The 57671-nt window shown below is 70.8% G+C and carries 31 protein-coding genes, 1 pseudogene and 1 riboswitch (1 of these 33 running past the window's edge); of the genes and pseudogenes, 11 read left to right on the forward strand and 21 right to left on the reverse strand.

Going from position 1 to position 57671, the window contains the following annotated elements:
• Positions 1–83 precede the first annotated feature (83 nt).
• From ABZ370_RS19685 to ABZ370_RS19695, 3 genes and pseudogenes are all read left to right on the forward strand, one after another.
• Positions 84–3593, forward strand: a pseudogene (locus ABZ370_RS19685) (type I polyketide synthase); the annotation flags it as partial.
• Positions 3594–3641: 48 nt separating this feature from the next.
• On the forward strand, positions 3642–19811 hold the full coding sequence (locus ABZ370_RS19690) for an SDR family NAD(P)-dependent oxidoreductase (protein WP_358622836.1): 16170 nt from the start codon (positions 3642–3644) through the stop codon (positions 19809–19811).
• A 104-nt stretch (positions 19812–19915) separates the two neighbouring features.
• The gene (locus tag ABZ370_RS19695) at positions 19916–20845 is read left to right on the forward strand and encodes a LysR family transcriptional regulator (protein WP_358622298.1); all 930 of its coding nucleotides are present in this window, start codon (positions 19916–19918) and stop codon (positions 20843–20845) included.
• 109 nt (positions 20846–20954) lie between these two features.
• Here ABZ370_RS19695 and ABZ370_RS19700 read toward each other — a convergent pair whose 3' ends face one another.
• Positions 20955–22043 carry an NADH:flavin oxidoreductase gene (locus tag ABZ370_RS19700; RefSeq protein WP_358622301.1) on the reverse strand — a complete coding sequence of 363 codons (1089 nt, stop codon included), beginning with the start codon at positions 22041–22043 and terminating at the stop codon, positions 20955–20957.
• Positions 22044–22265: 222 nt separating this feature from the next.
• Here ABZ370_RS19700 and ABZ370_RS19705 point away from each other — a divergent pair, with 222 nt between their 5' ends.
• The 4 genes from ABZ370_RS19705 to ABZ370_RS19720 all read left to right on the forward strand — a co-directional run bounded on the left by ABZ370_RS19705 (position 22266) and on the right by ABZ370_RS19720 (position 28320).
• Positions 22266–23069, forward strand: coding sequence for an SDR family oxidoreductase (locus ABZ370_RS19705; RefSeq protein ID WP_358622304.1), 804 nt, complete (start codon positions 22266–22268; stop codon positions 23067–23069).
• 103 nt (positions 23070–23172) lie between these two features.
• Positions 23173–24366 (forward strand): cytochrome P450, encoded by a 1194-nt coding sequence (locus tag ABZ370_RS19710; protein ID WP_358622307.1) that lies wholly within the window; start codon positions 23173–23175, stop codon positions 24364–24366.
• Between the two features lie 94 nt (positions 24367–24460).
• Positions 24461–27904: a carboxylic acid reductase gene (gene car, locus ABZ370_RS19715; RefSeq protein WP_358622309.1), complete on the forward strand. Its 3444-nt coding sequence runs from the start codon at positions 24461–24463 to the stop codon at positions 27902–27904.
• A gap of 44 nt (positions 27905–27948) precedes the next feature.
• Positions 27949–28320, forward strand: a complete 372-nt coding sequence (locus tag ABZ370_RS19720; RefSeq protein ID WP_358622311.1) for a nuclear transport factor 2 family protein — start codon at positions 27949–27951, stop codon at positions 28318–28320.
• A gap of 64 nt (positions 28321–28384) precedes the next feature.
• Here ABZ370_RS19720 and ABZ370_RS19725 read toward each other — a convergent pair whose 3' ends face one another.
• A complete protein-coding gene (locus ABZ370_RS19725) occupies positions 28385–29779 on the reverse strand; it encodes a peptidase C39 family protein (protein WP_358622313.1) in 1395 nt (464 codons plus the stop codon).
• A 165-nt stretch (positions 29780–29944) separates the two neighbouring features.
• On the opposite strand from ABZ370_RS19725, the gene ABZ370_RS19730 reads away from it, so the two are divergent.
• Together ABZ370_RS19730 and ABZ370_RS19735 are read left to right on the forward strand one after the other, a co-directional pair.
• Positions 29945–30577, forward strand: coding sequence for a hypothetical protein (locus ABZ370_RS19730; RefSeq protein WP_358622315.1), 633 nt, complete (start codon positions 29945–29947; stop codon positions 30575–30577).
• 410 nt (positions 30578–30987) lie between these two features.
• The gene (locus tag ABZ370_RS19735) at positions 30988–32886 is read left to right on the forward strand and encodes an AAA family ATPase (RefSeq protein ID WP_358622318.1); all 1899 of its coding nucleotides are present in this window, start codon (positions 30988–30990) and stop codon (positions 32884–32886) included.
• 26 nt (positions 32887–32912) lie between these two features.
• Here the strand turns inward: ABZ370_RS19735 and ABZ370_RS19740 are convergent, their stop codons facing one another.
• The 11 genes from ABZ370_RS19740 to ABZ370_RS19790 all read right to left on the reverse strand — a co-directional run bounded on the left by ABZ370_RS19740 (position 32913) and on the right by ABZ370_RS19790 (position 44142).
• Positions 32913–34040 carry a hemolysin family protein gene (locus ABZ370_RS19740; RefSeq protein WP_358622320.1) on the reverse strand — a complete coding sequence of 376 codons (1128 nt, stop codon included), beginning with the start codon at positions 34038–34040 and terminating at the stop codon, positions 32913–32915.
• Positions 34037–35512: a hemolysin family protein gene (locus ABZ370_RS19745; protein WP_358622321.1), complete on the reverse strand. Its 1476-nt coding sequence runs from the start codon at positions 35510–35512 to the stop codon at positions 34037–34039. The genes ABZ370_RS19740 and ABZ370_RS19745 overlap by 4 nt, the downstream gene beginning before the upstream one ends.
• 194 nt (positions 35513–35706) lie before the next feature.
• A complete protein-coding gene (locus ABZ370_RS19750) occupies positions 35707–36162 on the reverse strand; it encodes a PH domain-containing protein (RefSeq protein WP_358622324.1) in 456 nt (151 codons plus the stop codon).
• A gap of 49 nt (positions 36163–36211) precedes the next feature.
• Positions 36212–37060, reverse strand: a complete 849-nt coding sequence (gene hisG / locus ABZ370_RS19755) for an ATP phosphoribosyltransferase (protein ID WP_009713584.1) — start codon at positions 37058–37060, stop codon at positions 36212–36214.
• Between the two features lie 47 nt (positions 37061–37107).
• The gene (locus ABZ370_RS19760) at positions 37108–37392 is read right to left on the reverse strand and encodes a phosphoribosyl-ATP diphosphatase (protein ID WP_009713585.1); all 285 of its coding nucleotides are present in this window, start codon (positions 37390–37392) and stop codon (positions 37108–37110) included.
• 35 nt (positions 37393–37427) lie between these two features.
• Positions 37428–37901, reverse strand: coding sequence for a 6,7-dimethyl-8-ribityllumazine synthase (gene ribH / locus ABZ370_RS19765; RefSeq protein WP_358622327.1), 474 nt, complete (start codon positions 37899–37901; stop codon positions 37428–37430).
• A 51-nt stretch (positions 37902–37952) separates the two neighbouring features.
• On the reverse strand, positions 37953–39308 hold the full coding sequence (locus ABZ370_RS19770) for a bifunctional 3,4-dihydroxy-2-butanone-4-phosphate synthase/GTP cyclohydrolase II (RefSeq protein WP_358622329.1): 1356 nt from the start codon (positions 39306–39308) through the stop codon (positions 37953–37955).
• Positions 39305–40018, reverse strand: coding sequence for a nicotinamide mononucleotide transporter family protein (locus ABZ370_RS19775; RefSeq protein ID WP_358622331.1), 714 nt, complete (start codon positions 40016–40018; stop codon positions 39305–39307). Before ABZ370_RS19775 ends, ABZ370_RS19770 begins: the two co-directional genes overlap by 4 nt.
• Positions 40015–40623 (reverse strand): riboflavin synthase, encoded by a 609-nt coding sequence (locus ABZ370_RS19780; protein ID WP_358622333.1) that lies wholly within the window; start codon positions 40621–40623, stop codon positions 40015–40017. The genes ABZ370_RS19775 and ABZ370_RS19780 overlap by 4 nt, the downstream gene beginning before the upstream one ends.
• Before the next feature lies 1 nt (position 40624).
• Positions 40625–41713 (reverse strand): bifunctional diaminohydroxyphosphoribosylaminopyrimidine deaminase/5-amino-6-(5-phosphoribosylamino)uracil reductase RibD, encoded by a 1089-nt coding sequence (gene ribD / locus ABZ370_RS19785; protein WP_358622838.1) that lies wholly within the window; start codon positions 41711–41713, stop codon positions 40625–40627.
• Between the two features lie 202 nt (positions 41714–41915).
• A riboswitch (FMN riboswitch) is annotated at positions 41916–42046 on the reverse strand.
• Positions 42047–42837: 791 nt separating this feature from the next.
• On the reverse strand, positions 42838–44142 hold the full coding sequence (locus ABZ370_RS19790; protein ID WP_358622336.1) for an alginate lyase family protein: 1305 nt from the start codon (positions 44140–44142) through the stop codon (positions 42838–42840).
• A 212-nt stretch (positions 44143–44354) separates the two neighbouring features.
• Here ABZ370_RS19790 and ABZ370_RS19795 point away from each other — a divergent pair, with 212 nt between their 5' ends.
• Positions 44355–45557 (forward strand): MFS transporter, encoded by a 1203-nt coding sequence (locus tag ABZ370_RS19795; protein WP_358622338.1) that lies wholly within the window; start codon positions 44355–44357, stop codon positions 45555–45557.
• A 32-nt stretch (positions 45558–45589) separates the two neighbouring features.
• On the opposite strand, the gene ABZ370_RS19800 is transcribed toward ABZ370_RS19795, so the two are convergent.
• The 3 genes from ABZ370_RS19800 to ABZ370_RS19810 form a co-directional block, all read right to left on the reverse strand.
• Entirely contained in the window at positions 45590–47047 is a 1458-nt protein-coding gene (locus tag ABZ370_RS19800; protein WP_358622341.1) for a VCBS repeat-containing protein, read from the reverse strand.
• 156 nt (positions 47048–47203) lie between these two features.
• The gene (locus ABZ370_RS19805) at positions 47204–47566 is read right to left on the reverse strand and encodes a CU044_2847 family protein (RefSeq protein ID WP_358622343.1); all 363 of its coding nucleotides are present in this window, start codon (positions 47564–47566) and stop codon (positions 47204–47206) included.
• A 111-nt stretch (positions 47567–47677) separates the two neighbouring features.
• A complete protein-coding gene (locus ABZ370_RS19810; protein WP_358622346.1) occupies positions 47678–51937 on the reverse strand; it encodes a trypsin-like peptidase domain-containing protein in 4260 nt (1419 codons plus the stop codon).
• A gap of 109 nt (positions 51938–52046) precedes the next feature.
• Between ABZ370_RS19810 and ABZ370_RS19815 the strand changes: the two genes are divergently transcribed.
• Positions 52047–52232, forward strand: coding sequence for a hypothetical protein (locus ABZ370_RS19815; RefSeq protein WP_358622348.1), 186 nt, complete (start codon positions 52047–52049; stop codon positions 52230–52232).
• On the opposite strand, the gene ABZ370_RS19820 is transcribed toward ABZ370_RS19815, so the two are convergent.
• The 5 genes from ABZ370_RS19820 to ABZ370_RS19840 form a co-directional block, all read right to left on the reverse strand.
• Positions 52202–53356: an ABC transporter substrate-binding protein gene (locus ABZ370_RS19820; protein WP_358622351.1), complete on the reverse strand. Its 1155-nt coding sequence runs from the start codon at positions 53354–53356 to the stop codon at positions 52202–52204. The genes ABZ370_RS19815 and ABZ370_RS19820 overlap by 31 nt on opposite strands.
• Positions 53357–53422: 66 nt before the next feature.
• On the reverse strand, positions 53423–54340 hold the full coding sequence (locus ABZ370_RS19825) for an ABC transporter permease (protein WP_358622353.1): 918 nt from the start codon (positions 54338–54340) through the stop codon (positions 53423–53425).
• Positions 54337–55164 carry an ABC transporter ATP-binding protein gene (locus ABZ370_RS19830; protein WP_358622356.1) on the reverse strand — a complete coding sequence of 276 codons (828 nt, stop codon included), beginning with the start codon at positions 55162–55164 and terminating at the stop codon, positions 54337–54339. Before ABZ370_RS19830 ends, ABZ370_RS19825 begins: the two co-directional genes overlap by 4 nt.
• 144 nt (positions 55165–55308) lie before the next feature.
• Complete coding sequence (locus ABZ370_RS19835; RefSeq protein ID WP_358622358.1) at positions 55309–57234, reverse strand: cellulase family glycosylhydrolase; 1926 nt, start codon at positions 57232–57234, stop codon at positions 55309–55311.
• 133 nt (positions 57235–57367) lie between these two features.
• Positions 57368–57671, reverse strand: the end of a protein-coding gene (locus tag ABZ370_RS19840; protein WP_358622361.1) for a solute carrier family 23 protein. Its footprint extends 1088 nt past the window's final position; only the last 304 of its 1392 coding nucleotides appear in the window; its start codon lies off the right edge, out of view — the gene reads right to left on this strand; its stop codon occupies positions 57368–57370.

Below are 57671 nucleotides of genomic sequence, written 5' to 3' on the forward strand. Positions count from 1 at the left end.
CATCGACGAGGTCGGCGAGAGGGACGCCCTGCTCCCACCGGCGAGGGTCGGGCCCGGCGCGATAGACCGCCGGCACGAGCACAGGCGTGTTCATGGGCGTGTGCCACGCGGACTACGCGGAGCTGATGGAGAGGGAAAAGGCGAAGACCGACGTCTATTTTCCCACGGGTACGGCGTATTCGATCATCTCGAACCGCGTCTCGTACTTCTTCGATCTCCAAGGGCCGAGCATCACGAACGACACCGCGTGCTCCAGCTCGCTCGTATCGGTCTACGAGGCTGTCTCCGCCCTGCGCAACGGTGAGTGCGGCCTGGCCCTCGCCGGTGGCGTGAACCTGTGCTGGTCGCCGAAGCACTTCGTCGCCTTCAGCCAGGCGGGCATGTTGTCGCGGACAGGCCGGGCCAGCGCCTTCGACGAGAGCGCGGACGGCTATGTCCGCGGTGAAGGCGGTGCGGTTCTCCTGCTGAAGCCGCTTGCGAAGGCCCTGGAAGACCGTGACCCCGTGTACGCGGTCATCAGGGGTGTCGCGACGAACCACGGAGGGAGGACGAACTCCCTCACGGTGACGAATCCAGCGGCTCAGGCGAATCTCATCGAAGGGCTCTACACACGCGAGGGCATCCGTCCCGAGACGGTGTCGTACATCGAGGCGCATGGGCCGGGGACACCGGTCGGCGACCCGATCGAGATGGTCGCGCTGAAGCGAGCATTTCAGAATCTCCACGCCGCGCAGGGCACCGAGGCGCGTCCGTCGGCCTGCGGAGTGGGGTCGATCAAGACCAACATCGGACATCTCGAAGGGGCCGCGGGCGTCGCCGGGATGGTCAAGGTGATCGGCGCTCTCGCGGGTCGGGTACTGCCCGCGACCGTCAACTTCGAGAATCAGAACCCGCTTATCAAGCTGGAGAACAGCCCGTTCTACGTTGTGCGGGACACTCAGCCCTGGGCGGAGCCGCCCGCGGCGGCGGACGGGCGGACGGCGCCGCGCCGCGCGGGCGTGAGCTCGTTCGGCTTCGGCGGAACGAACGCGCACGTCGTCCTGGAGGAGTACGACGAGAAGTACCGCTCCGACGAGAACGACGTGGCGTCCGAGATGCCGGAGGCTCCCGAGCGGCCGTGCCTCGTACCACTGTCGGCGAAGACGCCGGACCGGCTGCGCGCCGTCGCCCGTGGCCTTCTTGACCACCTTCGTGCCCCGGACCCGGGTGACGCGGTCGCCGAGGCGCTGAGGCCACCGCGGGCGCTCACCGACATCGCGTACACGCTGCAGGTCGGCCGCGAGTCGATGTCCGCCCGGGTCGCTTTCGTTGTCACGGCGCGGTCGGAACTCGTCGCGCTGCTCGAAGCGTTCGAGGACGGAACACTCACGGATTCCGAGGCGCACATCGGTGCGCGGACGCCGGCCCAGGAGGCGGCCGGGCTGCGGGAGACGGCGCTGCGCTGGCTCCAGGGAGACCCGGTGGACTGGGAGAGCGAGCTCCACAGCGACGACGGTGTCCAGGAGCGTCCGCGACGGCTGAGGCTTCCGACGTACCCGTTCGCGCGGGAGCGCCACTGGTTCGTCACTCCGGTCGTGGAACCCGAGCCTCCGATACGGAATCCCGCCGAGCTCCAGAGGCGGAGTCCGCTCGTGCACCGCACTACGTCCGATCTGTCCGAGGGGCGCTACAGCGCGGCGTTCACGGGAGACGAGCCCTTCCTCGCGTCGCACCGGATAGGCGGCGCACGGGTGCTGCCCGCCGCGGCCCAGGTGGAACTGGTCCGGGCGGCCGTCGAGGACGCCGTGGGACGCGACGCGCCCGAGGGAACGGTCGTCCGTATCCGCGACATCGCGTGGACACGCCCGCTCGTCGTGGACGATGCGGGGGCCGATGTCCATGTGGGGCTCTTCCCCAAGGACGGCGACACGATCGAGTTCCAGGTCTACCAGGGTTCGTCGGCGCTCGACCGATCGGCAGTGGTCCACGGTCGGGGCACCGCGGAGATGGGGGCGGCCGACGAGTCCGCGGCGCTTGATCTCGACGCTCTCCGGAAGGCGTGCCGTACACCGCGCGAGCCCGCGGACATCTATAGCGCGTTCTACGGCCAGGGGCTCGACTACGGGCCCGCGATGCGTGGGCTCGCCGAGGTCTTCCTCGGTACGGAGGGACTCCTCGCCCGTATCGAGGAACCGAACGGAACCGGAGCCGACTCGGGCGGCTTCGTGCTGCCTCCGAGCGTGCTGGACGCGGCCCTCCAGGCCTCACTGGTCCTCATGGCGGAGACCGCCCGTGAGCCGGCGGCGGGGCCGGCCATGCCGTTCGTGGCCGAACAGATAGAGATCCGTGGCGCCTGCCCGTCCGAGACCTGGGCGTGGGTGCGGCGGAGCCCGGGCGGCGGCACGCTCGACAAGTTCGACATAGATCTCTGTGACGCCGAAGGAGCCGTGAGCGTCCGGCTGCGCGGGCTCGTCCAGCGCGCGGCCACCCCGAAGGCGGCCCGCGAGGAGCCCGGTGTCGTCACCGCCACGTCCCGCTGGGTGGCGGAGCGAGGGGCGACGGCCGGGGCGACCGGCCGCACCGTGCACGGGTTTGTCGCGGGGAAAGGCCCCGTGGCCCCCACCGCGACCGGTTTCCCGCTCGAACACCTTCCCGGCGTCAGCCCCAACGGGATCGCCGACGGCGTCGACGCCGTGCTCGGTTCCGTCTTCGAACGGCTCCAGGAGATCCTGAAGTCGAGGCCGCGCGAGGAGCACCGCTTCGTCGCCCTCATCGACGACAGGGTCCCCAGGCACTTCCACGCGCCGCTCACCGGCCTCTTCCTGACCGCCGCTCTGGAGAACCCGCTCGTCTCCGGACGCGTCGTCCGCGTCGCACAGCTCGACACCGCGTCGCCTGAGCGGATCGCCGAGATCCTCCGTGCCGTGGCGTACGAGGACGACAGCGCGACCGGCACCGGCACGGAGCCCGTTTGCGAACTCCGTTACGCGGCGGACGGCACCCGTCAGGCGTGGCGTCCCGTCTCCATCGAGCTGGGCCAGGGACCGGAAGTCCCGCCGTTGCGGGACGGCGGCGTCTACTGGGTGACCGGCGGTCTCGGCGGGCTGGGCCTGCACTTCGCGCGATATCTCTCCCGGCGCGCGGGTGTCACCGTCGTCCTGAGCGGGCGGTCGGCGCCCGGAGCCGCGAGCGACGCGGCTCTGCGCGCACTACGCGAAGAAGGGGTCGACGCGCACTACCTCCCCGTCGACGTCGGCAGCGAGCAGGACGTGGAACGCGCCGTCCGCGCCATCGTGCGCAAGCACGGGGTGCTCGACGGGATCGTGCACGCGGCAGGGATCACCCGGGACGGATACATCCTCCGCAAGGACGCCGCGGATCTCCCCGACGTGACGATGCCGAAGGTACGCGGCACCCTGAACATCGACGCGGCCTCGCGCGATCTCGCCCTCGACTTCTTCGTCGTCTTCTCATCCGTCGCGGGGGTGTACGGCAACTCGGGTCAGGCCGACTACGCCGCGGCGAACGCCTTCCTCGACGCCTTCGCCCACCACCGGCGGGCCCTCGTGGACATCGGTGAGCGGAGCGGCAGGACCGTCGCCGTGAGCTGGCCGTTGTGGGCGGACGGCGGGATGACCGTCGACGCCGTGACCCGCGAGTCCATGCGCAAGCTGCGCGGCTGGGAACCCCTTCCGACGGAGCCGGGCCTGCGGGCCTTCGGGCAGATTCTGGACGGCGCCGAGATCCCCGCGCAGGTGATCGTCGCGTACGGCGCCGACGCGACGCTCTCGTACGAGCGGCCCGACGGAGGAGAGCAGACCTCCGGAACTAATTCCTCCGTTCCCAGCGTTCCCACCCCCGCGTCCGTCTCCGCGCAGCCGACCGTGGTGCGCGAGGCCACGGCGGGCGGCGCCACGGGAGGCGGGGCCGGCGACGGCGAACTCAGGGAACGGGCGGCTGCCCTGCTCAAGCGTCTCCTGGGCGAGGTACTGCACCGGGACCCGGAGACGATCGAGGACACCGTCAACCTCATCGAGTACGGGATCGACTCACTCAGCATCCTTGAGATGACCTCGCACCTCGAAGAGCTCTTCGGGCCGCTGTCGAAAACGATCTTCTTCGAGTATCTGAGCATCGAAGAAGTGGCCGGCTATTTCGTCGAGACGCACCGGGAGAAGACCAAGGCGATCCTGGGCTCCGAGGAGACGGCGCCCGAGTCCGGTGACGCGGCGACGGCCCCGGCGACGGAGACGGCGACGGAGACGGCCCCGGACACGGACAGGACCGAGGTCGACCCCACTCCCGTGCCCGCGGATGCGCGTGACGACTACCACGACATCGCGATCATCGGCATGTCGGGCAAGTACCCCGGAGCCGACAGCCCCGACTCCCTGTGGACACTCCTCGAAGAAGGACGGCACACCTTCGAGGAAGTTCCCCGCGACCGCTGGGACCACGACGCGATCTACAGCCGCGACCGCGGCGTCCTCGGCAAGAGTTCCATCCGCACCGGAACCTTCCTCCGGGACATCGACATGTTCGATCCCCGCTACTTCCGCATCTCCAAGCGCGATGCCGAGAACATGTCGCCCGAAGTCCGGCTGTTCCTGCAGTCCGGGGTCGAGGCGCTCGAAGACGCGGGATATTCGCGCGAGACGATCCAGCGACAGTACGACGGCGATGTCGGCGTACTCGCCGGTTCCATGAGCAACCACTATGGCCTGTACGGATTTCAGAACAGCCTGACGCGCGGGTCCACGGCAAGCGGCAGCTACACGGGGACGCTGCCCAACATGCTCTCGTACTTCTACGGATTCACCGGGCCCTCGATGTTCGTGGACACGATGTGTTCGGGGTCCTCGACCTGTGTCCACCAGGCCGTGCAGATGCTCCGTGCCCGCGAAACCAAGATGGTCGTCGCGGGCGGGGTGAACCTTCTCCTGCATCCGTACAACCTCATCACTTCCTCGCAGGAGCACTTCACGACGGCCACCTCGGACGTGATCCGGAGCTTCGGTCTGGGCGCGGACGGGACGATCCTCGGGGAGGGTGTCGGTGCCCTCGTCCTCAAACCGCTCGTCGAGGCCGAGCGCGACGGCGACCACGTGTACGCGGTCATCAAGGGAACCGCTCTCGCCAACGCGGGTGTACGCAACGGGTTCACCGTCCCCAGCCCTCGTATGCAGGCGCGTGCGATCGAGAAGGCGATCGACGACGCGGGCGTCGATCCCCGGACCATCAGCTATGTGGAAGCCCACGGCTCCGGGACGTCGCTGGGCGACCCGATCGAAGCCAAGGCACTGACCACTGCCTTTCAGAAATACACGCAGGAGACTGAGTTCTGCGCGATCGGCTCGGTCAAGTCGAACATGGGACACCTTCTTCACGCTGCCGGAATGATCGGCATCGCGAAGGTCATCCTCCAGTTCGAGAAGGGGAAGCTCGCACCCTCGCTGCACAGCTCGGTGACCAACCCGGACATCGACTTCTCCCGTACGCCTTTCCGTCTGCAGCAACAGCTCGCGACCTGGGAGCCGGCGGTGACCACCGTCGATGGGCGAACGGTCACACATCCGCGACGAGCGGGGATCACGTCGATCGGTGCGGGCGGGATGAACTCGCACATCATTCTTGAAGAGCCCCCGCGTACGGTCCGTGACCCGCGACGCGCGAGTGAGGGGCGCGAGGAACTCTTCGTCTTCTCCGCGATGAACGACTCCGCTCTCGACACGTATCTCGCGCGTTTCCGTGCCTACCTGGCCGCCGGGGCAGAAGCGGACCCCGCGTCCATCGCGTTCACGCTCCGCGTCGGCAAGAACGAACTCCCGCACCGCTGGGCGTTTCTCGCGAAGACCATCGGCGATGCCATCTCGGCCGTCGACCGGTACCTCGCGGGAGACCGGGACCTCGGTGCCGCGCTCGTGGGCGGTGACCCGCGAACCGAGGACGCGCGGACCGAGAGCCTGCGGACCCTCGCGACCACCTGGGTGGGCGGGAAGAGCGTCGACTGGAGCAAGGCCGGTGAGGGCGCACGCGCGCCCCGGCGGGTCTCTCTCCCCTCGTACCCCTTCGAGCGCGTGCGCTGCTGGGTCGCCGAGGAGGAGGGCGCGCCGTCCGTGCTCGCGCCGCTCGCACACCGCGAGAAGCTCCACCCGTTCCTCGGCAGGAACGAGTCGGACGTGGACGGGCTGCGGTATGTGCTCGACGTGCACCTGGACGATCTCCTCGATTACGGCTGCACGACGGGAGAGAGGCAGGACAAGAGGCGCGGCATAGTCCCCACATTCGCCATCGACCTGGCGATCGCCGCCGCGAAGGTCTCCGGATTCGCCGACGGGTCGGTCGTGCGCCGCCTGCGCCTGCTGGGCCCGGTCACCTGGACGACTGCCGCCCGCCTGGTGACGTCCTTCGACGCCGCCGACCGGAAGACGGCCTCCGGCCTGGTGTTCGCGGAGGACGCCTCGGGGACGCGGGTGCCCGTAGCGGCGTTCGATGTGCAAGCGGGTGACGACGACCGTACGCCGTCGCCCGGTTCACCCCGCGCCAGGCCGTTCGCGGGAATCCCTGTCGGGGCACTCACTCCCGACACGCCCGACGCGCTCTCCGGGGCCGAGTTCCTCGCGGAACTCGCCGGGGGCGGCATCGGATACACGCCGGAATTCCATGGCACCGAGCGCGTATACCGCCTGCGGGACGGCCGATTGGTCCTCGAAGTCACCGCCCCCGAAGTCCAGCGGGATCATGTGAAGCCGCGTGTGACCCTCCCCCCGCACCTCCTCGCCGCCATCGCGCAGGGCCTCCAGCTGGAGGCCAAACGGGCGGGCTCACCGTATTGGGCGCGCACCGTGCCGCACCGGATCGACGAGATCCGGCTCTTCGCCGACGGGAGCGACGCGGGTGAATCGGTGGTGTACGTCGTCTTCGACGTGACCGCCGAGGGAGACGGCCTCAGCGGGTCCGTCGGCCTCCTCGACCGGAACGGCGAGGTGGTCGGAGTGCTCTCCGACATGCGGTGCGGCGATGACGAAGGACCGCGAAAGGACCCGACCGTGAGCGCACGAGCGGTGGACGCAGCCGAGGGAACAGCCGAGAAGACGCCGGTAGGGGGCAGCGACGCCCTCGCCTCCTTCGCGGTGGACGAGCTACGCCACATGGCGGGCGCCATTCTCAAGTTCGAGGCCGGTGAACTCGACGCCCGCACCGGGTTCGACGCCTTCGGCTTCGACTCGGTCTCGCTCGTCGCCCTCTCGAAGCAGGTGCGCGAGGGGCTCGGCATCGATCTGACCCCCGCGGTCTTCTTCGACCGGAACACGTTCGAATCGCTGGGCAGGCACCTCGTCACAGAGTACGAGGGCGACCTGCGCGCGGCGTACAAACGATCGCTTCCGCCGCAATCCACCGAGGAGCCCGCCCCGGACCCCGTGGAGCGGCTCCGGGCAGAGACGACCGAGGTTCCCGACGTGGTGACGGCCGTCCCCCGGCCCCCGGCGCCCGAGGGCTCACCCCCGCCGGTGGCCGTCATCGGCGCCGCGGGCCGCTTCCCCGGCTCACCCGACCTGGACGCGTACTGGGCGAACCTGGCCGCGGGGACCGACCATGTCACGGCGTTTCCCCTCCACCGTTACGACGCGGATTACGCGCGGATCGTCGAGGCATCCGACTTTCCGCGCCACGCGGGCGTCCTGGACGATGTCGACGCCTTCGACGCCGCCTTCTTCCGCATCCTGCCGCGGGAGGCCGAGCTGATGGACCCGCAGCACCGGCTGGCGCTCCAAACGGTCTGGAACGCGGTGGAGCACAGCGGGTACGCCCCCTCCGGCCTGCCGGGGAACACCGGTCTGTTCCTCGGTGTCTCGGGGACCGACTACGCGACGCTGCTCTCGGCCCATGGCACCCCGCCGGACGCGTTCACCTCCACGGGCAACGCACACTCCATGCTCGCCAACCGCATCTCGTACGTGCTCGACATCCACGGTCCGAGCGAGCCGGTCGACACGGCCTGTTCCAGCTCGCTCGTCGCTGTCCACCGAGCCGTCGAGGCCATCCGGTCCGGGGCGTGCGACACCGCGATAGCGGGCGGGGTGAACCTCCTCCTCAGCGTCGACACGTTCGTCAGCGCGGACCGGGCCGGCATGCTGAGCCCGGACGGACGGTGCAAGACCTTCGCGAGCGACGCGAACGGATACGTACGGGGCGAGGGCGTCGGCGCCGTCGTACTGAAGCCCCTCGCCGCGGCCGAGCGTGACGGGGACGCGATCCTCGCCGTGATCGTCGGGAGCGCCGAGAACCACGGCGGGCGTGCGAACTCCCTCACCGCGCCGAACGGTGCGGCGCAGTCGGACCTGGTGGTGCAGGCCATGGGCGGCATCGACCCCCGGACGGTCGGCTATGTGGAGGCCCACGGCACCGGTACGCCCCTGGGCGACCCCGTCGAGGTGCGTGCGCTCCAGACCGCCTACCAGCGGCTGGGGAGCGACGGCGTCGGAACATGCGGGCTCGGCTCGGTGAAGACCAGCATCGGGCATCTGGAAGCCGCCGCCGGTATCGCGGGTCTCCTCAAGGTGCTTCTCGCCATGGAGCACGGCACCCTGCCGCCGACCCGGAACTGCGACGAGATCAACCCCTACATCCAGCTCGACGGCAGCCCGTTCCGCATCGTGCGCGACAGTGAACCCTGGCAGCGGTCCCGCGACCGCGACGGTGTCCTCGCTCCACGCCGGGCGGGAGTCAGCAGCTTCGGCTTCGGCGGCGCGAACTGCCACGTCGTCGTCGAGGACTACGCCGGTGAGGCCGCGGCGGACGAGAGTCCGGCGCAGGGTGCCGGGAGCCGGGTCGCCGTCCCCCTTTCGGCGCGTACGGAGCAGCAGCTCCGCAAGCGGGCGCGGGACCTGCTCGCCTACCTTGAGAACACGCCCCGCCCCGCCCCGCTCCGTTCGATCGGGTGGACGCTTCAGGCCGGGCGCGAAGCCATGGCCGTACGGGTCGGCTGGGTCGTCACCTCGCACCGGGAACTCGCCGAGAACTTGCGTGCGTTCGTCAGCGGCGCGCAGTCCGGGCCGCGGCGTGACACCGGGCGGGCCCCGGACGGCCTCGCGGAGGTGATCGCGCGCTGGAGCGGAGGGGCCGAGGTCGACTGGCGTGAGATGTACGAGGCCGCCGGTTCCGCCCCGCCCAGGCGCGCGCATCTGCCCACGTACCCGTTCGCACGCGACCGTTACTGGCTCCCCGGAAGCGACGCGAAAGCCGATGGCGCCGCTGAACCCGCCCCCTCGACCGGGACGACGCTGCTCGTACCCCGCTGGACGCCGAAGCCCATGACGCCGGACCGTACCGGCGAGAACGCCGCGTACGCGCGTCATGCCGTCATCCTCTGCGGGGCGACGGGGTCCGCGCGGGACAGCGTCGAACGCCGTCTGCCGGGCGCGTACTTCCACCTCGTCACGACCGCCAAGCAGCGCCCGGAGAGCAGCTTCACCGACATCTCACAGCAGGTGTTCCAGATCGTCCGCGCTCTCGTCGGCGAGAGCCACCATGGCACCACGCTCGTGCAAGTGGTGACATCTACAGACGGCACGGACGGCGACGAAGCGGTGGGGCTGGCCCTCGCCGGACTCCTGCGGACGACGACGCTCGAAAGCCCGCGGATCACCGGACAGGTTCTCGGTCTCGACGGCCCGCGCGACGCGGACGACATCGCGGCGATCGTCGCGGAGAACGCGCGGCACGCGGACGACGCACTCGTGCTCCACCGAGGCGCCGAACGCCAGGTGCGGACCTGGGTGCCGAAGTCGGCCGACGGCACGAGCACGCCGTGGCGCTCGGGAGGCGTGTACCTGATCACCGGAGGCTCCGGCGGCATCGGCGCCGTCGTCGCCCGTCGGATCGCACGGGACACCGTTCGCCCGACGCTCGTCCTCGTCGGGAGGTCGGCACCGGACACCCGGATCGACCAACTCCTCGCCGAGCTGCGGGAAGCCGGGGCGGTGGCCCGATACGCCGTCGCGGACGTCTCCCGCTGGGAGGAGGTACGCCATCTCATCGCGCGAGTCGGTGAGGAGACCGGCGAGATCCACGGGATCATCCACGCCGCCGGGGTGATCCACGACGCCTCCCTCACGAACAAGACCGTCGAGGAGTGGGACAAGGTCCTCGCCCCCAAGGTCGACGGCCTGGTGCACCTGGACCGGGCCACGGCACACATGCCACTGGAGTCCTTCCTCGTCTTCTCCTCCGGCGCGGCCATCACCGGAAATCCCGGCCAGTCGGACTACGCCACGGCCAACGCCTATCTCGGCGCTTACGCCGCCCGCCGCAACAGGCGCGTCGCGGCGGGCGAACGGCCGGGACGTACGGTCTCGATCGCGTGGCCGCTCTGGAAGGACGGTGGAATGACGGTCGACGACGCGACGCTCGCCTACCTCCGGCGCGATCGCGGCCTCGTTCCCATGGAGTCGGAGGCAGGGCTCGAAGCCCTGTTGAGCGCCTGGCGGCTCGGGGAGGCGGGCGAAGACCAGATCTGGGTGCACCACGGTGAGACGGCGAAGGCCGTGCCCTCGTCCGTGCCCGCATCCGTACCCACGCCCGCGCCCGCCCCTGCGCGCAAGACGGCCGGCAGGCTTCCCGACCGGGAGACACTCCGGTCCGTCGTGGAGCTCTTCGCCCGCGTCACGAAGCTCCCCCTCGACGCGGTCGACGCCGATCGGCCGCTCGACGACCTGGCCCTCGACTCGGTCATGGTCGTGCAACTCAACAGGGCGTTCTCCAGCGTGTACGGCGAGGTCCCGACGACACTCTTCTACGAATTCCCCACGCTGCGCGCCGTCGCCGGGCAGCTTGCCGGGGAACCCGCACCGCCCGCTCCCGTCACACAGGCCGACGAACCGTCCGCCGCCGTCCCCGTGCCGGTATCGCGGCACACAGCCGGGAGCGCCGACGCCTCCGGCCCGCCCGCCCCGGACGACGCCATCGCGATCATCGGAATGAGCGGGCGCTATCCGCAGGCCGAGAACACCGACGAGTTCTGGGAGAACCTCAAGGCGGGGCGTGACTCCATCACGGAGATCCCACCGGGCCGGTGGCCGCTGGACGGCTTCTACGAGCCGGACCGCGCCACAGCCATCGCCACCGGGCGCAGCTACAGCAAGTGGGGCGGCTTCCTGGAGGACTTCGACGCGTTCGATCCGCACTTCTTCCGGATCGCCCCGCGCGACGCCTACACCATGGACCCGCAGGAGCGCCTCTTCCTCCAGGCTTCCTGGGAAGTGATCGAGGACGCGGGCTATACCCGCGAGGAGCTGGCGCGTCGCCATCAGCGGCGGGTCGGGGTCTTCGCCGGTGTGACCAAGTCCGGTCACACACGGCACGGCGAGGCGCGCCTGCCGTCGGGCGAGACGGTCGTGCCCTCGCTCTCCTTCGCCTCGCTCAGCGCACGGACCTCGTACGTCCTCGACCTCCAAGGGCCGAGCCTGACGATCGACACGATGTGTTCGTCATCGCTCACAGCGATCCACGAGGCCTGCGAACACCTGCGCCGGGGCTCCTGCGAGGTGGCCATCGCCGGTGGGGTGAACCTGTATCTGCATCCCTCCGATTACATCGAGCTCTGCCGTTCGACCATGCTGTCGTCGCGGGCAGGCGTGCGGAGCTTCGGCAAGGGTGGTGACGGGTTCGTACCCGGCGAGGGCGTGGGCACCGTACTGCTGAAGCCTCTCTCCCGCGCTCTCGCGGACGGAGACCGGGTCCTCGCCGTGGTCCGCGGGACGAGCATCAATCACGGCGGGCGGTCCAACGGCTATACGGTGCCGAGCCCGACCGCCCAGGCAGAACTGATCGGCGACGCGTTGACCCGGGCCGGGATACCGGCGCGAGAGGTGAGCTACGTCGAGGCGCACGGCACGGGTACGGAGCTGGGCGATCCGATCGAGGTGAAGGGTCTCTCCCTCGCCTTCGAACAGTCCACGGACGACAGGCAGTTCTGCGCGATCGGCTCCGTGAAGTCGGTGATCGGGCATCTGGAGGCCGCCGCGGGCATCGCGGGTGTCACCAAGGCGGTGCTTCAGCTCCGGCACCGGACGCTCGTACCGAGCCTGCACGCCGAGGAGCTGAACCCCGGCATCAGGTTCGAGGAGACGCCGTTCTTCGTCCAGCGGACCCTCGCACCCTGGGAGTCCGAACGACCGCGGATCACCGCGGTCTCGTCATTCGGGGCAGGCGGGTCGAACGCACACGTGATCCTTGAGGAGTACGTGGGAGAGGCCGCCTCGGACCGGGCGGCCTCGGACGGGGGCGAGCAACTCGTCGTCCTCTCGGCGCGGACGCCGGAGCGCCTGAGGCACTCCGCCGCACGTCTGCTGGCGTTCCTCGAACCCGGGGACGCGGAGCGGGAAGCGGTCAGCCTGGCAGATCTCGCCTTCACCCTCCAGGTCGGACGTGAGGCGATGAAGGAGCGCCTGGCGGTGACCGTGGCCTCCCTGCCCGAACTCCGGCGCGTGCTGCGCGGGTACGCGGAGACCGGGGACGCGTCGGGAACGCCGGGCCTCCACCGGGGCAGCGCCGGGCACGGCCCCGGCGTCGTCGCCGAGATCTCGGCCGACGAAGACCTCCGGGAGCTGCTGGTCGAACGGTGGGCCCGGGCGGGGAAGTACGACAAGCTGGCCGCGCTCTGGGCCGACGGCGTGGAGCTGGACTGGCGGACGCTTCACGGAGCGGCGTCGCCCCGCCGGATATCCCTGCCGACGTACCCGTTCGCGAGGGACCGGTTCTGGATCGGAGACCTGGAGCCGGTCCGGAGGGTGATCCCCGGCGACGCTCCGGCCATCGCCGTGCGGCCCGACGAGAGCACACCTCAGGTCAGGCCCGAAGCCGCGCCCGAGGCCAAGCCCGATGCCGCGCCCGGCATCACGCGTGACGAACAGGTCGCAGGCACCGTACGCGCGAAGATCGCGGAAGTGCTCGCCATCTCGCCGGACGAGCTCGACGCCGGGCTCGCGTTCGCCGACTACGGACTCGACTCCATCCTCGCCGTCCGTCTCGTCCATCTGCTCAACGAGACGTTCGGGCTCGACCTTTCGACCGGCGTCATCTTCGACCACAGCTCCGCCGATCGTCTCGCCGCACATCTGCTCGCCGAGTACGGCGACATCGGCGCCGCTCCCCTTCCGCCTGCCGCCACCGTGGAAACGCGTCCGCGGATCGCTCCCGAGACCGCTCCCGGCTCTCCCCCCACCGAACGGTCCGCCGCCCACGCGCCGATCGCCATCGTCGGGATGAGCGGGCGGTTCCCCGGCTCCGACAGCCTCGACGACCTCTGGACCCATCTCGTGAACGGTGACGATCTTGTCACCGAAGCCACCCGCTGGGACCTCGCGGACACCGGGGCCGACGGATCGGCGCGCTGCACGCGGGGCGGATTCCTCGACCGGATCGATCAATTCGACCCGCAGTTCTTCGGTATCTCGGGCGTCGAGGCCGCCGCCATGGACCCCCAGCAGCGCCTGCTCCTCGAAGAGGCGTGGAAGTCGCTGGAGGACGCGGGGTACGCCGGCCGTCACCTGAGCGAAACCCACTGCGGCGTGTACGTGGGCTGCTGGAACGGCGATTACCACGAGGTCTTCGGCCAGGACGCGCCCGCCCAGGCTTTCTGGGGGAACATGGCGTCCTTCGTCCCGGCCCGCATCTCCTACCTCCTCAACCTGAAGGGCCCCGCGCTGGCGGTCGACACCTCGTGCTCGAGCTCGCTCGTCGCGATCGACCTGGCGTGCCGCGGGCTCTGGTCGGGCGAGACGTCGATGGCGCTGGCGGGCGGTGTCTTCGTCCAGTCGACACCGCGGCTCTACGGGCTGGCCGGGCGCGCCGGAATGCTTTCGGCGACCGGACGCTGCCACACCTTCGACCACCGTGCCGACGGCTTCGTGCCGGGCGAGGGGGTCGGTGTCCTCGTACTGAAGCGGCTCGATGACGCCCTTGCCGACGGGGACCACATCCACGGGGTGATCCGCGCCCTGGGCAGCAATCACGACGGCGCGACCAACGGGATCACGGCGCCCAGCTCCGTCTCACAGGAGCGCCTGCTCCGGGACACCTACGAAAGCTTCGGTGTCGACGTCGAGTCCATCCGGCTCGTGGAGGCACACGGCACCGGCACCCCTCTCGGCGATCCGATCGAATTCTCGGCGCTCAGCCGTGCGTTCCGGGCCGGCACGGAGAAATCCGGGTTCTGCGCGCTGGGTTCGATCAAGACGAACCTGGGGCACACCCAGTTCGCCGCGGGCGTCGCGGGGGTGTTCAAGATCCTCCTCGCGATGAGGAACGAGCAGATCCCCGCCTCGCTCCACTTCGAGAAGCCGAACCCCGCCATCAGCCTCGAAGACAGCCCCTTCTACCTGAGTACGCGCACCCACAGCTGGGAGGCCCCGTCCGACGGCGGACCGCGTCGCGGCGCCGTCAGCACCTTCGGCGCGAGCGGCACCAACGTGCACCTCGTCATCGAGGAGGCGCCGTCCGCCGCCCGTGCCCGTGCGCCGCGGCCCGCGTATCTCGTCGTCCTCTCGGCGCACTCACGTGAGCAGCTGGCCGAACAGGTCGCCCGGCTGGCGGACCACTGCCGCCGTGAGGACATCCCGGACCTGGGCGACGTCGCCCACACGCTCGCCGTCGGAAGGGAGTGGTTCGCCCACCGGTTCGCCTGCGTGGTGCGGGACCGTACCGAACTGCTCCGTATCCTCGACGACGGGCTCGACGGATCACAGGCGTTCACCGGCCACGTGGTACCGACGCGCAAGGGCGGGGCGGCGGCGGCCACGTCGGCCACGGAGAAGAGCCACGGCGACGAATGCCTCCGACGCTGCTCGGACCCGATGGGCGCCCACGCGGATGCCGATGCGTACCGCGCGGACCTCACCACCCTCGCCCGGCACTTCACCCTGGGCGTCGCCCTCGAATACGGCGCGTTGTTCGCGCCGGGAACCTCCCTGCGAGTCCCCCTGCCGACCTACCCGTTCGCCAGGGAGAGCCACTGGGCCGGGGAGCCGCCCTTGTCTCCTCCGCGCGTCACCCGCCCCGCCGGGGTACGCGTGCCGGTGGCGGATCATCCACTGATCCACGAGTCGTCGGCTGTGGCGGACAGCCCTGCCACCCTGCGCGCTTCAACGGTGTTCACGGGCGACGAGGCCATCCTCCGCGATCACACGGTGCGCGGGCAGCGCGTCCTCCCGGGCGTCGCCCACCTCGAAATGGCACGCGAGACCGCGGCCCGTGCGTGGGGCACCGACGCGACGACGCCCCTGCGGATGCGCGACATCACCTGGATACGACCGGTCGCCCTCGACGGAGCGCCCCTGAGCGTCGATGTCCTGGTGAAACCGGCTACCGGCGACGAGCTCACCTTCGAGATCGCCTTGAAGACCGAGCCGGCCGCCGAACCCGTCGTGTTCTCCACCGGGCGCGTATCGCGCTCCGGCACGGGCCGCCCCGACCGTGTCGACCTCGCGTCGCTCCGCGCGAACTGTGCGGCGACCGTATCCGCCGAACGCATCCGTGAGGCGCTCGCGTCGATGGGCATCGTCCACGGGCCGTCGCTCCGCGCCATCCGCGAGGCACAGGTCGGTACCGGCACCGTCGTGGCGAAGCTCGACCTGCCGGCCGACGCGGACCCGGCCGGCGCGCCGTACGTCCTGCACCCGGCTCTCCTGGATTCGGCCATCCAGGCCTCGATCGCACTGCATCTCACCGATGGCGAAGCCTCCTTGGAGACGGTGGTGCCGTTCGCGCTCGACCGGTTCGAGCTCCTCGCCCCGTGCCCGGCCTCGATGTGGGCGGTCGTCCGTGTCGCGGACTCGACGGAGAAGGCGACCGCGCTGAGCCGGCTCGATGTGGATCTCGTCGACGGCGACGGCGAGGTCTGTGTCCGGATGACCGGCTACACCTCGCGCCGGGTGAAAGAACCGGTGCCCTCACTGTTCGCACCGGTCTGGGAACCCGTATCCGAGCACACGTCGGCCGCACGCGCCCTGCCGCACACGGACCATGTCCTCGTCGTGGGAGGAACCGCCGAACAGCGGTCCGCTCTCGCCCGTCAGTACCCGCGTGTCACGACGTGGGACCTCGCACCGAGCGCTTCGACGGACGAGGTCGCCGACCGGCTCCGGGCTTCGGCCACGATCGACCATCTCCTGTGGATCGCACCCGACGCGGCGGCGGAAGGCCGGCAGGCGCTCCCGCCGGCCGACACCGCCGGGTTCACCGCCGCCCAGGAGGACGGCGTCATCGCGGCCTTCCGCATGATCAAGGCCCTCGTCCGTACGGGACACGACGCACGCCCGCTCGTCCTGACACTGGTCACGCATCGTGCCCTGGCCACGCACGACACCGAGTCGACGGCACCCGCGCACGCCGGGCTGCACGGCCTCTTCGGGTCGCTCGGACACGAGTTCGCGAACTGGTCGGTTCGCCGGACAGACCTCGACACCGCCGATGTGCCGGAGGCCCTGTCGGCGCTCCCCGACCACGCGGAGAACGACATCCTGGTGCGCCGCGCGGGCCAGTGGCTGGCACGGCGCTGGGCGCCGAACGAGCCCGGCGACGTACAGGAGGACGCCTACCGGCAAGGCGGCGTCTATGTCGTGATCGGAGGTGCGGGCGGACTCGGCACCGCATGGACCGAGCACGTCGTCCAGCGCTACGGCGCCCATGTCATCTGGATCGGGCGGCGTCCTTCGGACGCGTCGATCGAAGCCAAGCTGAGCCACGGCGGCCGCGGCAGTGTGCGCTACATATCCGCCGACGCCGCGGACCCCGCATCGCTGCGCACCGCCTACGCGGAGATCAAGAAGCATCACCCGCGCATCCACGGCGTCATCCAGGCGGCGCTCGTCCTGCGGGACCAGAGCCTGGCCAGGATGGACGAGGCGACGCTTCGCGCGAGCCTCGCTTCGAAGGTCGACGTCAGCGTGGCGATGGCTGAGATCTTCGCGGACGAGACACTGGATTTCGTCCTCTTCTTCTCGTCGGTCCAGTCGTTCACGACCGCTGCGGGCCAGGCCAATTACGCGGCCGGATGCAATTTCAGCGACGCCTACGCCCAATTCCTCGCCCGGCACTGGGAGTGCCCGGTCAAGGTGATGAACTGGGGGTGGTGGGGAAGCATCGGCAGCGCCTCGTCCGAACTCCACCGGGAACACATGGCACGCTGGGGACTCGTCTCGATCGAACCGCCGGAGGCGATGGAGGCGCTCGACACGCTCCTCGGGGGCCCGCAGCATCAGTTGAGCTTCATCAAGCTGACGAAGCCCGAGGCCATCAAGGGAATCGACCCGGCCACCCGCCTCACGGTCCACGAGAGGGCACGGTCCCACGTCGCGCCCGCCGCCGTCGCCGCGGCCGCCACGGCGCCGTCCGAGTGGGAGGCCATGCGCGCGATCGCCGCATGGCGCAGGACCGAACGCGATCCGCTCCTCGCCACAATGGTCCGCGGGCACCTCGAAGCGCTCGGCGGCCTGCGCGGCCCCGGCACTCCAGTGTCTCCCGGTGATGTCGCCCAACTCCGCGAACGTGCCGGAATCCTGCCCAGGTACGACACCTGGCTCGACCACGCGCTCCGTACCGTGCCGGAGTCGGCCCCGTCGCTGGACGTCCTCCACCGCGAGTGGGACCAGCGCCGCGCGGAGTGGTCCGAGGACCCTGACAAGAAGGCCGAACTCGCCCTGCTGGACGCCACACTCCGGGCGCTGCCGGACATACTCACCGGCAGGACCAGGCCGACCGACATCATGTTCCCGCGTGGCTCCGTCGCACTCGTCGAAGGGACATACCGCGACAACCGTGTGGCCGACATGTACAACCGCGCCATGGCCGATGCCGCCGCCACCATCGTCGCGGAGCGGCTGCGCCTGGACCCGGACGCGACGCTTCGCATCCTGGAGATCGGCGCCGGCACGGGCGGCACGAGCGTCGGGATGTTCGCCGCCCTGCGCCCCTTCCAGGAGCACATCGAGACATACACGTACACCGACCTCTCGCAGGCGTTCCTGATCCATGCCCGGACCGAGTACGGACCGGAGGTTCCGTATCTCACCTACGCCCGCTTCAACGCCGAGCAGCCGATGGCGGGGCAGGGCCTGGAGAGCGGGAGCTACGACCTGGTCATCGCCGCCAACGTCCTGCACGCGACTCGCGACACCCGGAACACGATCCGCAACGCGAAGGCGGCCATGCGCGACGGCGGATGGCTCCTGCTGAACGAACTCGCCACCTTCGACCTCTCCAGCCACCTCACGTTCGGACTGCTGGAGGGCTGGTGGCTCTTCGAGGACCACTCGCTGCGGGTGCCGGGATCGCCCGCGCTGTCGCCCGCGAGCTGGCGGGAAGTGCTGGAGAGCGAAGGCTTCCCGTCGGTCGTTTCCGTACTGCCACAGGCACATGAGCTCGGGCAGCAGATCATCGCCGCCGAGAGCAACGGGATCGCGCGCCAAACGGTGGTGGACCCACCGGCCGACCGGAAGTCCGCGACTCGGCGAGCGGCCCCGAAGCCCCCGCCCGCGGCCCCCGTACCGCCCCGGCCCGTTCCCGCACCGGTACGGGTCCCGGCAGAGCCCGTCACCGCGACCACAACCGTTCTCGATACCGAGACCCGGGCCGACTTGATGGCCGGGTACCTCCGTGACCAGGCCGCGCAGACCCTCGGCATCCCGGCGGACAAGATCGCTCTCTCGGCGCCGCTCAGCGACTACGGGATGGACTCCATCCTCGTCCTTCAGCTCACGAACGCGCTGCGCGAGGATCTCGGCGAGGTCTCGTCCACCCTGCTCTTCGACGCCGAGTCCGTCGAGGAACTCGCCGCCCACTTCCTGGGAACCGGTGGCTCTCCTGTGGACGCGCTCCTGGCGCGCCTGAGCCCCGTGACAGCGGGGCAACCCCGCTCCGACGCCGACTCCCGGTCGTCGAAGGCGTCCTCGCAGCAGACAACGCCCCCCGCTCCGGCTCCGTCGCACCCCATCGCCACGCTCTTCCGCACAGCGCTGGAGACCGGCACCCCGCAGCAGGCCGGTGACCTTCTGTCGATCGCCGCCCGGCTCCGGCCGACCTTCGCCGCCGGCGCGGGACCCGAGCCGGAGATCCTGCGGCTGTCGGACGGCGGGCAGGAACCGGCCCTGGTCTGCCTGCCCTCCCTCGTCGCCCCCACAGGGGCGTACCAGTACGTGAGGTTCGCCACCGCACTCCGCGGCCGCCGCCAGGTCTCGACGGTCTCCCTCCCCGGATACGCCCCCGGGGAGCAGCTGCCCGTGAGCCTGGAAGCCGCCGCGGACCGACTGGCCGAGACGCTGCTCAAGCGGTTCGAGGGGCGGCCGTTCGCGCTCGCGGCATATTCCTCCGGAGGCTGGCCTGCTCACGAGCTCGTACGACGGCTGGAGAAGGTTGGCGCTCCGCCCGTCGCGCTGGTGCTGCTCGATACGCTCCGGGCGACCGGGGCGGCCATGACCGCGGGAATGTCCGTGATCACGCGACGGCTGTTCGACCAGTTCCCGCAATTGCCCGTCATCGACGAACAACTCACGGCGATGGCGTGGTACGCGGACCTGTTCGACGGCTGGAGCCCGCTGCCGGTGACCACCCCGACCATGCTGGTAGGGGCGTCGGAGGGCAAAACCCTGCACGGGCTGCTCGGCGACGAGGCGAACGCCGGCTGGCCCCTGGAACACGTCCGGACGGCGGCGGCGGGGGACCACTTCTCCATGCTGGAGGAACACGCCGAATCAACCGCACTCGCGGTCCATCAGTGGCTGTCCGAACAGGGCGACTCCCGGGCGGACTTCAGGCGCCGGGGCAGCGGTACGTGAGGGACTCCCGACCGGTGAGGGGAGCGCTGCTCCCCTCACCGGTCGGGCGAGCGCCGCTCCGGCGCGTGGTCAGACTCCAGGAAAATGTCTCCGGATGGGCACCTATGACCGATCACCTGGGATTCAGCCTTACGCAATTGCGATACTTTGTGGTAGCTGCCGAGCTTGGCAATATGTCGGAGGCGGCGGAGAAACTGTGTGCGTCACAGTCCACGGTTTCGTCGGCCATTATGAGGCTGGAACGTCAGCTTGGCGTGCAGCTGCTCCTTCGCCATCATGCCCGTGGGGTCACCCTGGCTCCAGGCGGTCGGCACCTCCTGGGCGAGGCGCGCGCGCTGCTGGGGCAGGCCAGGAACCTCAAAGCGCAGGGCGACGCCCTGGCGAGCGGCGCCGCCGGCCGGCTCGACGTCGGGTTCTTCGCTTCGATCGCCCCGTTTCTGCTTCCCTTCGTCCACCGGATGACCAAAGAGCGGTACGGGGCGCTGCAATTGAACGTTCATGAGGCATACGCCGATCGGCTCCTGGAATTTCTGCAGGATGGCCGATGCGAATTAGCTGTGACGTATGATTTTCTGTCGGGTGATGCCAAGTTCCACTCCCTGGCCGAGTTGCCCGCTCATGCCCTGCTCGCCGATGACGACCCGATGAGCAGGGCCGTCTCGGTCGGTTTGGACGAGTTGGCCACTCGACCACTTGTCACCTTGAATTGCCCGGCCGTTGTCCATCATCTCGAAAAGGTGTTCGCCGGCGCCGGTGTCCCCATGCCGGAAGTGATTACCGCGACGAGCCTTGAGACGATGCGCGGCCTTGTGGCCGCCGGTTCCGGGTTCGCGTTGATGTATCAACGCGCTTCGCATGTGGCGACTTTGGGCGGAGGGAAGGTCCGGGAGGTCGAGATCGCCGGAGATCTGCCTTCTGCGTCCCTCGGTGTGGCCATGATGCCCGATCTGGCCGCGAGCAGCCGCGGTAAGGCCTTCCTGAAAGTCCTCCGATCGGCAGTTTCGATCGACCATGACGCGCGTTCCCTTGCGTGACCCGGCTTGCATAACCCGGCTTGTGTGACACGGAAAACTCGTCGGGCGGGATTCCAGGGTTTCATCCTGGAATCCCGCCCAGTAGGAGTAGCGGTGAGTGAGGGGGCCGTCAGGCCAGGGTCTGGAGCACGGCCGGGTCGTAGGGGACGGTCCGGGCCAGCTCACCGCGGAGCGCCAGTTCCGCCCAGTCCGGGTTGGCCAGCAGCGACCTGCCCACGGCGACGAGGTCGAACTCGTCGCGCCCCAGGCGGGCCACCAGCTCGTCGATGCCGGTCACCCCGGACGGCCCGGTGAAGCCCTGGGTGAAGTCGCCCTCGCCGTACTGCTGGTCCATGCCGACCGAGCCGACCGTCACAGTGGGTTTGCCGCTGAGCTTGCGCGCCCAGCCGGCCAGGTTGAGGGTGCTGCCGTCGAACTCGGGCAGCCAGTAGCGGCGGGTGGAGGCGTGGAACACGTCGACACCGGCGTCGGCCAGCGGCGTCAGCAACTGCGCCAGTTCATCCGGGCTCTCCGCGGTGCGGGCCTCGTACGCGTTGAGCTTCCACTGGGAGATCCGGAAGAAGACCGGGAATCCCGGGCTGACGGCCGCACGAACAGCCCGCACGACCTCGGCGCCGAAGCGGGCGCGGGAGGCCGGATCGCCGCCGTAGCGGTCGCTGCGCCGGTTGGTGGCGGTCCACAGGAAGTTGTCGATCAGGTAGCCGTGCGCGCCGTGCAGCTCGACGCCGTCGAACCCGACTCGCTCGGCGGCCGCGGCGGCCACCGCGAAGGCGGCCACCGCGTCGTCGATGTCCTGCAAGGTCATGGCCTTCCCGGCCGGGGCGCCGTCCAGTCCGAGCCCGGACGGACCCTCGGCGGGCGGATCGGTCATGGTGCGCGCGGCCCCGGTGTGCCACAGCTGCGGAATGATCCTGCCGCCGGCGTCGTGCACCCGGCGTGCCACGTGGGCCCAGCCGGCGAGGGCCTGCTCGCCGTAAAACTCGGGCACGTTGTCGTACGCCCCGGCGGCGGGGTGGTCGATATAGGTGCCCTCGGTGACGATCAGCCCGACCTGATGGGCCGCCCGACGGGCGTAGTACTCCGCCACGTTCGGGCCCGGCACGCCGCCGGGGGACGCTGTTCTGGTCATCGGGGCCATCACGATCCGGTTGGGGATCGTCAGATCGCCCACGGTGAACGACTCGTCCAGACTGGCCATTATTCCTCCCGGCAGCAATTCGACAGTGCACGATTATCGGCACCATTTACCGCACTGTCCAGTCGGCAATGAAACTGGCTGCATTGCATTATGCGATCCAGTGCATCGAAAAAATGAGTTTGACCGCCTCAAATGGAGCGGCGATAGTATTGCAGCCAGATGATTTTCCACTACCGGTGTGTGTAATACACAGGGCTGCCTGAAAGGAAAGGGTGGACCATCATGGCGAGCCAAAGCCGCCTCACTGCAACGGTTTCCGACGAGCTGGCGGGCAAGCGGGCCGTGGTCACCGGCGGCAGCCGCGGCATCGGCGCCGCGATCGTGCGGAACCTGCTCGACGCCGGCGCCACCGTCGTCACCTCCGCCCGTGGCGTGCCCGAACACACGCCCTCCGGCGCCACGTTCGTCAAGGCCGACCTCAGCACGTCCGACGGTGTGCGCGAGTTCGCGGACACCGCGCTGGACACTCTGGGCGGCGCGGACATCATCGTCAACAATGCCGGCGGATGCCGCTCGTTCCACAGTGTGCTGGACCTGGAGAACGACTGGCAGTACACGATGGACATCAACTTCCTCGCCTCCGTCAGGCTCAACGCGGCACTTGTGCCCGCCATGCGCGAGAGCGGCGGCGGGGCCATCGTCCATGTCTCGTCCATCGCCACCATCGCGGCGTACCCGATGCTCCTGCACTACGCCGCCGCCAAGTCCGCGCTCGAGACGTACAGCAAGGGGCTCGCGGCCGAGCTGGCGCCGGACGGCGTCCGTGTCGTCTCCGTCTGCCTGGGCAACGTGGCGACACCGGGCTCGGAAACGGCGCGCGGCCAGCTCGTCGACTACCTCGGCGGCGACAGCAGCGGCGGCCTCGACGACATTTCCGACGAGTGGGCCGCCGAGATTCCGCTCGGCCGCTTCGGCGAGTCCCAGGACATCGCCGACGCGGTGGGTTTCCTGGTCTCGCCCCGCGCGTCGTGGATCACCGGCAGCAATGTCGTCATCGACGGCGGGAAGACCGCGAGCCTGGCCTGAGGCGCGGATCTCCGGCTCTCTTCCGCCGAAGACCGCGACGTCTGTTGAACGAGTCACCGAACTTTCGTAGGCAACCGCCGGCAGCATGGGAAGGACTGACACGATGACAGCGACAGGCGAGGGGGTACGGACCTACCCGTTCGGTCCGACCCACCGGCTGGAGTTGGACTCCAAGCTGGTCGAGATCTGCGGCGAACAGCCCGTGCTGCGTGTGCGCCTGCCCTTTGGAGGCGACGGCTGGCTGGTCACGCGGCACGCGGACGTCAGGACCGTACTGGCCGATCCCCGGTTCAGCCGCGCCGCCGCCGTGGGCGACCATGTGCCCCGCACGGTCGCGGTCGGTCTGCCCCGCACCTCCATGCTCAGCATGGACCCGCCGGACCACAGCCGACTGCGGCGCCGGGTGGCGCACGCGTTCACCGTACGCCGCATAGAAAGCCTGCGCCCGCGCATCCAGGAGATCGTGAACGACCTGCTCGACACCATGATCGCCTCAGGGGAGCAGGCCGACCTGACCACGGCCCTGACCTGGCCGTTGCCGATCACGGTGATCTGCGAAGTGCTCGGCGTGCCCATCGCCGACCGCGAGCGGTTCACCGCTTGGGTGGACGGCTTGCTGATGCTCTCCGACCCGGAGCAGTCCGAGCAGGCCCGCGAGGAGCTGGGCGACTACCTCGCCGGTCTCATCGCGCTCCGCCGCACCACCCCCACCGACGACCTGCTCGGCGAGCTGGCCTCCGGTGGCGGGGACGACCAGCTCACCGAGGAAGAACTGGTCAGCCTTGGAATCAGCCTGCTGTCCGCCGGCCAGGAGGCCACCGCCAACCAGATCGGCAACTTCGTCTACACGCTGCTGACCCAGCCCGACCTCTGGCGGCAGCTCAAGGCCGATCCCTCTCTCCTCCCCGGCGCGGTCGAGGAACTCTTCCGGTTCATCCCGAACAGCGCCACCGCCGGCTTCACCCGTATCGCCAAGGAGGATGTGGAGCTGGGCGGGCAGACCATTCGGGCCGGTGACGCGGTGGTGTCCGAGCTGGGGATGGCCAACCGGGACCCCGAGGTGTTCGAGCGCCCCGAGGAGATCGATTTCCACCGCGGGCAGATCCCGCACGTCACCTTCGGGTACGGCATCCACCACTGCCTCGGCGCGCAGCTGGCCAGGGTGGAGCTGCGCGTCGCACTCGAAACCCTGATCAAGCGCCTGCCCGATCTGAGGCTCGCGGTCCCGGCCGACCAGTTGTCCTGGCGGACCGAGCGCCTCATCCGCGGAGTGGCGGCGCTGCCGGTCAGCTGGTGAGATCCACGCCGGTGGGAACCCACCCCGCACGCGCACGGCACCACGCTCCCGCACGACTCGCCGACATCGCTGGAACGCCAGAGGAGAGCTGATCATGGCCGAACCACTGGATGCGATCACCGCGCCGGTGCCCGATCAGGGCAAGGGGCTCGCCGAGGCCCTGGCGTCCGTCGATCCGAGCAGGGCGCTGGCCGAGGTCATGGCGGCCATCATGGAAAGCCACGGAGACCGGCCGGCCCTCGGCGAACGCGCCACGGACCCGTCGACGGCGGGCCTGCTCCCGCGATTCGACACCATCAGTTACCGCGAGCTGTGGGCGCGCGTCCGTGCGGTCGCCGGCCGGTGGTACCACGACCCGGAGTACCCGCTGGGAGCGGGCGACCGGCTCTGCACCCTGGGCTTCACCAGCACCGACTACGCGGTACTCGACCTGGCCTGCATCCACCTGGGCGTCGTGTCCGTACCCCTGCACTCCAGCGCGCCGCTGTCCCAGCTGGGGCCGATCATCGCGGAGGCCGAGCCGAGCGTGCTCGCCGCGAGCGTCGAGCACCTGGACACCGCCGTCGACGCGGTCATCGGGGGAACGTCGATCCAGCGCCTGATCGTGTTCGACTACCACCCCGAAATCGCCGACCAGCGTGACGCCTTCGAGTCCGCCGGTCGGCGCCTGGCGAAGGCCGGCCGTCCGGTGGGCGTCGAGTCGCTGGCCGAGGTCATCGACCGCGGAGCCGGCCTTCCGGACCCTCCCCTGTTCACCGCCGAGCCCGGCGACGATCCGCTGTCCCTGCTCATCTACACCTCCGGCAGCACCGGGGCTCCCAAGGGGGCCATGCACACACAGCGGCTGGTCGGCACCGCGTGGTACGGGTTCAGCTACGGGTCGGCGGACGTGCCCGCGATCAGCGTCCTCTACATGCCGCACAGCCACCTCGGCGGCCGCTATGCGCTGATGGGCTCGCTCGTCAAGGGCGGTGTCGGGTACTTCACCGCCAAGAGCGACCTGTCCACCCTGTTCGACGACATCGCGCTGGTCCGCCCCACGGAGCTGACCATGGTCCCGCGCGTGTGCGACATGCTGTTCCAGCGGTACCGGAGCGAACTGGACCGGCGAGCGGGCGAGCCGGGTGACGTCGATGCGGCTGTCAAGGCGGACCTGCGGGAGAATTTCCTGGGCGGGCGCGTCGCCAAGGCGTTCGTCGGAACCGCCCCGCTGTCCGCCGAGTTGGCGGACTTCGTCGAGTCCTGCCTCGGATTCCACCTGTACACCGGTTACGGTTCCACGGAAGCCGGCGGGGTGCTGCTGGACTCGGTGGTGCAGCGTCCACCGGTGATCGACTACAAGCTGGTGGACGTCCCGGAACTGGGCTACTACCGCACGGACTTGCCGTATCCGCGCGGGGAATTGCGGCTCAAGACGGCGACCATCATCCCCGGGTACTACAAGCGCCCCGAGCTCACCGCCGAGATCTTCGACGAGGACGGCTACTACCGGACCGGCGACGTCATGGCCGAGATCGAGCCCGACCGGCTGGTCTACGTCGACCGCACCAAGGACACCTTGAAACTGTCCCAGGGTGAGTTCGTGGCCGTCTCCCGCCTGGAGACCGTCTTCAGCGGCAGCTCCCTCATCCAGCAGATGTACGTGTACGGCAACAGCGAGCGCGCCCACCTGCTCGCGGTGGTGGTGCCCACCCCGGACGTGCTGGCCAGGGGCGGCGAGGACGTCGAGTCGCTCAAGCCGCTGCTCAGCGAATCGCTCCAGCGGACCGCCAAGCGAACCGGACTCAACTCGTACGAGATCCCGCGCGACTTCCTGATCGAGACCGAACCCTTCAGCCCCGAGAACGGCCTGCTCACCGACAGCCACAAGATGCTGCGTCCCAGGCTCAAGGCGCGCTACGGCGAGGCCCTTGAACGGCTGTACGCCGAACTCGCCGAGGGACAGGACCGGCAACTGCGCGAGCTGCGGCAAGCCGGGCCGGACCGGCCGGTGGTGGAAACGGTCAGCCGGGCCGCCCAGGCACTGCTGGGCTGCTCGAACGCCGACCTGAGCGCCGACGCGCACTTCACCGACCTGGGTGGGGATTCGCTGTCCGCGCTGTCCTTCTCCCAGCTGATGAAGGAAATCTTCCACATCGACGTTCCGGTCGGGGTGATCATCAGCCCTGCCAACGACCTGGCCCAGTTGGCGAGGTACATCGAGTCGGAACGGGAGTCCGGGGCGAAGAGGCCCACGTTCGCCTCCGTACACGGCGAGAACAGCACCGAAGTCCGCGCCGGTGACCTCACCCTGGAAAAGTTCGTCGACGCGTCGACGCTCGCCGCCGCCCCGACGCTGCCTCGCCCCGGCGGTTCCGTGCGGTCCGTCCTGCTGACCGGAGCCAGCGGTTACCTCGGCCGGTTCCTGTGCCTGGAATGGCTGGAGCGGCTGGCGTCCTCAGGTGGCAAGCTGATCTGCGTCGTACGCGGAAGCGATGCGGCCGTAGCGGCGAAACGGCTTGAGGACGCCTTCGACAGCGGCGACGCCGAACTGCTCCGGCGGTATCGGGAACTGGCCGACGGGACCCTCGAAGTACTCGCGGGCGACATCAGCGAATCGCGTCTGGGCCTGGCGGAGGACACCTGGAACAGGCTGGCCGACACCGTGGACCTGATCGTTCACCCGGCCGCCCTGGTCAACCACGTACTGCCCTACAGCCAGTTGTTCGGACCCAATGTCGTCGGCACGGCCGAACTGATCCGGTTGGCGCTCACCACGCGGATCAAGCCAGTCACCTACGTGTCCACCGTCGCCGTGCGGGCCGGAGCCACGGCCGCGGCTCTCGACGAGGACGCCGACATCCGCGGCGCGAGCCCGGTGCGGCAGATCGATCAGAGCTACGCCAACGGGTACGCGACCAGCAAGTGGGCCGGCGAGGTCCTGCTCCGGGAGGCACACGACCTGTGCGGCCTGCCGGTCGCCACCTTCCGGTCGAACATGATCCTCGCGCACAGCAGGTACCCGGGTCAGTTGAATGTGCCCGACATGTTCACCCGCCTGCTGCTCAGCCTGGCCGCCACCGGCATCGCGCCGGGCTCGTTCTACCGGACCGGCACGCGCGCGCATTACGACGGCCTGCCGGTCGACTTCACGGCCGAGGCCATCACCTCGCTGGGCGCGCGGGCCACCGAGGGCTACCAGACCTTCAACGTGGTGAATCCGCACGACGACGGCATCTCGCTGGACACCTTCGTCGACTGGCTCACCGAGGCCGGCCGGCCGATCCGGCGAATCGACGGCTATGACGAATGGCTCGCCCGCATAACGGCCGCGATCCGTGCTCTGCCGGAGAAGCAGCGTCAGCACTCGCTGCTGCCCCTGCTGCACGCCGTGGCGCACCCCGAGAAAGGTGTCCCTGGTTCCGCGATCCCCGCCGAGCGGTTCCACACCGCTGTGCGAGCCGCCAAGGTCGGCCCCGACAAGGACATCCCCCATCTGTCGGCCGCCCTCATCGGCAAGTACGTCACCGACCTGCGCCGGCTCGGCCTGCTCCAGTGACACTTCGACACATACGACGAGAAGCAGCGAAAGGGGAACTCGCCATGGAGCAGAACCTCAGCGGGAAAGTGAATGAGTTTCTGCGGCGTCTGGAGGCGTATGACTTTGCCGGCGCCCAGAAGATGTGTACCGAAAAGGCCATTGTGTGGGAGAACGACGGTGAGGCAGAGCAGGTGATCGACGAGCGACTGGACCAGTTCAGGTCCTTTGTCGCTACCGTTGATTCGATGCGGTACGACGTGATCCGCCAGTTCCGGAATTCGGACGAGGTGCTCCAGCAGCAGGTACTTCACCTGGTGAAGACGGACGGGTCCCGCAGCGAGATCCAGGCATTCGTGCACTTCCGGTTCGAGAGCGGTCTCATCGACCGGATCGAGGAGTACCACTACACCGCGCCGGCGGGCGAGGCGCCATAAGCCCTCCAGGGCCACGCGGGTGACCCTGGAGCGACACGGCCCGCACGGCTACGGCCACCTCACCTCAGCGGATTCCCAGCCCCCGCAGAACCCGGGCTTGAGTTGGTGTCGGCCTGGCCGGGAAGTACAGGTAGCACACGCCTCCCGAACCGCCCTTGACCTGGCCGTTCGCGTCGTAGCGCTTGGTGCGCAGCCAGATGTTCTCCCACTCCCTGCGCTTGTAGACCCGGCGGACGGACGGGTTGTCCGGTGAGGCGGGGTCGTTCGCGATGACGTCGCCGGTGGAGGTGAAGCCGATGACGGTCATCAGGTGGCCCGCGGTGCCGTAGCCCGCGCCGGTCAGCTCGCCCTTGAGGAAGGACTGCGAGGTGATCACCGGGATGCCCGCGGCGACCAGCTTCTCCACGTCGTTCAGGGAGCCGAGCCGGGTGACGACGCCCTGCAGGTCGCGGTACGTGGCGGCGTAGGCGGCGTTGAAGGGCCAGTTGCCGCAGCCGTCGTACTGGTAGTCGAAGGTGGCGCGGGCCGCGTGGCAGACCTGGGGGTCGGCGTAGTCGGGGTTGACCCAGGCCAGGTCGTCGGCGGTGGGCTTGCGGCCCCAGAACTCGATGATCATCTGCGAGGAGGTGGGGCTGCACCAGGCCTCGCCGCCGTTGTCGTACTCCGGGTACTGGCCCTTGTGGATCTCCTGCGAGTAGCGCGGTACGGCGAGCTCTCGGCCCGTGGGCAGGCCGGGCTTGGAGGCGGGCACCTCGAAGCGGTCGGGGACGTCCGAGCCCATCGCGCCGACCCGCCACACGGTGGGGGTGCGGGTGGTACCGGGCTTGCGGTAGAGGGTCAGGCGCAGCTGGTACGCCGTCAGCCGGAGGCCACCGGCGGGGTCGTCGACGGCGAGGGTGTCGGTCCACACCGAGCTCTTGTCGTCGCTCTGGTCGTCCACCGAGGTGCGCCGGATGGAGTCCCCGCCGTCCCCGGAGGTCCAGCGGCCCATCACGTACCAGGGGGTCGCCGTGGAGTCGGAGTAGGTGCCCTTCAGCTCGGCCTGAATCCAGGTGCCCGCCGGGGTGCGGGCGTTCCAGGAGACGATGGCCTCGGTCGCGGGGACGGTGAGCCGCCGCACCGGGGAGGTCCAGGTGGCGTACTCCCAGGCGGCCTTGGTGCCGGTGTGCGGGTCGGTGTAGTCGACGGTGCCGGCCGGGCGGGAGATGACGATGCCGGGGCGGGCCCCGGCCTCGGCGCGGACGCCCTTGGCGGCTCCGGCCAGCCAGTCGGTGCGGCTCGTCCAGCCGTGGTACTCGGCGGTCGCGGCCGCCTTCTTCGCGCGCGACGACCCCGTGGGGTCCGGGCGGGCGGGCCCGGGGGCGTCCGCGGCGGAGGCCGTCTGTACGGCGGCCACGCCCGCGACGCCGAGGGCGGCGGCGAGTACGGAGCGGCGGGGCGTGAATCCGGAACTGGTCATACGGGGCTCCCCCAGTCGTCGTCCAGCGGCGGCGGATGCGCGACAGTCGCACAACTATGGCCGCTGCGAGTGGTGTCAGGCCAGTGCTTCCCGTCCCGCCCGCATACCAATATTGGTGTGGACCAATGGAGTGAATACTCCCGGGTAGTCGTAGAGTGGCGCCCCATGGAGACCGCCGACCGCCCCACCGAGACGCTGCGCGCGTTCGCCCGGCGGCTGTGCGCCCTGCCGCCGTCCTGCGGGCCGGTCCGGCTCGTCGCCGTGGACGGTCACGCCGGTTCGGGGAAGACCACCTTCGCCGGGCGGCTGGCGGAGGCGCTGGGCGGCGCGCCCGTCGTCCATACGGACGATCTCGCCACGCACGAGGAGCCGTTCGGGTGGACCGGGCGGTTGCAGGAGCACATCCTGACCCCGCTGAGCCACGGCACCGCCGCCCGGTATGCCCCGTATGACTGGGTCGAGCGCCGCTTCGCGACCACCCCGCGGCGACTGGACCCCGCACCGGTCATCCTCCTCGAAGGTGTGGGCGCCGGACGCCGCGCGGTCCGGCCGCACCTGGCCCATCTGGTGTGGATGGAACTGTCCGACCGGGACGCCTGGCGACGCGGAAGGCAGCGCGACGGCCCCGAACTGTCCACATTCTGGGACGGCTGGCAGCCATCTGAGCGCGCGCATTTCGCCGCCGACCCGTCTCGCCCCCACGCGGAAACCCTGATAGCCCAGCGAGAGATGGGGTACGCGGTACTCACGGGGCCCGCCGTGACCACCCGAATCGACCCTTGGCGTCACCCAGCGTGACCGGATGGAACCGGGTTGACGGCACCCCGCGTCCGACCTGCCACGGACGCCCCAACTCGGCTTGACCTGGGGCCCATACAGGTCTTACGTTCTCAATGTGCGGACTCGTACGAGTCGCCCCAGTACGCGAAGCCCCCGGTTGTTCCCCCGTGATCGGGGGCTTCGTCCTGTCCGCACCCGGTTCGGCCACATTTTCCGGCTGCCGTACGACATCACGCCGTCACTCTCGGTCATCTAGTCGTCCGGGCCGCGTGCGCCCTTTACACGCCCCCGCGTACGCCTGCCAAGCCTTGTGCGATTGCGACGAACAACAGTGCGGCACCCTCGGCCGGTGCGGCCTGCGCAGGTACGATGCGAAAAGGGCAGCCGCCCCGGCGGCATCCACGGGGGCAGGGGTTGTGGGGGACGTGATGGATTTCGGCACGCAGGGTTCGCACACCCCGGCCGATCTCGCCTGGCTGCGTGCCGTGGACGCCTACACGATGGGCGCCTACGCACAGGCCGAGGAGGAGTTCCGGGCCGCGGTGCGGCACGATCCGGGCATGGCCGACGCATGGCTCGGCCTGCACGCGCTGCGCGCCGACACGGCGACCGCGCTGTTAAGGATGTACCGGCACCGCGATCGCTTCGGCGAACAGCGCACCCGCCACCGCCGCACCCTCAACTCCTGGTACTGGCTGGGCTGGTGGGTCCAGCCCGTGCTGGAGACCAACCGGGACCTGCTGCTGGCGCACGCCTCGCACTGGCTCGACGGCCGCCACGTCCCCGAGCTGGACCGGGCGCTGGCCGGCTGCCCGCCCGTGGAGGCCGATCCGCAGGCCCGCTTCCTGCACGCGTGCCGCGCGTATCTCGTCAAGGACTGGGAGCAGCTGGTCCGGCACACCGAACCGCTGCTCGACGATCATTTCCTCGGCATCGAGGCCGGGCTCTTCGGCGGCATGGCCCGGGTCCGGCTGGAGATGTACGGCCAGGCGGAACCACTGCTCGCCGCCGCCCTGATGCGGTGCCGCAGCGAACAGCCCCAGCGCAAGGAGCTGCGCTACTGGCTCGCCCGCGCCCATGAGGGCACCGGCCGCAGCGCCGCGGCCCTCCCCCTCTACCGCGCGGTGCACCGCATCGACCCCACCTTCATGGACACCTCGGCGCGGCTGGCCGCCATAGCCGAGTCCGACGGCCTGGACGAGACCGCCGACCTCGCGGCCGTGACCCTGTCCGGGGTCAGCAGCCAGGACGCCACCGACGGCACCATCACCGATCCCGCCGACACCCTGTCGCCCCCCGGCGACCCGGCCGACGGCCGCGATCTGCGCACCGGCGGCGACGGCGCCGATGGCCCGCCGCTCCTGGCCACGCCGGTGAGCGGCGCGAGCAGCACTCGCGAGCGGGGCGGTCTGCCCGCCCAGCCCGGGCCCTCCGACCCCGCCCTGCTGGAGAGCGCGCTGCAGGAGCTGGAGCGCATGGTCGGCCTGGAGCCTGTCAAGCGGCAGGTGCGGGCGCTGTCCGCGCAGCTGCACATGGCCCGGCTGCGCGCCGGGCAGGGCCTGCCGGTCCAGCCGCCGAAGCGGCACTTCGTCTTCTCCGGCCCCTCCGGCACCGGCAAGACCACCGTCGCCCGCATCCTCGGCCGGGTCTTCTACGCGCTCGGGCTGCTCGGCGGCGACCATCTGGTCGAGGCCGGGCGCGCCGATCTGGTCGGCGAGTATCTGGGGCAGACGGCGGTCAAGGCCAACGAGCTGATCGACTCGGCGCTCGGCGGGGTCCTCTTCGTCGACGAGGCGTACAGCCTGTCCAACTCCGGCTACAGCAAGGGCGACGCCTACGGCGACGAGGCGCTTCAGGTGCTGCTCAAGCGCGCCGAGGACAACCGCGACCGGCTCGTCGTCATACTCGCGGGCTACCCCGAAGGCATGGACCGCCTCCTCGCCGCCAATCCCGGCCTCGGCTCCCGCTTCACCACGCGCGTCGACTTCCCCAGCTACCGTCCGCTCGAACTCACCCGGATAGGTGAGGTGCTGGCCGCGGAGAACGGTGATGTGTGGGACGAGGAGTCCCTGGAGGAGCTGCGCAGCATCAGCGGGCACGTGGTCGAGCAGGGCTGGATCGACGAGCTGGGGAACGGGCGCTTCCTGCGCACCCTGTACGAGAAGAGCTGCGCGTACCGGGACCTGCGGCTGTCGGGGTGGACGGGCATACCGACCCGGGACGACCTGGCCACGCTGCGGCTGCCGGATCTGATGCAGGCGTACGGGGAGGTCCTGTCGGGCCGCGGTCCCATGTACCGCGACCCGGAGGACCCCCCGCTGCCGTAACCCTCTGCCGGACTTCTCCCGGACTTCTACCGGGAGACCATCGCGGGCTCCTCCGGCGCCGCGACCGGGGCCGGGGCCTGGACCGGTGTTCCGCCGCGCGGTTCGGCCGTGCGGCCGCGCCCGTTGTCCCGGTGGGCCGGGTCGCGGACCTCGCCCACCAGCATCTCCAGCACGTCCTCCAGCGCGACGAGCCCGAGCACCTTGCCGGACGCGTCGGCCACGGCCGCCAGATGCGAGGCCGCCCGCCGCATCGCGCTGAGCGTGTCGTCCAGCGGCAGTTCGGCGCGCAGGGTCTCGATGGGGTGCCAGACCCGCTGGGGGACGGCCCGTTCGGGGGCCTCCAGGTCCAGGACGTCCTTCACGTGCACGTAGCCCATGAAGGCGCCACCCACCCCGCACACCGGGAAGCGCGAGTAGCCGGTCCGCACCGTCAGCTCCTCGATCTGCCGGGGCGTGACCGAGGGGTCGACGGTGACCAGGCCCGCCGGGTCGAGGAGCACGTCGGTGACCGGGCGGCTGCCCAGCTCCAGGGCGTCGGAGAGCCGCTCGTGCTCCCCGTCGCCGAGGAGTCCGGCCTGCCGGGAGTCCTCGACCAGATGGGTCAGCTGCTCGCTCGTGAAGACGGCCTCGACCTCGTCCTTGGGCTCGACCCGGAAGAGCCGCAGCACCAGCCGGGAGCAGGCGCCCAGCATCACGGTGACCGGACGGCACAGCCGGGCGAAGCCGACGAGGCCGGGGGCGAGCCACAGCGCGGTCTTCTCGGGCGCCGCCATGGCCAGGTTCTTCGGCACCATCTCGCCGATCACCAGATGCAGGCAGACGACGACGGCGAGCGCGATGGCGTAACCGAGCGGATGGACGAGCCCCTCGGGCAGACGCACGGCGTGGAAGACCGGCTCCAGCAGCTGGGCGACGGTCGGCTCGGCGACCGCGCCGAGGGTCAGCGAGCAGATGGTGATGCCGAACTGCGCGGCGGCCATCATCTGCGGCAGGGTCTCCAGCCCGGTGAGCACCGTACGGGCCCGCGCCGAGCCCTCGGCCGCCCGCGGCTCGATCTGGCTGCGGCGTACCGAGACCAGGGCGAACTCGGCCCCGACGAAGAACCCGTTGGCGAGGACCAGAAGAACGGCGAAGAGGAGTTGGACGAGGCTCATCGCTCAGTTTCCTTCTCGGCAACAGCGCCAGTCGTAGGAGCGGGGGCGGCAGTGGTAGCGGCAGCGGCAGCAGTCGTAGCGGCGGGGGCGGCGGTCGTCGGGGCAGCGGCGGCGGTCCCGGCACCGGTCGCGGAACCGGCTGCGGCACTCGTACCCGCTCCGGTCCTGACGATCCGTACCCGCTCCGCCCGGTGGTGGCCGACCTGCCGGACGGCCAGCTTCCAGCCGGGCAGCTCGGCGGTGTCCCCGGGGGCGGGAATCCGGGCGAGCAGATCGGCGACCAGACCGGCGACCGTCTCGTACGGCCCGTCGGGCACGTCGAGACCGATCCGGCGCAGGATGTCGACGCGGCAGGCCCCGTCGGCGTCCCAGGCGGTCCGGCCGTCCTCGGTGACGGTCTGGGCCAGGTCGGGCGTGTCGGCGGCCTCGTCGTCGTGTTCGTCGCGGACCTCGCCGACCAGTTCCTCGACGATGTCCTCCAGGGTGACGACACCGGCCGTGCCGCCGTATTCGTCGACGACCACGGCTATCGGCTGCTCGTTGCGCAGCCGCTCCAGCAGCGGCTGGACGGGCAGCGTCTCGGGGACGAGCACCGGGGGCTGGGCGATGGACCCGACGGGGGTGCGCAGCCGCTCCGCCGAGGGCACCGCGAGGGCGTCCTTGAGGTGGACCATGCCGATGACCTCGTCCAGGCGGTCGCGGTAGACGGGGAACCGGGAGAGTCCGGTGGCCCGGGTGAGGTTGAGCACATCCACGGCGGTCGCCGTGGACTGGAGCGCGCTGACCCGCACCCGTGGCGTCATCACATGCTGTGCGGTGAGGTCGCCGAGCGAGAGGGTGCGGACGAAGAGATCGGCGGTGTCCTGCTCGATCGCCCCGGCCAGCGCCGAGTGGCGGGCCAGCGAGACCAGCTCGCCGGGGGTACGGGCGGACGCCAGCTCCTCGGTGGGTTCGACGCCCAGCGTCCGCACCAGCCGGTTGGCGACCGTGTTGAGCAGGGCGATGACGGGCCGGAAGAAGTGGGCGAAGGCGGACTGCGGCCCCGCGACGAAGCGGGCGACCTGGAGCGGCCGGGAGACCGCCCAGTTCTTGGGCACGAGTTCGCCGATCACCATCTGCACGGCGGACGCCACCAGCATGCCGAGGACGACGGCGACGCCGGAGACGGCGCCGTCCGGCAGCCCCACCGCGGACAGCGGCACGGTCAGCAGATGGCCGAGCGCGGGCTCGGCGAGCATGCCGACGACCAGGGAGGTGATGGTGATGCCGAGCTGGGTGCCGGAGAGCTGGAAGGACAGCTCGCGCAGCGCCTCGACGACGGTACGGGCGCGCCGGTCGCCTTCTTCGGCGGCCCGCTCCGCGTCCGGCCGCTCGACCGTGACCAGGCCGAATTCGGCGGCCACGAAGAAGCCGTTGGCGAGGATGAGGACGAGTGCCGCGGCGAGCAGCAGGAGAGACAGGGTGACGCTCATGCCGCCGCCTCGGGGTCGGCGGCGGCGCAGGTACTACAGGACGATCCGTCCATCTCTGGAGGGAGTCACTCCTTGGGTCGCAGGTGGGCCCGCCGGCTGCGCGCGGTGCGCGGACAGGTCGAGGCGGGGTGGGGCATCGTTCGGCCCCGGCAACAGAGTAAACAAGGATGGGCCCTTAGGGGCAGGCCCCGGGGTCAGGACGTGCCGCCGCCCATGCCGTGGTGTTCGGCGAGGGCGCGCAGGGCGCGGGCGTCATTGATCGCCCGCGTCTTCGCGATGCCCAGCTGGATGCCCATCGCGGGCAGGCTGGTGCCGTCGGCGAGATCCAGGTGGACCCAGGCGTCACCGGGCCGCAGATTGACCCGCAGCACCTCGGCCCACGCCAGCTTGCGGCTGGAGATGAGGTTGACCACCGTCACCCCGGCCTCGTCGGCCACCACCTTGGGGCGGCTGAACAGCGCGAGACCCGCGAAGAACAGCAGCCCGGTGACGACGAAGCTGAGCTGCTCGCCCGGGGACAGGTTCTCCAGGAGCAGCGCGATCGTGGTGAGGGCAACGACGAGGGCCGCGCCGGTGGTCAGCAGGACGATCCGGGTGACGGTCGGCCGGAAGGTGACCGGGAGGGCGGGCGGCTGGGCGACGGCGGACACGTGTGATGGGTCTCTCGTGAGAGGGAGGGGGTGAACAGGGGGCCGGGGCTCAGAGGCGACAGGCGTGGATGCCCGTGGTGAGGATCGCCCGCGCCCCGAGCTCGTACAGCTCGTCCATGACCCGCTGGGCGTCCTTGGAGGGGACCATCGAGCGGACCGCGACCCAGCCCTCGTGGTGCAGCGGGGAGACGGTGGGCGATTCCAGGCCGGGGGTGAGCGCCACGGCCCGCTCGACCTGCTCGACGCGGATGTCGTAGTCCATCATCACGTAGCGCCGGGCCACCAGGACGCCCTGCATCCGCCGGAGGAACTGGCGCACCTTGGGGTCGTCGGTGGGCGCGCCGGTGCGGCGGATCACGACCGCCTCCGACTCCAGGATCGGTTCGCCGATGATGTCCAGACCGGCGTTGCGCAGGGTGGTGCCGGTCTCCACGACATCCGCGATGATCTCGGCGACGCCGAGCTGGATGGCGGTCTCCACCGCGCCGTCCAGGTGGACGACGGCGGCGTCCACCCCGTGGTCGGCGAGGTGCTTGGTGACCAGGCCGGAGAAGGAGGTGGCGACGGTCATCCCGCCGAACTCGCTCACATCGGTGGCCGTGCCGGGCCGGGTGGCGTAGCGGAAGGTGGACCCGGCGAAGCCGAGCTGCAGGATCTCCTCGGCCTGGGAGCCGGAGTCGAGCAGCAGGTCACGGCCGGTGATGCCGATGTCGAGGCGGCCGGAGCCGACGTACACGGCGATGTCGCGGGGGCGCAGGAAGAAGAACTCGACGTCGTTGTCGGAGTCGACGAGGACGAGTTCCCTGCGGTCCTTGCGCTGCCGGTAGCCCGCCTCATGGAGCATCGCCGACGCAGGCTCGGACAGTGAACCCTTGTTGGGGACGGCGATGCGCAGCATGAGGGGTGATTCCTTCGTACGAGGGGTGGGTGGTGAACGGGGGTGGTTCAGAGGTGGGCGTAGACGTCGTCGAGGGTCAGACCCTTGGCGACCATCATCACCTGGAGGTGGTAGAGGAGCTGCGAGATCTCCTCGGCGGCCGCCGCGTCGCTCTCGTACTCGGCGGCCATCCACACCTCGGCGGCCTCCTCGACGACCTTCTTGCCGATCGCGTGCACGCCGGACTGGAGCAGCTCGGCGGTACGGGAAGTGGCGGGGTCGGCCGTCGCGGCCTTCTGCTGGAGCTCGGCGAAGAGCTCCTCGAACGTCTTCTTGGACATGGTGTGCGCCATCCTACTTGGGTCGGACGGCTCGACTTCGCGCAGGTCTACGCAACGGACCGCAGGGTGACGGCGGTGGCGACGGCGGCGGTGACCGCCTCATGTCCCTTGTCCTCGCTGGAACCGGCGATCCCGGCCCGGTCCAGCGCCTGCTCCTCGGTGTCGCAGGTCAGCACGCCGAAGCCGATGGGCACGCCGGTGTCCACGCTGACCTGGGTGAGGCCCTGGGTGACGCCCTGGCACACGTAGTCGAAGTGGGGCGTGCCGCCCCGGATGACGACGCCCAGCGCCACGACCGCGTCGTAGCCGCGGTCCGCGAGGACCTTGGCGACGACCGGCAGTTCGAAGCTGCCGGGCACCCGCAGCACGGCCGGTTCGGCGATGCCCAGCTCGCCGAGGGCCCGCCGGGCGCCGGCGACCAGACCGTCCATCACCTGCTCGTGCCACTGCGCGGCGATGACGGCCACACGCAGGTCCCCGCAGTTCTCCACGGACAGTTCGGGGGCACCCTTACCGCTCACGTCACTCCTCAGTTCTTTCGTACGTACGGGTGGTTCTACTGGCAGGTGGTTCTACTGGTTGCCGCAGGCGGACACGGGCTCCGGGCTCTCCGCCCGGCGGTCGCCCTCCAGCCAGGGCAGGTCGTGCCCCATCCGGTCCCGCTTGGTGCGCAGATAGCGCAGATTGTGCTCCCCGGCCTGGACCGGCATCGGCTCCCGGCCGCTGACCCGCAGCCCGTGGCGGACCAGGGCGGTGGTCTTCTCGGGGTTGTTGGTCATCAGCCGCAGGGAGCGCACGCCCAGGTCGGCCAGGATCTCGGCGCCCGCCGCGTAGTCGCGCGCGTCGGCGGGCAGGCCCAGCTCCAGGTTGGCGTCCAGGGTGTCCCGGCCCAGCTCCTGGAGCTGGTAGGCGCGCAGCTTGGACACCAGCCCGATGCCGCGTCCCTCGTGGCCGCGCAGATACAGCACCACGCCGCGGCCCTCGGCGGTCACCCGCTCCAGGGCGGCATGCAGCTGGGGTCCGCAGTCGCAGCGCAGCGAGTGGAAGACGTCGCCGGTCAGGCATTCGGAGTGGACGCGGACCAGCACGTCCTCGCCGTCGCCGATGTCGCCCTGGACGAGCGCGATGTGCTCGACGCCGTCGGCGGTCGCGCGGTAGCCGTACGCCTGGAAGTCGCCGAAGGCGGTGGGCAGCCGGGTGGTGGCCTCGCGCCGCACGGCGGGCTCGGCGGCCCTGCGGTACGTGATCAGGTCGGCGATGGAAATGATCGCGAGGTCGTGCTTGTGGGCGAATGTGACCAGGTCGGGCAGGCGCAGCATCACGCCGTCCTCCCCCGCGATCTCGCAGATCACGGCCGCCGGGCGCAGTCCGGCCAGCCGGGCGAGGTCGACCCCGGCCTCGGTGTGGCCGTCGCGGGCGAGCACTCCGCCGGGGCGGGCGCGCAGCGGGAAGATGTGGCCGGGGCGCACGAAGTCGCCGGGGGTGATGTCCGGGTCGGCCAGCAGGCGCAGCGTGGTGGCCCGGTCGGCGGCGGAGATGCCGGTGCTGACGCCGTGTTCGGCGGTGGCGTCGACGGTCACGGTGAAGGCGGTCCGCATGGACTCGGTGTTCTCCGCGACCATCTGCGGGAGCCGCAGCCGGTCGAGGTCGGCCTCTTCCATGGGGGCGCAGATCAGTCCGCGGCACTCGTTCATCATGAAGGCGACGATCTCCGGGGTGATCGTCTCGGCGGCGGCGACGAGGTCGCCCTCGTTCTCCCGGTCCTCGTCGTCCACGACCACGACGGGGCGGCCCGCCGCGATGTCGGCGATCGCCCGCTCGATGGTGTTCAGCGCCAGCTCGTCGGGCGGCCACGCGCCCGCGGGGCCGTCGTCGGCGTGGTCCTCGGCTGCCGGTCGCGGCTGCGTCGTCGGGTAGGACTCGCTCATGACACTGACACTCCTTCCATTGCGGGTGTGGTCGCGCTCGGGGCCGTCCGGGGTTCCGGTGACGTCCGGGTGTTCGGGGACGTCCCGGTGTTCTCGGTGCGGGAGCGCAGCCACCAGTCGCGCGCGCCCCACAGGACGAGTGCGAAGTAGATGACGTAGACGAGGCCGGAGAAGGCCAGTCCGCTACTGAAGGCGAGCGGGACGCCGACCACGTCGACCAGCATCCACGCGAACCAGAACTCGATCAGGCCGCGGGCCTGGGCGACCATTGCGGCGAGGGTGCCGACGAAGATGTAGGCGTCGGGCCAGGGGTTCCAGGACAGTTCGGGGACCGCCGTGAACAGGGCGCCGACGGCGAGCGTGCCGACCGCCAGGCCGGTGAGGAGCGCCGCGCGCTCACGGCCGGTGGCGAAGCGGACGGCGACCGCGCCGCCGTCGTCGCGGCGGCCGCGCCGCCACTGCCGCCAGCCCCAGGCGGCGACGCCGATGACCAGGAGCTGCTTGCCGACACCGCCGCTGAGGTGGGCGGAGGCGTAGGCGGCGACCAGGACGACGCCGGAGGCGAGCTGGGCGGGCCAGGTCCACAGGGAGCGGCGGCGGCCGAGGGCGAGGGCGGCCAGGCCGATGGTGTTGCCGATCGCGTCGGACCACAGGATGTGCTGGCCGAATATCTGCCCGGCCTCGGCGCTCAGCCAGTCGGGGGACATCATTCGATCGCTTCCTTGTCCTTGTGGGAGAGCAGCCGCTCCACGTACTTGGCGAGGACGTCCACTTCGAGGTTGACCGGGTCGCCCGGCTGCTTGACCCCGAGGGTGGTGAGGGCGAGCGTCGTCGGGATGAGGCTGACGGTGAAGGAGTCGGGGCCCGCGTCGACGACGGTCAGGCTGATGCCGTCGACCGTGATGGAGCCCTTCTCGACCACGTAGCGGCCGAGTCCGGCGGGCAGCGAGATCGTGACGATCTCCCAGTGCTCGGACGGCTTGCGGTCGACGACGGTGCCGGTGCCGTCCACATGGCCCTGGACGAGATGGCCGCCGAGGCGCCCGCCGAGCGCCATGGGGCGCTCCAGGTTGACGCGGGAGCCGACGGTGAGCGCGCCGAGGCTGGAGCGGTCCAGGGTTTCGGCCATGACGTCGGCGCTGAACCGGCCGTCCCCGGTGTCGACGACGGTGAGACAGACGCCGTTGACGGCGATGGAGTCGCCGTGCCGCGCGCCGTCGGTGACGACGGGGCCGCGTACCTGGAAGCGGGACGCGTCGTCCAGCTTCTCGACGGCGACGATCTCACCCAGTTCTTCGACAATTCCGGTGAACACGTCAGTTCTCCTCGGCGAGGGTGGTGGTGGGTGCGACGGGGACGGCGGTGATGCACAGATCGGGGCCGAGCCGGGTGACGTCGGCCGTATCCAGGCGCAACGCCTGCGCGATCGTGGTGATTCCGGCGTCGGCGAGGACGGCGGGGCCCGCGCCGAGCAGGACGGGGGCGAGATAGCCGACGACCTTGTCGACGACGCCCGCGGCGAGGAACGCCCCGGCGAGGGTGGGCCCGCCCTCCAGCAGGACGGAGCGGACGCCGCGGCCGTGGAGGGCGGCGAGGAGCGCGGCGACGTCGAGCCCCGGGCCCGTTGTCGAGCGGGGCAGCCGTACGGTCTCCGTCCCGGGCGGCAGTTGCCCGGTGTCGGCGTCCTCGGCCACGGCGACCAGCGTCGGCGCGGCGTCATCCAGGATGCGGGCGCCCGGCTTCAGCGCGGTCGCGTTCGTGTCGACGGCCACCCGCAGCGGCTGGGTGGCGCCCTCCCGGTCGCGTACGGCGAGGTGCGGATCGTCGGCGCGCAGGGTGCCGGAGCCGACGGCCACGGCGTCCGCCTCGGCGCGCAGCCGGTGCACATCGGCGCGGGCGGCGGACGAGGTGATCCAGCGGCTGGTGCCGTCGGCCGCCGCGCTGCGGCCGTCCAGGGTGGCGGCGTACTTCCACAGCACGAACGGGCGGCCGCGGCGCATCGCGGTCAGCCAGGCCTCGTTGACCGCCTCCGACTCGTCGGCCACCGGCCCCGCCGCGACGTCGACCCTGGCCGCGGCCAGGGTCGCGGCGCCGCCGCGCGCCTGGGCGGTGGGGTCGGCGACCGCGTAACGGACCCGGGCGACCCCGGCGTCGATGAGCGCCTGGGCGCAGGGGCCGGTGCGGCCGGTGTGGTTGCAGGGTTCGAGGGTGACCAGCGCGGTGCCGCCGCGGGCCCGCTCCCCCGCCGCGCGCAGGGCGTGCACCTCGGCGTGCGGGCCGCCCGCGCGCTGGTGCCAGCCTTCGCCGACCGGCTGCCCCCCGGCGTCGAGGATGACGCAGCCGACGACGGGGTTGGGGCTGGTGTGGCCGAGACCGCGGGCGGCGAGCGCGACGGCGCGGCGCATCGCACGGTCTTCGGCCGCTGCGGTTGCCGCTGCTTCGGCTGCGGGGGCCACCGGGTCCTCCTGCCTCTTCGGGCACGGACTCCGGGGCTGTCGGAAACGACAACGAGCGGAAACGCCGCCGCCGGGCGCCGGGATCGCCGCGTACGGTCCACGCCGAGAGCGTGGCCGCCGCGAAGACGGCGCACCGGTGATGTCGCTACCGCCGCGCACTGCCTCCCATCCGGACTTTAACCGTCGGTCCAGGAATTTCACCTGGTCAACCGGCCGCTGGCGGCGGACGGGTCGCGGACTATAACCGCCGGTTCGGATTTTCACCGACCCCGGAGTGCGCTGACGTCACTGGTACGGCCCCAGTGTGCCACGGCGATCACCGCAGGTGGGACCCCACCCAAGTGTGGCCTCCCTCACCCACCCGGCCGCGTTTCCCCACCCCGGCCCTTCCCGAACCGGGGACACCCCGGCCCCCGGCTTCACGGCCGGGCAGCGCCACTGCCCGAACCTGCGGTCGGGGCGCGGAGGCGCGCTGAGGGATGGCGAGGACATCCCCGGACGGGGCGTCGAGCCGTCGACGGGAGTAGGACCGCCCCGAGGTCGCAGGTGGGCGTACCACTGACGCGCAACCCGCAGCAGCCGACGGCGGTGGGCAGCCGCCCCCGAAGAACGACGGTACGGCGACGGAAGCCCCGGGCGCCCAGGCGCCGTCGGGCTGGCAGACACCGCTACCCGGCTCGGCCCGAGGCCATCACGGGATCGGCGTGGCGCCGGACAGGCGGGATCGGCGTCCGTGTCACGCGAGCCGCAGCGGTCGGCGACGGTGGGCATCCAGTCGTCGCGGGTTACCGAGGCCCTGCCCCGAAGGGCGACGGTACGGCGACGGAAGCGCCAGGCGCCCGGGCGCCGTCGCGCTGGCAGCGGGCGCCACCCGGCTCGACCCAAGGCCGTCGCGGCAACGGCATCGCGCCGGACGGGCGGGGGCGGCGTCACTGTGCGCGAGTCTCGGCGGTGGGTTGCCGCCCCCGGAGGGCGGCGGAAGGGCTGGGCGGGGGCGGGGTGCCCCTTCCCGGGGCGGGGGGCCGGGGGCTTGTCTCCGGGTTCGGGAAGGGGCGGGGTGGGGGAAAGCCCGTTCAGCCCTGGGCGATGCTGTCCAGTTGTTCCACCGCGGGGCGCAGGGACCACAGGTCGCCGCCCGGTGGGGGCTGGAGCTTGGCCAGGGCCGCGCGGGCTCGGCGGTCGCCCGCGTCGGCTGCCGCGTGCACGATGTCGCTGGCGGCGTACGCCTTGAACTCCAGGTCGGGGTACGGCCACGGCTTCGCCCCGGTGGCGGCGGGCAGCAGGAAGTCGACGGCCTTGAAGAGGTTCGAGCCGGTGGGGCCGGTGTAGCGCCACAGGTCGACGCCGACGTGCCGCCCGACGGCCGCCATCCGGGTGTAGGCGACGAGGTTGAACGTGGAGTAGTGGAAGCTGCGGGTGCGGGCGAGTTCCTGGGGCTGGCTGCCGTCGGGCGCGATCTGGGTGTCGATGCGCTTGGTCCGGGCCTCGCGCAGCACCGTACGGGCAAGTTCGCGGTCACCCACGGCGGCGGCGATGGCGGCGATCTGCATGTCGGAGAAGGTGCCGTGGTTGTTGTCGGCGGCGCCCTCCTCCTTGCCGAAGTCGCTGTTCACCAGCCAGTCCAGGAACTGCTTGTTCCAGGTGCGGAAGCCCGCGTGGTCGGCCCGCGACCAGCCCGGGGCGCCGGTGTCGAGGATGGCGGCGGCGTCCAGGAGGCTGGTGAAGCCCTGGGAGAAGTCGATGATGCCGATGGAGCGGCCGTCGTACATGCACGGGATGAACTGGGCGTGGTTGAGGCTGGGGTTCATCCGGGTCGCCGGGGTGATGAACCAGGTGCGCAGGATGTCGGCGGCGTGCTCGGCGTAGCCGCGTTTGCCGGTGTAGTACCAGGCGAGGGACAGCTCGTAGACGGACTCGAAGACCTTCCCGACTTCGGGGCGGTCCGTCATCTTGTCCACATCGGGGTTCCGCTGGCCATCCTTCTGAACGTAGGGGCAGCCATACGGATTGTCGTCGGTCTTCGGCTTGCTCGGCCACCAGTAGGGCGCCTGGCTGAAGTAGTCGTGCTTGTCGCCGCTCGGCGGCACCTGGTCCTTGTCGGTGACGGTCCAGGGCCCCTGGGTCATCCACTGGTCGGCCTGGGTGGTCAGGTCGCGCAGGGTCCGCTTCAGCCCACGGTCCCCGAGCTGCAGTTTCAGCTTGGTCAGGGCCAGCCTCGAGCCGTCGAGCACCACCGTGTCCGGCACCCGGCCGGGCCCCCGGCCGCGTTCGGCGGCATGGGCGGACGGCGCCACCAAGGCGGCCAGAAGGGCGAGCAGGGCGGCGAGGGCGACGAGCGCGCGGGCGGGTCTCCCGCGCTCCGCTGGAGTCGCAACCATCGGGCACTCCAATCAGATATCTGAACCGAATTCAGAATCGAGATTGGAGGTCAGAGTAGGACTGGATCATGACCACGACAAGAGATCGTGCTGAAATCGCCTTGAGCCGGAGCGCGGAGCATGCGCAGAGTACGGACATGAGCAGTGACGAGCAGCGATGAGCGGCAATGAACCGCGGGTGAGTCGCGATGAGCGGCGGTACGGAGCCGCCCATGCGTGACGTACGGCGTGCCCGCCTCGCCGTCGCCACGGTGTTCGCGGTCCACGGCGCGGTCACCGGCAACTTCGCCACCCGTATCCCCTGGGTGCAGGAGCAGTTGGGCATCGGCGCGGGCCAGCTAGGGATCGCACTCGCGTTTCCCGCCATCGGCGCCTCGTGCGCGATGCCGCTGGCCGGAGCCGTCAGCCACCGCTTCGGCGCCCGCGCAGCGCTGCGCGGGCTGATCGCCCTGTGGTGCCTGGCGCTTGTCCTGCCCCCGCTCGCCCCCGGCCTGGTGTGGCTGTGCGGGGCGCTCTTCGTCTACGGGGCGACCGCCGGGATGGCCGACGTCGCCATGAACGCCCTCGGCGTGGAGATCGAGGAACGGCTCGGCCGGTCGATCATGTCCGGGCTGCATGGCATGTGGAGCGCGGGAGCGCTGCTCGGCTCGACGGCGGGCACGGTGGCCGCGCACGCGGACACCGACGCCCGGGCGCACCTCGGGATCGCCGCCGCGGTGCTCACCCTGCTGGGCACCGTCGCCTGCCGGTGGGTCCTCGACCTGCGCAGCGCCCCCGAGGAGCATCCACCGCCGCGCTTCGCGCTGCCGCCCCGCTCCGCGCTGGTCATCGGCGCGGTGGGGTTCTGCGCGGTCTTCGCCGAGGGCGCCAGCCTGGACTGGTCGGCGGTCTATCTGCGCGAGGTGCTGGACTCCTCCCCCGGCGTCGCCGCCGCCTGCACCACGGCCTTCTCCTGCATGATGGCCGCGGCCCGGTTCGCCGGTGACGCGGTGGTGGGCCGGTTCGGTCCGGTGCGCACCGTACGGGCGGGCGGCGTGCTGGCCACACTCGGCGGGGTGCTGGTGGTCACGGCCACGGGCCCGGTGCCCGCCATCGCCGGATTCGGCCTCATCGGCCTGGGCATCGCGGTCGTCGTCCCCCTCGCCTTCGCCGCCGCCGGGCGCAGCGGCCCGGCCCCGAGCCAGGCGATCGCGGGCGTCGCGACGATCACGTACACCTCGGGTCTGATCGCCCCGGCGGCGATCGGCTCGATCGCCGACATGACGTCGCTGACCGCCTCGTTCGGCCTGGTCACGGTGGGTGCGCTGGGGCTGGTGGCCGGGGCCGGGGTGCTGCGCGGCTCCGCCGCGGCCGCCCCGGACGCCGCCCCCGCGCCCGGCCGGGCGGAGCGCGCCCCCGATACGACGCACTCCTAGGGCCTGAACCAGTCGGGCACGAACCAATCCGGCTAGTCCTTCGCGAACTCCGTCGTGGCGAAGGAGGTCTTGTCCCGGGAGCCGGTGCCGTCGGTGATCCACCAGTGGGTGGGCTGCTGGCCGTACGGGCCGGTGGAATCGCCGGACCCCCAGTTCAGGACCAGTTCGTCCTTGCCGTCGCCGTCGTAGTCGGCCGCTCCCACGGGCCGGGCGGCCCGGTCCTTCGCGCGGACCTTCCGGCCGTCGGCCTTCGCGGGGCCCTTGCGCGACACCGGGGTCCGCCGGTCGCCGTCGACGAACGTGGCGCCCGCGTAGGTGGCGACCAGGATGCCGTCGCGGCCGTCGCCGTCCGGATCGGCGGCCGTGTACCCGCCCGCGCCCTCGTACCCCTCCGGGTCCTCGGCCGCCACCGGCGACCGCTGGTCGACCGGGGCGCCGCCGCTGCCGGGGTAGACGGTCAGCGATCCGGAGACGTCCGACGGCTCGGTCTCGTTGCCGGGTTCGTCGTTGCGGGAGCCGTCGTCCCCGATGGCCACATCGCGCTTCCCGTCGCCGTCGAAGTCCCCGAACGCCTGGGCGTTCCCGGCCCGCAGCTTCCGCCCCTCGGCGGACAGGCCGGTGCCGCGACGGGCCGGGTAGAGGGTGTTGCCGGACTGCTCGCCGTCGCTGACCGCGTGGGCCAGCAGGGAGGTCGCGCGCGGCTTGCCGGACGGGTCGATGGCGTCCGCGGCCAGCTCTCCGTCCGTGAACGGCAGGCTGGTGTCGGTGCGCTTCGGCTCGCCGGAGCGGGTGAACGGGCCGTAGAGCACCACCGCTGAGGACTGGTTCTGGGCGAGCCCCGCGACGTCGTGGTGGCCGTCGCCGTCGAAGTCGCCGCGCACCACGGAGGTCACGCCCAGCTTCGACGCGCCCTCCGGCAGCTTCACCGGCGTCGCCCCGGCCCCCTTTTCCGGCCCACCGGGTCCGCCCCAGGTGACATGCGGGACGCTACGGGCGGCGCTGATGTTCCCGTCGTCGGCCATCTCCCCCTCCACGGTCGTCACGACGTCCGAGAAGCCGTCGCCGTCCAGATCGGCGGTCACCACGCCGTCCGTGGGGACGTGGTCGGGCCCGGCGCCGGGAGTGGTGTCCCCCACGGCGGGCAGGCCCAGGTCGCCGCGGCCGTGGACGGTGCGCGTCGCGGGGTCGAGGCCCTTCGCCGAGCCGTAGACCACCCCGACCCGCTCGTCACGGCCGGTCTTCTCCGGATCGCGCCGGGCCGGGGCGGGCAGTACGAGGTCGCGGTGGCCGTCCCCGTTGAGGTCGTCCGGGTCCTTCGACCCCTTGCCCCGGGACGGCGCCCGGCTCTCGGTGGGCGCGCTGGGCTGCCCGGCCGACGTCCCCTTCGAGGAGGACGGTCCGCCGCCGTCAGGACCGCATCCGGTGAGCGGGACGAGGACCAGGCAGACGGCGCCGACGGTGAGGACGTGGGAGGTGGATCGAGATGCCATGCGCGCCACCCTCACACTCCGCGCGGCCTCAACTCCAGCGCTGCCAAACGACTGTTGCCCAGTTGTTGATCAGTCGTCGGATTGCGCACCGGCCATCAGGTGTAAGGCACACATATTCGGCCAACGAAGTGGAGCAGTCATGGGCCTCAGCATCCGTCATGTCTCGGGCTTCCAGGTGGCGGTGACCGTCAGATGCGCCTGCCCGCTGCCGTTTACGATGCCCAGCTTCAGGTCCTCTCCGAGCTGCACGCCGAAGGTGACGGCGACCTCGTTGGGCGGTGTAGGCCCGGCGCTCACCGCCTCGTGCACCTCCTGGACCAGGGGGCCGAGCGGCTTGAGCGTACTTCGCAGCACATCCGCGGCGACGGCGGCGACGGCATGCCCACGCCGGGCCACGGGTACGAGCGGGCCGATGCCGTCCGCGAAGTGTGCTTCCTCCAGGTCGGGTTGGCCTTCCCCTGCGATCAGAAACCGAACAGTCGTGCCGTCGTCGAGGCTGAACTCCTGTGAACCGGTCATGAGCAGAAGTGTGCAGAAGGGGCGCCCTGGGGATCGGGCCGTGAGTAACTCGGTTACAAGATCGTGGCAGTTGGGGTGCGCCCGAGCGGCACATGATGCCTGAGGGATCTGTCAGGTGCAGGGCGCATTCGACGGGGTTCCGTCCGGCAGCAGCTTGCGCTCGGCTTTGGTGTAGTCGCGTCCTGCGGCGGCACATAGGGCACGGAACTGAGCATCGGGGCGCAGGTCGAAGGACTGGCGCAGGTCGCCGGTGTCGAGGGTCAGGCGCTGGTCACGTACAAATGCCGCTACCACGTCTCCGGCGACGGTGTCCCCGGCCGCTACGGCCAGAGTGGCGGGGGCGTCGTCGCCTGTCAGTGCGTGGATCTTGATCAGTTTCTTCTCGGAGTGGTACGTGACGATGCTGTTGCCGGGTCCGAACCCGACCAGTTGGGCGCCGGTCGAGCTGGGGACGCTGCGGGCCGACTGCTTCGGGCGGTCGACGTCCCACACGCGCACCTGTCCGTCGGAGTTCTGGACGGCGAGGTGCGAGCCGTCAGCGTCGAAGGCGAGCGGGCTGCTCACCGAGTCGAAGCGGCCCCACGGCATGCTGATGGCTGGTCCCCGCAGCCTTGCGATACGCCGAGGGCTTCGGGTGTCCCAGAGCAGGATCTCGCCGCGCTGGCCTCCCGCTATGGTGGCCACGGCGACTTGGCCGGGGTGCCCTGGCCGGGCGGTGAGCGGGCCGCGCAGCAGGTGGTCGGCGTTGCCGCTGAGACTCGGCCCGGGGTCGACCCGGAAGGGCTTGGTGCGTGCGGCCCCGCCTGCGGCATCGACGCGAGCGAGCTTGCCATCCTCGGTCACCAGCGCGATCTCGCTGCCCTGCAGCGCGGCCACGCTGCCCACGGACTTCGCCGTGGGGGCCGCGTTGTCGAGCGGCACGCTGTCGCGCAGATCCTGAACGGAGTACGCCCGATGGAGGCTGCCGTTATGACCCCACACGACGATCCGCTTCGAGTCTGCCGTCCACGTCGGTGTCCATAGCACGCCAGCAGGCGGCGGTGGCAGGGACACCGACCGGTGGCGGGTGCGGGAGGCGTCGAGGACTTCGAGGCGCCGTCCGGTGGCAAGGGCGACGAAGCGTCCGTCGGGCGACAGCGCGTACGTGTCCTCGTGCTCAGCGGCGAAGCGTTCCATGCCCGCCGGCTCGGCACGCACCGCCATCAGCGCCGTGCCGACCGGCACGAGGACGGTCAGCCCGCCCTCGGCCCGGGGCGCCGCCGCGACGCCCTTGTACGCGGCGGGGGCATCGCCCGAAGTCGGGATGCGCGTGCGGTAGCTGCGCCCGGTGCGCGAGTCGGTCAGCGTCGGCTCGGCATAGCCCGCCCCCTTCTGAAGCCCTGCATCGTATGAGTCGGCGCCGCGGTCGACAGCGAACCGTGAAGTGGCGTCCCGCGCGCCCGGGGCGGGTTGTTTGGTTTTGCGTCCTAGTGTGCGGCCGAGTGCTTGGAAGTACGGGGTGGCCCCGTCCGACCTGTGCAGGAGCTCACCGCCCGCCCACAGCTCCGGGCTGTCGCTCCCCAGCTGATCGGCAAAGGCATACCGCACCCGGCCGGAAGCGAGGTCTCTGGCCTCGAATCGATAACCCTGTTTAACAGTCCAATGGATCGTCACCACGGTGTCCGCGTCCGCGGTGAACGCGGCTTCCGTTACGCGTGCCTTGGGCACGAGCCTGTCCGATACGTCAATCTGGGTGCCGGAACGTACCCGCCACGCTTCGACGAATCCGCGGGCACACTGTCCATAGTCTTTGAGACACTCCGCGGAGTCATCGCGCATCATCAGCAGCAGCCGCTTCCCATCACTGCTGAAGTCCAGGATTCCACCGGCCTTCTCGGCAGCCTGGTGACCAAGGCCCAGAACGACGGGGTTCTTCGGCCCACCCAGCCGCCACAACCGCACTCCCCCACCGCCCGTCGCGGCGAAGTAGCGGCCGTCCGGACTGACAGCGGTCCCCAGGTCCCCTCCTGGAACGCCCCTCAACTCCTGTGCTCGGGGTTTGTCTTGGAGTGCCCCTGTCACGACAGTCAGTGCTTCCCTGTCGCCATCAGGCCTCGACCGCACGATCAGTGTGCGCCCATCCGGGGTGGCGTCCATGCCCGTGACCCGCCCCCGCCAGACCGACGGGTAACTGCCCACCAGGTACTGCCCCCGCGCGTACTGGCCAAGGAGGGCCTGCCGGGTCTGAGCGGTCTTCTTGGTGTTCCACCCGGCCAGGGCGAGTTGCAGCGCCGTGGCGGGGTCGCTGCCGGGATAATCCTCGACAGTTTGGGCGAGCAGGCCCGCGGCCTGGGTGCGCAGTTGCTCCTCGGTGCGCTGGAGGCTCTGCCACGTGGTGAGCGCCAGCACGACGGCGAGCGCCGTGAGGACCGCCAGCGCCCCGACAGCGGTCTGCCGGAAACGGGCGGCGCGCCGGGAGTGTCGGCGACTGAGCTGGATGTAGCCGCGCTCGTCGGCGGACATGTCATCTCGGTGCTCGGCCAGCCTGGTGTCGGCCTCGGCCAGGTCGGTTCCGCTCAGCAGACGGGCGGGCTCACGGTGTTGTGCCTGCCAGCGGTGCAGGTCGGCCCGCATTTGTTCCTGCCAGGAGCGGAAGTCCCGGGAATCGACGAGCCACTGATTCAGGCGCGGCCACAGTGCGGTGAGCGCCTCGTGCGCCAAGTCGACGATCTCCTCCCGCTCGCCACCGCCCGGTGCAGGGGAGAGAACGACGAGCTTGCCAGGAGCCAGCTCCCGTGCCAGGCCGAGAAGTTCGGGGGCGAGATCGGCGGCGCGGGTGGGCCTGCGGGAGAAGCTGTTTCCCTCGCCGGGCCGGGCCAGCTGGACGAACAGCCGACGGGCACAGTCCTGTTGGGCCTGCGGCAGTGCGGCGAGCGCGTCGTCCGCGTAGGTGACGAGGGCGCCAGCGATGCCGCCCAAGTCGTCGTAGGCGGCGTGGGTGAGCATCGAGCGGGTACGGCGCTCCCACAGCTGAGTCAGGGCGAACTGGACCAGCGGCATCCGCCCGGGCTCATCACCCGCGTCCGCAACGATCCGCTCCGGCAGCCCTGGCTCGAACCACAGCCCCGGCACGGCGTCGACCGGCGCGGTCACCGCCCGCTCCAGGTCGTCGGCGGCCAGCGGCGCGAGGAACTGCACGGCGTCGCTGACGAGGTCGGACGTGGCGGCCGTCACCAGCACGTCGAGGGAGTCCGGCCGGGCAGTGGCGACGACCCGCAGCACGGCCGCGCCGTCCTTGCCTGCCAGGGCAGCGAGCAGCCCGAACAACCCCCGCGCGGCGTCCGGTTCGGCGCCCGCGTACTCCTCGAGCTGGTCGACGAAGAGGACGTGCCCGGCGCCTTGCCCGCGGGCGAGGACCCTGCCACGCAGCTCGGCGGGCACATCGTCGCCGGTCTCCAGGAGCCCTGCCAGCTCCTCGGACTTGGCGAGCCGTTCGACCTCGCCGAGCCCCGGCTCCAGGACCCCGATCAGCGCCCGGGCGAGCACGGCGGTGGCCCGCACCCCGGGCACGGGCCGCAACTCGGACACGCTCATGTCCTCGGCCCGCAGCCGGGGCAGCACCCCTGCCCGTAAGAGGGACGACTTCCCGCACCCCGAGGGCCCCGCCACCAGTGTCACCGGCCGCCTGCGCACGGCCGTGTGCACACGGGCGGTGTCGCTGTCGCGGCCGTGGAAGAACTCCTCGTCGTCCTCCGTGAACGCCGCGAGTCCCTGGAACGGACAGCGTGGCCGCAGCGTCCGTTCGTCGACCAGGTCGGCCGACGGCAACAGATACGCGGTGCGCGCGCCCTGGTGCGCGGCGACCGTCATCCCGATGACGCCGTCCTGCGCGTCGTCCCAGACCGGCGCTCCGCTGAACCCTTTAGAGATGCGCGGCCCCGGCTCCTGCGCCTCCATCTGCACCCAGCCCGAGCCCTGCCCGGCGCGTAGCGTGCCCGATGCCCATACGCCGCGGTCGGCGCCGACCGGGTAGCCGAGCGCCCGGAACGTGTGCCCCCATACGCCGGTCCCGTCGACAAGCGGCACTGGCCGGGCGCCCTCGACTGTCGCGTCGAGCCGCAGCAGCGCGACGTCCGCCCCGCCGCGCCGCCAGGACACCACGGCCGCCCGGGCCCGGGGACGGTCCTCCAGCAGCGGAAAGTCAATGTCCACCGGCTCGCCGGACGCCTGCTCCGCGGCATGCGGCACTCCGAGTGCCCGGGTGACGACATGGGCGCAGGTGCACACCACATCGGTGGCGACGAGGAACCCGGCACCGATCACCTCACCGGCGGCGGAGTAGATCCGCACCTGCGACGCCTCGAGGACGTCGCTCCCCCGCACAGCAGCCATGGACTCCCCCGGTTCTCCGACGTGTCACGTGGCACGCCACAAGTCAGCATCCTCGGCGCGTCTGCCTCGCACAACTCGCCGCGCCCAGCGGCCAGGTGACGCATACGTCATGGCCTTGCTCGCGGCACAGGACCGCCCGTTCCAGTGGAAGTTCACCACCACCGACCTGGACGGATGGTGGCCTGAACAGCGCGGCGGCCACCGGCCCGGCACTCCCCGGCACATCGACCGTCTCCACCCGGTGCGGGCTCCGCCGGCCTGGGCCTACGGCCGGTGGCCGACCGCCTCCGCGTAGAGCGAGCGGTCCACGACCTCGTCCTCGGGCAGCGGATCGCCCTCGGTCACCCCGGCGGCGGCGTACGCCTTCTGAAGGCGCTCCACCGTGCCGTGGCGGATCTCCCAGTCCATGCGCAGCGACGGGACAGCGGCCAGGGTCTCCGGCTCGGTCTTGAGCGCCTCGCCGAGGTCGTCGAGAAACGCCTCGTCCTTCTTGTAGTCCCCGGCGAAGTAGGTATTGACAGTGCGGATGTAGGCGCGCAGGAACGCCACGCCCGCGTCCGGGTCCTTGGTCAGCAGATCGGGGCCGAACAGCAGCCCACCGAGCGGTTCGCCGCGCGGCTGGCCGCCGAGAAAGGCATAGCCCGCGTGTCCGTCCACCTCGCGCCACACCGGGTCGAGCAGCCAGGCCGCGTCCACTCCGCCGTTCTTCAGCGAGGTGAGGACCTCGGTGGGGCCGAGCTGCTGGAAGCGGACGCTGTCCACATCGGCCCGGTGTGCGGAGAGCACCTTCTCCATCGGGTACATGATGACCGAGCCCTTGCCGATGAGGGTGCCGACCGTACGGTTCCTGAGGCTCACCTCGTCCGCCGTCTCCCCCTGCGTCAGCCGGGCCCAGAATCCGCTCTTGGAGCCGGGCGCGGGGGTGAAGTTACCGGCCACCCAGCGGATGTCGAACCCCTGCCGGATGCCGTTGAGCACACCGGCCTCCGGCGCCGCGTACTGGACGTCGACATCGCCCTTGGCCAGCAGGGGAAGCGCATCCGGTGTGGGGAGCAGCTTGACCTCCACATCGAGGTTCTCCTCGCGGAACTCGCCCTTGGCCATACCGATCCGCAGGGGCGCCAGATACTCGGCGGTCAGGGTGCTCGCGGAGACGACGACCTTCGTGTGCTTCTTCAGGGGCTTCGGCGCGGGCGCGCCGGGCGCGCAGCGGGCGGGGCGACGGTCGGCGGACCTGTCGGAGGGGTCGGTCCAGCCCTTGGCGCAGCCCGCGACCGGGGTGATCGGGCGGGGCTTGCCCGAGGTGCCGGAACGCGCCGTTTCCGAGGTCTGCGCGTCGCAAGCGGCGAGGGGGCCGAGGACGCCCAACAGGGTCACGCCCGCGATCAGGGCGCGGGCGAGGGAGGGTATCCGTGCCATGGGTGTCGCCTCCGGGTTCCGGTGGGGGCCAGGTTCGAGGGTTCGTACGGGATCTCGGGTGGGGGGTCAGGACTGGGGCCGGCCGCGGTCGCGCGGCGCCCAGGGGGTGAGCCGACGGCCGATGAACCGGACGACCTCGGAGAACACCACGCCGACCACGGCCACGCAGACGATGCCGACGAACATCACATCGTTCTGGAACAGCGTCCGGGAGTCGAAGATCAGGTGGCCGAGGCCGTCGTCCGCGGCGATCTGCTCGGAGGCGACGATGACCAGTACCGCCACTCCGGCCGCGACCCGCATGCCGACGAGGACCTGTGGCAGCGACGCGGGCAGCAGGACATGGCGGAACATCTGCCAGGGGCCGGCGCCGAACACCCGCCCGGCCTCCCGGTAGCCCTCGGCCACGCCCATCACGGCGGCCATCGTGGAGATCCACACGAAGAAGAACACGGTGGTGGCGACGAGCGCGATCTGCGGGCCCTCGCCGAGGCCGAACATGTTGAGGAACACCGGGAGCAGCGCGAGTTTGGGCACCACGTAGAGCGCGTCGAGCAGCGGTTCCAGCGCTGCCCGGACCATCCGCAGCGCTCCCATCACCAGTCCGGCGGCGTAACCCGCGGCCGTGCCGGCCGCATAGCCGAGGATCACCCGCGTGAGGGTGGCCCGGACGTCCGGCCACAGCTTGCCGTCGGCGGCGCGCTGCCAGCCGTCCGCCGCGATCGTGGACGGCGCGGGGTAGATGCGCGCGTCGATCCAGTGCCGTTCGGCGGCGAGTTGCCACAGCAGGATCAATACGGCGGGTACGGCGAGGGCGAGGGAGAGCTCGATGCCACGGCGCCGCCGGTGGGCGCGGGCCGGATCGCGCTCCCGGGGTCCGGGGCGCCGTACCAGCACGGTTTCGGCCGGCCCCCCGTCCGCCCCGCCGGGCCGCCGAGCGGGCTGCGCGGCCCGGGTCGAACCTGCCGCGCTCTCTCGGCTCATGAGGGCTTCCCCGCCGCGTCCGCCGGGGTGGCGGCGCCGGTACCCGTCCGCTGGACCTCGTCGCGCAGCAGCTCCCACAGCTCGGCCTGGAGCGCGGCGAACCGCGGGGCGCGGCGCATCGCCCCGGTGCGCGGGCGCTCGAACGGCGGGTGCCGTTCGGCGATCACCCGGCCGGGTCTGGCCGACATCACCACCACCCGGTCCCCGAGCACGATGGCCTCCTCCAGGCTGTGGGTGACGAACAGCGCGGTGGTACGGGTCGCCTGGCACACCGCGAGCAGTTCGTCCTGGAGGATGGTGCGCAGTTGGGCGTCGAGCGCGGCGAACGGCTCGTCCAGGAGCAGCACCTCCGGCTCCACCGCGAGCGCGCGGGCGATCGCCACCCGCTGCCGCATCCCGCCGGACAAAGTGGCCGGGTAGGCATCGGCGAAGTCGGCGAGGCCGAGCCGGTCCAGCCAGTCCCGGGCCCGTGCGTCGGCGGTCTTGCGCGGCACGCGCTGCACATCGAGTCCGAAGCGGACATTGGCGAGCACGCTCTTCCAGTCGTAGATGCCGTAATCCTGCGGGATCATCGCGGCCGGATGCCGCCGGCCCGCGCGGATCTCCACCTCGCCGCCGCTGGGACGGACGAGTCCGGCGACGATGCGCAGAAACGTGGACTTGCCGCAGCCGGACGGGCCGACGATGCAGCAGAACTCCCCGTGTCCGATCTCCAAGTCGAGTGGTCCCAGAGCGTGCACCTGCCTGGTGCCGTGCCCGAAGGTGCGGGTCACCGCGCGGGCACGCACCTTCGGTACGGCCCCGGGTGTGGTGTGCGGCTCCACCCCGTAACTCCTGAATCCGATGCGGTCGGGTGTCGGTCGGGTGTCGTACGACAACGGCTGCGCGCCCTCTTCAAGATATGACGTTCCGTCAGATTCAGGCAAGGGTCGGAGCAGCCCGGGGTGAGTCCGCGACGGGGGAATCGCTCAGGTCAGACCGCGGCACAGCAGCGCGTCCGGGCTCCCGGAGCTGCCCACCCGGGTGGTGAAGGCGATGCCCGCGGCGTATTCGCCGGCCGCGCACTGGCCCTTGTAGTCGCCGTGGGCGAAGTCGCCCCCGGCGGCGTCGGCCGGCCGGTTGTCGGACCGGTCGAACCACACGGTGCGCCCCGTGGTGCCGAGCGGGGCGCGGGCCGGGGCGCACAGCGCGGCGGACACCCGGGCGCCGCGGCGGCTGTAGCCGATGAGGAAGGTGTCCGCAGGGCACTGGAACTTGGTGTAGCCGGAGGCCCAGTCGCCACCGGCGGGCACATACCGCGCGTCCGTTACCACCGTGTGGGCGGTGCCGGGCGCGCGCGGATCGTCGGCGGTGGCATCGGTGCACAGTCCGCGCCCGGTGGTGTGGCCGAGGCCGATCAGCCGCAGCCCGTCGGGGCAGGTGGCCTTGTAGGCGCCCGGATCCCAGTCGCCCTGAGCCCGCTCGATCCGCGATTGCACACGATCGCCGTGGTCGGTGTCGAGCATCCGCCAGCTGGTGACGGGGGCGACCGGCCCGGTGCGTCCGGGCGCCGTCATCAGCCGCTGCCACGCCGTGGCGCGCCAGTCCGCCTGGTCCAGAATCCCGTAGCGGCGGCCCGCGGTGTCGTAGCGCAGCAGCGACCAGTCGCTGCCGCCCTCCCAGCCCACGAGCGGCCAGTAGGCGAAGTCGGCGTCGTGGTCGGCGAAGTAGTCGGTGATGTTCGCGAACCAGGCACGCGGAGCGGTGCCCGTCTCGCCCGAGCCGATGCCGAACTCACTGATCCACACGGGTGCGGTGTAGTGCTTTCCGGTGTCCTCGGCGACGAAAAACGCCTGATCGGTGAGGGTGCGGAACAGCTCCTCACGGCTCAGGTCCTGGTAGCGGGGGTCATGGGTTTCGCCGATCCCGGTGGCGCCGCTGTGGCGGGGGCCGGTGTAGCCGTAGAAGTGTGCGGAGTAGACCAGCTTGTGGGTGTCGACCAGGGTGTGCGAAACGGTGCGCGCGGGGGCCAGGGTGGGACGCCCATGGGGCAGCCCGTCGACGGGGAGTCCCGTCCAGTTGATGCCCTCGATCACGATGAGGAGGTCGGGGTCGCCCTCGGTGAGGATGCGGTCGGCGGCGCGCTGCGCGGCGGCGTACCAGTCGTGTTCGTCGCCGAGCCCCCAGTTGGGGTCGTCGAACACATCTCGGCGCACCTCGTTGTACAGATCGGCGCCCACCACACGGGGATCGTCGGCGTACCGGCGGGCCATGAAGACCCAGTCGTCCGTCCACGCTTGAGTGGACTGGCCGCTGTTCCACCGCTCGTTGCCGTCGATTCCGCAGCACCAGCGGCTGGTGTTGGTGTGGTTGTTGAGGATGACGGCGAACCCGTCGCCGGTGAGAGCGGACACCACGGCGTCGAAGACCTGGAGTGGTGTCTTCCCCCGCAGCTCGAGGTTGGCCGCGACGGCGCGGTCCGGTACGGACGCGCTCGCGTGGATCATCTCGTTGGAGAACGGCAGCCGGACGCTGTTGATGCCGAGCCGGTGGAAGTCGGCGAGCAGTGTGGCCAGCGGGACACGGTCCAGGCCGAGGGGGATGCCGTAGGAGTTCTGTCCGGCTTGGTGGTTGGCGGGATCGTCCTTGGCTCCACTTCCCGTCCAGGACCCCTGGGCGCCGTCCCAGTTGGCCGACTTCAGCCGGAAGCGGTCACCCTTGGCGTCGACGATGTACCGGCCGCGGGTCGACAGGGGCGGCTGCCAGGTGTCGGCCAAGGGGGTGGCGGCGGGCGGCGCGGTGGACCGTTGGGCCGTGAGCTGTTGTGCCGTGGCGGTCGGCCCCGGGGTCGTGGCCAGCAGCGCGAGGATCGACGCGATCCCCATCAGATAACGGGCTGTTCTCCTGGTCGGCATGTGGCCTTCCCATGGGAGGGGGATGGTGCCCGAACGCGGCTCCGCCGGCTCCGGCGCGCCTGGGCGCCATAGTGGCCGCTCCTCATGCCCCCGTCCAGACGCATGCCGGGCAGCGCCGCAGCGGGCTTCTGTGTCAACCTCGGTCGAGCTTCGCCGCATCATCACCGTAGGCGGCAGTTCCACCATCCAAGAGCGGCCCCTGCGGTTGGCCGGCTACCCGCGACAGCCAGCGCAGACCGTGATACCCCGTGAGCACGATGAGGGTGCCCAGAGCGATACCGTTCAATTCGAAGTCGTCGGTGATCGTCAACGAGACCCCGCCGATGGCGACGATGATGCCCGCGGCGGCGGGAATGAGGTTCAGCGGCGTGGTGAAGTCCACCTTGTTCCTGATCCAGATCTGTGCGCCGAGCAGGCCGATCATGCCGTACAGGATG

Source organism: Streptomyces sp. NPDC005962 (genome assembly GCF_040629205.1).
In the GTDB taxonomy this organism is placed as follows: Bacteria; Actinomycetota; Actinomycetes; order Streptomycetales; family Streptomycetaceae; genus Streptomyces.

Bases quoted from the DNA above. Each gene is read 5' to 3' on its own strand.
- ABZ370_RS19690 (WP_358622836.1), top strand. From the start codon at position 3,642: ATGCGCAAGCTGCGCGGCTGGGAACCCCTTCCGACGGAGCCGGGCCTG.
- ABZ370_RS19695 (WP_358622298.1), top strand. From the start codon at position 19,916: ATGACCGATCACCTGGGATTCAGCCTTACGCAATTGCGATACTTTGTG.
- ABZ370_RS19700 (WP_358622301.1), bottom strand. From the start codon at position 22,043: ATGGCCAGTCTGGACGAGTCGTTCACCGTGGGCGATCTGACGATCCCC.
- ABZ370_RS19705 (WP_358622304.1), top strand. From the start codon at position 22,266: ATGGCGAGCCAAAGCCGCCTCACTGCAACGGTTTCCGACGAGCTGGCG.
- ABZ370_RS19710 (WP_358622307.1), top strand. From the start codon at position 23,173: ATGACAGCGACAGGCGAGGGGGTACGGACCTACCCGTTCGGTCCGACC.
- car (WP_358622309.1), top strand. From the start codon at position 24,461: ATGGCCGAACCACTGGATGCGATCACCGCGCCGGTGCCCGATCAGGGC.
- ABZ370_RS19720 (WP_358622311.1), top strand. From the start codon at position 27,949: ATGGAGCAGAACCTCAGCGGGAAAGTGAATGAGTTTCTGCGGCGTCTG.
- ABZ370_RS19725 (WP_358622313.1), bottom strand. From the start codon at position 29,779: ATGACCAGTTCCGGATTCACGCCCCGCCGCTCCGTACTCGCCGCCGCC.
- ABZ370_RS19730 (WP_358622315.1), top strand. From the start codon at position 29,945: ATGGAGACCGCCGACCGCCCCACCGAGACGCTGCGCGCGTTCGCCCGG.
- ABZ370_RS19735 (WP_358622318.1), top strand. From the start codon at position 30,988: ATGGATTTCGGCACGCAGGGTTCGCACACCCCGGCCGATCTCGCCTGG.
- ABZ370_RS19740 (WP_358622320.1), bottom strand. From the start codon at position 34,040: ATGAGCCTCGTCCAACTCCTCTTCGCCGTTCTTCTGGTCCTCGCCAAC.
- ABZ370_RS19745 (WP_358622321.1), bottom strand. From the start codon at position 35,512: ATGAGCGTCACCCTGTCTCTCCTGCTGCTCGCCGCGGCACTCGTCCTC.
- hisG (WP_009713584.1), bottom strand. From the start codon at position 37,060: ATGCTGCGCATCGCCGTCCCCAACAAGGGTTCACTGTCCGAGCCTGCG.
- ABZ370_RS19760 (WP_009713585.1), bottom strand. From the start codon at position 37,392: ATGGCGCACACCATGTCCAAGAAGACGTTCGAGGAGCTCTTCGCCGAG.
- ABZ370_RS19770 (WP_358622329.1), bottom strand. From the start codon at position 39,308: ATGAGCGAGTCCTACCCGACGACGCAGCCGCGACCGGCAGCCGAGGAC.
- ABZ370_RS19775 (WP_358622331.1), bottom strand. From the start codon at position 40,018: ATGATGTCCCCCGACTGGCTGAGCGCCGAGGCCGGGCAGATATTCGGC.
- ribD (WP_358622838.1), bottom strand. From the start codon at position 41,713: ATGCGCCGCGCCGTCGCGCTCGCCGCCCGCGGTCTCGGCCACACCAGC.
- ABZ370_RS19790 (WP_358622336.1), bottom strand. From the start codon at position 44,142: ATGGTTGCGACTCCAGCGGAGCGCGGGAGACCCGCCCGCGCGCTCGTC.
- ABZ370_RS19795 (WP_358622338.1), top strand. From the start codon at position 44,355: ATGCGTGACGTACGGCGTGCCCGCCTCGCCGTCGCCACGGTGTTCGCG.
- ABZ370_RS19800 (WP_358622341.1), bottom strand. From the start codon at position 47,047: ATGGCATCTCGATCCACCTCCCACGTCCTCACCGTCGGCGCCGTCTGC.
- ABZ370_RS19805 (WP_358622343.1), bottom strand. From the start codon at position 47,566: ATGACCGGTTCACAGGAGTTCAGCCTCGACGACGGCACGACTGTTCGG.
- ABZ370_RS19810 (WP_358622346.1), bottom strand. From the start codon at position 51,937: ATGGCTGCTGTGCGGGGGAGCGACGTCCTCGAGGCGTCGCAGGTGCGG.
- ABZ370_RS19815 (WP_358622348.1), top strand. From the start codon at position 52,047: ATGGCCTTGCTCGCGGCACAGGACCGCCCGTTCCAGTGGAAGTTCACC.
- ABZ370_RS19820 (WP_358622351.1), bottom strand. From the start codon at position 53,356: ATGGCACGGATACCCTCCCTCGCCCGCGCCCTGATCGCGGGCGTGACC.
- ABZ370_RS19825 (WP_358622353.1), bottom strand. From the start codon at position 54,340: ATGAGCCGAGAGAGCGCGGCAGGTTCGACCCGGGCCGCGCAGCCCGCT.
- ABZ370_RS19835 (WP_358622358.1), bottom strand. From the start codon at position 57,234: ATGCCGACCAGGAGAACAGCCCGTTATCTGATGGGGATCGCGTCGATC.